Origin of the sequence: Sphingopyxis sp., assembly GCF_050725655.1 — a bacterium.
Taxonomy (GTDB): domain Bacteria; phylum Pseudomonadota; class Alphaproteobacteria; order Sphingomonadales; family Sphingomonadaceae; genus Sphingopyxis.
On the sequence record NZ_JBOHHT010000066.1, the window covers coordinates 1 to 54371 of the forward strand.

Annotated in this window: 63 protein-coding genes and 1 tRNA gene (1 of these 64 running past the window's edge); 34 read left to right on the plus strand and 30 right to left on the minus strand. The window is 65.5% G+C overall.

The window, feature by feature from the left end:
• The 6 genes from ACREBX_RS09190 to ACREBX_RS09215 all read left to right on the plus strand — a co-directional run.
• Positions 1-1657: hydantoinase B/oxoprolinase family protein (locus ACREBX_RS09190; protein WP_431561440.1), on the plus strand; the 1657-nt coding region annotated here is incomplete at its 5' end.
• A gap of 57 nt (positions 1658-1714) precedes the next feature.
• A complete protein-coding gene (locus ACREBX_RS09195) occupies positions 1715-2386 on the plus strand; it encodes a DUF969 domain-containing protein (RefSeq protein WP_431561441.1) in 672 nt (223 codons plus the stop codon).
• Complete coding sequence (locus ACREBX_RS09200) at positions 2383-3321, plus strand: DUF979 domain-containing protein (protein WP_431561442.1); 939 nt, start codon at positions 2383-2385, stop codon at positions 3319-3321. Before ACREBX_RS09195 ends, ACREBX_RS09200 begins: the two co-directional genes overlap by 4 nt.
• Before the next feature lie 147 nt (positions 3322-3468).
• Positions 3469-4464 carry a DUF2891 domain-containing protein gene (locus ACREBX_RS09205; RefSeq protein ID WP_431561443.1) on the plus strand — a complete coding sequence of 332 codons (996 nt, stop codon included), beginning with the start codon at positions 3469-3471 and terminating at the stop codon, positions 4462-4464.
• A 50-nt stretch (positions 4465-4514) separates the two neighbouring features.
• Positions 4515-5531 (plus strand): LacI family DNA-binding transcriptional regulator, encoded by a 1017-nt coding sequence (locus ACREBX_RS09210; RefSeq protein ID WP_431561444.1) that lies wholly within the window; start codon positions 4515-4517, stop codon positions 5529-5531.
• Positions 5532-5631: 100 nt separating this feature from the next.
• A complete protein-coding gene (locus ACREBX_RS09215; protein WP_431561445.1) occupies positions 5632-6813 on the plus strand; it encodes a GGDEF domain-containing protein in 1182 nt (393 codons plus the stop codon).
• Positions 6814-6822: 9 nt separating this feature from the next.
• On the opposite strand, the gene ACREBX_RS09220 is transcribed toward ACREBX_RS09215, so the two are convergent.
• Positions 6823-6993: a Rid family hydrolase gene (locus ACREBX_RS09220; RefSeq protein WP_431561502.1), complete on the minus strand. Its 171-nt coding sequence runs from the start codon at positions 6991-6993 to the stop codon at positions 6823-6825.
• On the minus strand, positions 6939-7289 hold the full coding sequence (locus ACREBX_RS09225) for a hypothetical protein (protein ID WP_431561446.1): 351 nt from the start codon (positions 7287-7289) through the stop codon (positions 6939-6941). The genes ACREBX_RS09220 and ACREBX_RS09225 overlap by 55 nt, the downstream gene beginning before the upstream one ends.
• A 211-nt stretch (positions 7290-7500) precedes the next feature.
• On the opposite strand from ACREBX_RS09225, the gene ACREBX_RS09230 reads away from it, so the two are divergent.
• From ACREBX_RS09230 to ACREBX_RS09255, 6 genes are all read left to right on the plus strand, one after another.
• Entirely contained in the window at positions 7501-7668 is a 168-nt protein-coding gene (locus ACREBX_RS09230; RefSeq protein ID WP_431561447.1) for a Flp family type IVb pilin, read from the plus strand.
• Complete coding sequence (locus ACREBX_RS09235; RefSeq protein ID WP_431561448.1) at positions 7593-8348, plus strand: TonB-dependent receptor plug domain-containing protein; 756 nt, start codon at positions 7593-7595, stop codon at positions 8346-8348. Before ACREBX_RS09230 ends, ACREBX_RS09235 begins: the two co-directional genes overlap by 76 nt.
• A 33-nt stretch (positions 8349-8381) precedes the next feature.
• The gene (locus tag ACREBX_RS09240) at positions 8382-8921 is read left to right on the plus strand and encodes a hypothetical protein (protein WP_431561449.1); all 540 of its coding nucleotides are present in this window, start codon (positions 8382-8384) and stop codon (positions 8919-8921) included.
• Complete coding sequence (locus ACREBX_RS09245; RefSeq protein WP_431561450.1) at positions 8918-9550, plus strand: OmpA family protein; 633 nt, start codon at positions 8918-8920, stop codon at positions 9548-9550. The genes ACREBX_RS09240 and ACREBX_RS09245 overlap by 4 nt, the downstream gene beginning before the upstream one ends.
• A gap of 146 nt (positions 9551-9696) precedes the next feature.
• Positions 9697-12369: an aconitate hydratase AcnA gene (acnA, locus tag ACREBX_RS09250; protein WP_431561451.1), complete on the plus strand. Its 2673-nt coding sequence runs from the start codon at positions 9697-9699 to the stop codon at positions 12367-12369.
• A gap of 90 nt (positions 12370-12459) precedes the next feature.
• Positions 12460-12735 (plus strand): CBU_0592 family membrane protein, encoded by a 276-nt coding sequence (locus ACREBX_RS09255; protein ID WP_431561452.1) that lies wholly within the window; start codon positions 12460-12462, stop codon positions 12733-12735.
• Here ACREBX_RS09255 and ACREBX_RS09260 read toward each other — a convergent pair.
• The 6 genes from ACREBX_RS09260 to ACREBX_RS09285 form a co-directional block, all read right to left on the minus strand.
• Positions 12732-14186: an amidohydrolase family protein gene (locus ACREBX_RS09260; RefSeq protein ID WP_431561453.1), complete on the minus strand. Its 1455-nt coding sequence runs from the start codon at positions 14184-14186 to the stop codon at positions 12732-12734. The two genes, ACREBX_RS09255 and ACREBX_RS09260, sit on opposite strands and share 4 nt — an antisense overlap.
• A 51-nt stretch (positions 14187-14237) precedes the next feature.
• Positions 14238-14684 (minus strand): GFA family protein, encoded by a 447-nt coding sequence (locus tag ACREBX_RS09265; protein ID WP_431561454.1) that lies wholly within the window; start codon positions 14682-14684, stop codon positions 14238-14240.
• 114 nt (positions 14685-14798) lie between these two features.
• A tRNA-Val gene (locus ACREBX_RS09270) sits at positions 14799-14874 on the minus strand.
• Positions 14875-14932: 58 nt separating this feature from the next.
• Complete coding sequence (locus ACREBX_RS09275; RefSeq protein WP_431561455.1) at positions 14933-15904, minus strand: magnesium and cobalt transport protein CorA; 972 nt, start codon at positions 15902-15904, stop codon at positions 14933-14935.
• Between the two features lie 74 nt (positions 15905-15978).
• Positions 15979-16491, minus strand: a complete 513-nt coding sequence (locus ACREBX_RS09280) for a hypothetical protein (RefSeq protein ID WP_431561456.1) — start codon at positions 16489-16491, stop codon at positions 15979-15981.
• Between the two features lie 38 nt (positions 16492-16529).
• Entirely contained in the window at positions 16530-17555 is a 1026-nt protein-coding gene (locus ACREBX_RS09285; protein WP_431561503.1) for a MarR family transcriptional regulator, read from the minus strand.
• 244 nt (positions 17556-17799) lie between these two features.
• On the opposite strand from ACREBX_RS09285, the gene ACREBX_RS09290 reads away from it, so the two are divergent.
• From ACREBX_RS09290 to ACREBX_RS09315, 6 genes are read left to right on the plus strand one after another with little or no spacing between them, the layout of a single operon-like run.
• Entirely contained in the window at positions 17800-18378 is a 579-nt protein-coding gene (locus ACREBX_RS09290) for a thermonuclease family protein (protein WP_431561457.1), read from the plus strand.
• Between the two features lie 48 nt (positions 18379-18426).
• A complete protein-coding gene (crcB, locus tag ACREBX_RS09295; protein WP_431561458.1) occupies positions 18427-18804 on the plus strand; it encodes a fluoride efflux transporter CrcB in 378 nt (125 codons plus the stop codon).
• On the plus strand, positions 18801-20033 hold the full coding sequence (locus ACREBX_RS09300) for an RluA family pseudouridine synthase (protein ID WP_431561459.1): 1233 nt from the start codon (positions 18801-18803) through the stop codon (positions 20031-20033). Before crcB ends, ACREBX_RS09300 begins: the two co-directional genes overlap by 4 nt.
• A complete protein-coding gene (locus ACREBX_RS09305; RefSeq protein ID WP_431561460.1) occupies positions 20033-20653 on the plus strand; it encodes an FMN-binding negative transcriptional regulator in 621 nt (206 codons plus the stop codon). The genes ACREBX_RS09300 and ACREBX_RS09305 overlap by 1 nt, the downstream gene beginning before the upstream one ends.
• Positions 20650-20886 carry a hypothetical protein gene (locus tag ACREBX_RS09310; protein WP_431561461.1) on the plus strand — a complete coding sequence of 79 codons (237 nt, stop codon included), beginning with the start codon at positions 20650-20652 and terminating at the stop codon, positions 20884-20886. The genes ACREBX_RS09305 and ACREBX_RS09310 overlap by 4 nt, the downstream gene beginning before the upstream one ends.
• Before the next feature lie 7 nt (positions 20887-20893).
• Positions 20894-21583, plus strand: coding sequence for an ATP12 family protein (locus ACREBX_RS09315; RefSeq protein ID WP_431561462.1), 690 nt, complete (start codon positions 20894-20896; stop codon positions 21581-21583).
• Here the strand turns inward: ACREBX_RS09315 and ACREBX_RS09320 are convergent.
• The 4 genes from ACREBX_RS09320 to ACREBX_RS09335 form a co-directional block, all read right to left on the minus strand.
• Complete coding sequence (locus ACREBX_RS09320) at positions 21580-22383, minus strand: crotonase/enoyl-CoA hydratase family protein (RefSeq protein ID WP_431561463.1); 804 nt, start codon at positions 22381-22383, stop codon at positions 21580-21582. The two genes, ACREBX_RS09315 and ACREBX_RS09320, sit on opposite strands and share 4 nt — an antisense overlap.
• Complete coding sequence (locus tag ACREBX_RS09325; protein ID WP_431561464.1) at positions 22380-22997, minus strand: 2-hydroxychromene-2-carboxylate isomerase; 618 nt, start codon at positions 22995-22997, stop codon at positions 22380-22382. Before ACREBX_RS09325 ends, ACREBX_RS09320 begins: the two co-directional genes overlap by 4 nt.
• A gap of 4 nt (positions 22998-23001) precedes the next feature.
• On the minus strand, positions 23002-24534 hold the full coding sequence (locus ACREBX_RS09330; protein ID WP_431561465.1) for an acyl-CoA synthetase: 1533 nt from the start codon (positions 24532-24534) through the stop codon (positions 23002-23004).
• Positions 24535-24808: 274 nt separating this feature from the next.
• Complete coding sequence (locus tag ACREBX_RS09335) at positions 24809-25522, minus strand: response regulator transcription factor (protein ID WP_431561466.1); 714 nt, start codon at positions 25520-25522, stop codon at positions 24809-24811.
• A gap of 87 nt (positions 25523-25609) precedes the next feature.
• Between ACREBX_RS09335 and ACREBX_RS09340 the strand changes: the two genes are divergently transcribed.
• A complete protein-coding gene (locus ACREBX_RS09340) occupies positions 25610-27142 on the plus strand; it encodes a class I adenylate-forming enzyme family protein (protein ID WP_431561467.1) in 1533 nt (510 codons plus the stop codon).
• A 320-nt stretch (positions 27143-27462) separates the two neighbouring features.
• Here the strand turns inward: ACREBX_RS09340 and ACREBX_RS09345 are convergent, their stop codons facing one another.
• The 6 genes from ACREBX_RS09345 to crtY are packed head-to-tail and all read right to left on the minus strand — an operon-like array spanning position 27463 to position 32719.
• On the minus strand, positions 27463-27981 hold the full coding sequence (locus tag ACREBX_RS09345) for an AAA family ATPase (protein ID WP_431561468.1): 519 nt from the start codon (positions 27979-27981) through the stop codon (positions 27463-27465).
• Complete coding sequence (gene pnuC / locus ACREBX_RS09350) at positions 27978-28547, minus strand: nicotinamide riboside transporter PnuC (RefSeq protein WP_431561469.1); 570 nt, start codon at positions 28545-28547, stop codon at positions 27978-27980. The genes ACREBX_RS09345 and pnuC overlap by 4 nt, the downstream gene beginning before the upstream one ends.
• On the minus strand, positions 28544-29515 hold the full coding sequence (locus ACREBX_RS09355) for a phytoene/squalene synthase family protein (RefSeq protein WP_431561470.1): 972 nt from the start codon (positions 29513-29515) through the stop codon (positions 28544-28546). Before ACREBX_RS09355 ends, pnuC begins: the two co-directional genes overlap by 4 nt.
• The gene (locus tag ACREBX_RS09360) at positions 29515-30096 is read right to left on the minus strand and encodes a TIGR00730 family Rossman fold protein (RefSeq protein WP_431561471.1); all 582 of its coding nucleotides are present in this window, start codon (positions 30094-30096) and stop codon (positions 29515-29517) included. Before ACREBX_RS09360 ends, ACREBX_RS09355 begins: the two co-directional genes overlap by 1 nt.
• Entirely contained in the window at positions 30093-31568 is a 1476-nt protein-coding gene (locus ACREBX_RS09365; RefSeq protein ID WP_431561472.1) for a phytoene desaturase, read from the minus strand. Before ACREBX_RS09365 ends, ACREBX_RS09360 begins: the two co-directional genes overlap by 4 nt.
• Positions 31565-32719: a lycopene beta-cyclase CrtY gene (gene crtY / locus ACREBX_RS09370; protein ID WP_431561473.1), complete on the minus strand. Its 1155-nt coding sequence runs from the start codon at positions 32717-32719 to the stop codon at positions 31565-31567. Before crtY ends, ACREBX_RS09365 begins: the two co-directional genes overlap by 4 nt.
• Positions 32720-32812: 93 nt before the next feature.
• Between crtY and ACREBX_RS09375 the strand changes: the two genes are divergently transcribed.
• The 7 genes from ACREBX_RS09375 to trmB are packed head-to-tail and all read left to right on the plus strand — an operon-like array spanning position 32813 to position 39625.
• Complete coding sequence (locus tag ACREBX_RS09375; RefSeq protein WP_431561474.1) at positions 32813-33565, plus strand: ParA family protein; 753 nt, start codon at positions 32813-32815, stop codon at positions 33563-33565.
• Positions 33566-33600: 35 nt separating this feature from the next.
• A complete protein-coding gene (locus ACREBX_RS09380) occupies positions 33601-34332 on the plus strand; it encodes a sterol desaturase family protein (RefSeq protein ID WP_431561504.1) in 732 nt (243 codons plus the stop codon).
• Complete coding sequence (locus ACREBX_RS09385) at positions 34289-34687, plus strand: DUF2141 domain-containing protein (protein ID WP_431561475.1); 399 nt, start codon at positions 34289-34291, stop codon at positions 34685-34687. The genes ACREBX_RS09380 and ACREBX_RS09385 overlap by 44 nt, the downstream gene beginning before the upstream one ends.
• Before the next feature lie 33 nt (positions 34688-34720).
• The gene (lnt, locus tag ACREBX_RS09390) at positions 34721-36310 is read left to right on the plus strand and encodes an apolipoprotein N-acyltransferase (protein WP_431561476.1); all 1590 of its coding nucleotides are present in this window, start codon (positions 34721-34723) and stop codon (positions 36308-36310) included.
• A 49-nt stretch (positions 36311-36359) separates the two neighbouring features.
• Complete coding sequence (metK, locus tag ACREBX_RS09395; protein WP_431561477.1) at positions 36360-37580, plus strand: methionine adenosyltransferase; 1221 nt, start codon at positions 36360-36362, stop codon at positions 37578-37580.
• The gene (locus ACREBX_RS09400; RefSeq protein ID WP_431561478.1) at positions 37577-38836 is read left to right on the plus strand and encodes a threonine synthase; all 1260 of its coding nucleotides are present in this window, start codon (positions 37577-37579) and stop codon (positions 38834-38836) included. Before metK ends, ACREBX_RS09400 begins: the two co-directional genes overlap by 4 nt.
• A gap of 45 nt (positions 38837-38881) precedes the next feature.
• Positions 38882-39625, plus strand: a complete 744-nt coding sequence (gene trmB / locus ACREBX_RS09405; RefSeq protein ID WP_431561479.1) for a tRNA (guanine(46)-N(7))-methyltransferase TrmB — start codon at positions 38882-38884, stop codon at positions 39623-39625.
• Here trmB and ACREBX_RS09410 read toward each other — a convergent pair.
• The gene (locus ACREBX_RS09410; RefSeq protein ID WP_431561480.1) at positions 39622-39765 is read right to left on the minus strand and encodes a hypothetical protein; all 144 of its coding nucleotides are present in this window, start codon (positions 39763-39765) and stop codon (positions 39622-39624) included. The genes trmB and ACREBX_RS09410 overlap by 4 nt on opposite strands.
• A gap of 144 nt (positions 39766-39909) precedes the next feature.
• Positions 39910-40245 carry a hypothetical protein gene (locus ACREBX_RS09415; RefSeq protein WP_431561481.1) on the minus strand — a complete coding sequence of 112 codons (336 nt, stop codon included), beginning with the start codon at positions 40243-40245 and terminating at the stop codon, positions 39910-39912.
• Between the two features lie 84 nt (positions 40246-40329).
• Here ACREBX_RS09415 and ACREBX_RS09420 point away from each other — a divergent pair, with 84 nt between their 5' ends.
• Both ACREBX_RS09420 and ACREBX_RS09425 read left to right on the plus strand, forming a co-directional pair.
• Positions 40330-41256 carry a LysR family transcriptional regulator gene (locus ACREBX_RS09420; protein ID WP_431561482.1) on the plus strand — a complete coding sequence of 309 codons (927 nt, stop codon included), beginning with the start codon at positions 40330-40332 and terminating at the stop codon, positions 41254-41256.
• 124 nt (positions 41257-41380) lie between these two features.
• On the plus strand, positions 41381-42148 hold the full coding sequence (locus tag ACREBX_RS09425; RefSeq protein ID WP_431561483.1) for a sulfite exporter TauE/SafE family protein: 768 nt from the start codon (positions 41381-41383) through the stop codon (positions 42146-42148).
• Between the two features lie 45 nt (positions 42149-42193).
• On the opposite strand, the gene ACREBX_RS09430 is transcribed toward ACREBX_RS09425, so the two are convergent.
• Complete coding sequence (locus tag ACREBX_RS09430; RefSeq protein ID WP_431561484.1) at positions 42194-42754, minus strand: hypothetical protein; 561 nt, start codon at positions 42752-42754, stop codon at positions 42194-42196.
• Between the two features lie 191 nt (positions 42755-42945).
• Here ACREBX_RS09430 and ACREBX_RS09435 point away from each other — a divergent pair, with 191 nt between their 5' ends.
• Complete coding sequence (locus ACREBX_RS09435) at positions 42946-44082, plus strand: beta-ketoacyl-ACP synthase III (RefSeq protein ID WP_431561485.1); 1137 nt, start codon at positions 42946-42948, stop codon at positions 44080-44082.
• Positions 44083-44088: 6 nt separating this feature from the next.
• Here ACREBX_RS09435 and ACREBX_RS09440 read toward each other — a convergent pair whose 3' ends face one another.
• The 5 genes from ACREBX_RS09440 to hisB all read right to left on the minus strand — a co-directional run bounded on the left by ACREBX_RS09440 (position 44089) and on the right by hisB (position 48075).
• Entirely contained in the window at positions 44089-45177 is a 1089-nt protein-coding gene (locus tag ACREBX_RS09440) for a calcium:proton antiporter (RefSeq protein WP_431561486.1), read from the minus strand.
• A 48-nt stretch (positions 45178-45225) separates the two neighbouring features.
• On the minus strand, positions 45226-45990 hold the full coding sequence (gene hisF / locus ACREBX_RS09445) for an imidazole glycerol phosphate synthase subunit HisF (RefSeq protein ID WP_431561487.1): 765 nt from the start codon (positions 45988-45990) through the stop codon (positions 45226-45228).
• On the minus strand, positions 45987-46712 hold the full coding sequence (gene hisA, locus ACREBX_RS09450; RefSeq protein WP_431561505.1) for a 1-(5-phosphoribosyl)-5-[(5-phosphoribosylamino)methylideneamino]imidazole-4-carboxamide isomerase: 726 nt from the start codon (positions 46710-46712) through the stop codon (positions 45987-45989). The genes hisF and hisA overlap by 4 nt, the downstream gene beginning before the upstream one ends.
• An 8-nt stretch (positions 46713-46720) precedes the next feature.
• Entirely contained in the window at positions 46721-47326 is a 606-nt protein-coding gene (hisH, locus tag ACREBX_RS09455; RefSeq protein ID WP_431561488.1) for an imidazole glycerol phosphate synthase subunit HisH, read from the minus strand.
• Between the two features lie 161 nt (positions 47327-47487).
• Positions 47488-48075: an imidazoleglycerol-phosphate dehydratase HisB gene (gene hisB, locus ACREBX_RS09460; protein ID WP_431561489.1), complete on the minus strand. Its 588-nt coding sequence runs from the start codon at positions 48073-48075 to the stop codon at positions 47488-47490.
• An 87-nt stretch (positions 48076-48162) separates the two neighbouring features.
• On the opposite strand from hisB, the gene ACREBX_RS09465 reads away from it, so the two are divergent.
• From ACREBX_RS09465 to ACREBX_RS09480, 4 genes are read left to right on the plus strand one after another with little or no spacing between them, the layout of a single operon-like run.
• Positions 48163-48645, plus strand: coding sequence for an SspB family protein (locus ACREBX_RS09465; protein WP_431561490.1), 483 nt, complete (start codon positions 48163-48165; stop codon positions 48643-48645).
• Positions 48646-48649: 4 nt separating this feature from the next.
• A complete protein-coding gene (locus ACREBX_RS09470) occupies positions 48650-48964 on the plus strand; it encodes a hypothetical protein (RefSeq protein WP_056372563.1) in 315 nt (104 codons plus the stop codon).
• Entirely contained in the window at positions 48961-50355 is a 1395-nt protein-coding gene (gene fumC, locus ACREBX_RS09475; protein WP_431561491.1) for a class II fumarate hydratase, read from the plus strand. The genes ACREBX_RS09470 and fumC overlap by 4 nt, the downstream gene beginning before the upstream one ends.
• A gap of 52 nt (positions 50356-50407) precedes the next feature.
• Complete coding sequence (locus ACREBX_RS09480; protein WP_431561492.1) at positions 50408-50776, plus strand: hypothetical protein; 369 nt, start codon at positions 50408-50410, stop codon at positions 50774-50776.
• On the opposite strand, the gene ACREBX_RS09485 is transcribed toward ACREBX_RS09480, so the two are convergent.
• Positions 50773-51336 (minus strand): DUF2585 domain-containing protein, encoded by a 564-nt coding sequence (locus tag ACREBX_RS09485; RefSeq protein ID WP_431561493.1) that lies wholly within the window; start codon positions 51334-51336, stop codon positions 50773-50775. The genes ACREBX_RS09480 and ACREBX_RS09485 overlap by 4 nt on opposite strands.
• A 192-nt stretch (positions 51337-51528) precedes the next feature.
• On the opposite strand from ACREBX_RS09485, the gene gmk reads away from it, so the two are divergent.
• Entirely contained in the window at positions 51529-52191 is a 663-nt protein-coding gene (gene gmk, locus ACREBX_RS09490; protein ID WP_431561494.1) for a guanylate kinase, read from the plus strand.
• Positions 52192-52378: 187 nt separating this feature from the next.
• Here gmk and ACREBX_RS09495 read toward each other — a convergent pair whose 3' ends face one another.
• From ACREBX_RS09495 to ACREBX_RS09505, 3 genes are all read right to left on the minus strand, one after another.
• Positions 52379-52816, minus strand: coding sequence for an acyl-CoA thioesterase (locus ACREBX_RS09495; RefSeq protein WP_431561495.1), 438 nt, complete (start codon positions 52814-52816; stop codon positions 52379-52381).
• 1 nt (position 52817) lies between these two features.
• The gene (locus tag ACREBX_RS09500) at positions 52818-53600 is read right to left on the minus strand and encodes an SDR family NAD(P)-dependent oxidoreductase (protein WP_431561496.1); all 783 of its coding nucleotides are present in this window, start codon (positions 53598-53600) and stop codon (positions 52818-52820) included.
• Between the two features lie 162 nt (positions 53601-53762).
• On the minus strand, positions 53763-54371 hold the 3' portion of the coding sequence (locus ACREBX_RS09505; RefSeq protein ID WP_431561497.1) for an acetyl-CoA C-acetyltransferase. Its footprint extends 561 nt past the window's final position; only the last 609 of its 1170 coding nucleotides appear in the window; its start codon lies off the right edge, out of view; the stop codon is at positions 53763-53765.

A 54371-nucleotide genomic window follows, 5' to 3' on the forward strand; every position in this document is an offset into this window, starting at 1 on the left:
GCGCAAGGTCGATGGCCCCCACTCGCTGCGACCAGGCGCGGCTACGCCGGACCAGGTCTCGCTGCCCTCCCCCGAAGGGGAGGGCGCAATGCAGCACCCCGACCCGATCCGCCTCGAAATCTTCAACAGCCTCTTCATGGCGATCGCCGAGGAAATGGGCGGCGCGCTCCAGCACAGCGCCTCGTCGATCAACATTCGCGAGCGGCTCGACTTCTCCTGCGCGATCTTCGACGGCGAGGGCCGCCTCGTCGCCAACGCCCCGCATATGCCCGTCCATCTCGGCTCGATGGGCGAAAGCGTCCGCACGATATTGCGCCAAAGAACCAGTGACGGCCGCGGCATCCGGCGTGGCGACGCGTACGCGCTCAACGCACCTTACGATGGCGGCACGCACCTTCCCGACATCACCGTCATCATGCCGGTGTTCGTCGCCGAAGACGATGATAGGGGCGATACGCCAAGCTTCTTCGTGGCAGCGCGCGGCCACCACGCCGATCTCGGCGGCATCGCCCCCGGCTCAATGCCCCCCGACAGCAGGAGCATCACCGACGAGGGCATTCTCTTCGACAATATGCTGATCGTCGACGACGGCCATTTTCGCGACGCCGCCGTCGCGGCGCACCTCGTCGACAGCGACTGGCCGGCACGCAACCCCGCGCTCAACATCGCCGACCTCAAGGCGCAGGTCGCCGCATGCCAGCGCGGCGCCAGCGCGCTCGCCGACCTCTCCGCCGCGCACGGCACCGCCACCGTCGCCGCCTATATGGCGCACGGCCAGCGTCAGGCCGAAGCCGCGGTACGCCAGCTTATCGCGCGCCTCGACGACGGCGCCTTCCGCTACGCGATGGACAATGGCGCAGAGGTCGTGGTCGCGGTGAAGGTCGACCGCACAGCGCGCCACGTCACGATCAACTTCACCGGCTCGTCGGCGACGCTCCCAGACAATTTCAACGCCCCGATGCCCGTCGTTCGCGCCGCGGTCCTCTATGTCCTGCGCACGATGCTCGACGATCCTATCCCAATGAACGAAGGCTGCCTTGCCCCCGTCACCCTCATCGTGCCGGATAATTCGATGCTGTCCCCAGCCTATCCCGCCGCGGTCGTCGCGGGCAATGTCGAGACAAGCCAGGTCATCACCGACGCGCTCTTCGCCGCCTTCGGCGCGATGGCCCCCGCGCAGGGCACGATGAACAATTTCACCTTCGGTAACGACGTCCACCAATATTATGAGACGATCGCGGGCGGCTCCGGCGCGGGCCCCGGCTTCGACGGCACCAGCGTCATCCAGACGCATATGACCAACAGTCGCATGACCGACCCCGAAGTGATGGAAACGCGCTTCCCCGTGATCGTCGAGGAATTTTCGATCCGCAAAGGTTCGGGCGGTGCGGGCCAATGGCGCGGCGGCGATGGCGCCACCCGCCGCATCCGCTTCCGCGAGCCGATGGCCGCGAACATCCTCGCGAACCGCCGCCAGATCGCGCCCGCGGGTCTCGCAGGCGGCGAAGACGCCGCGCCGGGGCGCAACTGGGTCGAACGCGCCGACGGCCGGACCGAGATGCTGGCCGCGACGGGCAGCGCCGACCTTGCCGCGGGCGACGCCTTCGTGATCGAAACGCCCGGCGGCGGCGGCTATGGGAAACCGGGGGAGAGATAATTTGCCGACAGCGCAGTCTGCCCCACGCGGGGATGACGGGATGAAGGGACACCAATCATGCTCGTGCTGATCGGCATCCTGATCATCATTGCGGGCTTTCTGCTCCGCTTCAATCCGCTGCTCGTGATCATGGCCTCCGCGCTCGCGACCGGCCTCGCCGCGGGGCTGGACATCGCCGCGATCATCGCCGCCTTCGGCAAGGCGTTCAACGACACGCGTTACGTCTCGATTATCTGGATTGTCCTCCCCGTCATCGGCCTGCTCGAAGCCTATGGGCTGCAACAGCATGCGCGCAGCCTCATCGACCGCATGAAAGGCGCAACACTCGGCCGCCTGCTCATCTCCTATCTGCTGCTCCGTCAGGCGATGGCCGCCGTCGGGCTCACCTCGGTCGCCGGCCACGCCCAGACCGTCCGCCCGCTCGTCGCCCCGATGGCTGAAGCCGCCGCCGAGGCGAAGAACGACGCCCTCACCGATGACCAGCGCGAAGAGGTCAAGGCATTCTCGGCCGCGACCGACAATATCGGCCTCTTCTTCGGCGAGGATATCTTCCTCGCGATCGGCTCGATCCTGCTGATGAAGGGCGTACTCGAAGGCTATGGCTATCAGATCGAGCCTTTGCACTTCTCGCTCTGGGCGATCCCGACCGCGATCGCCGCCTTCCTCATCCACGGCCTCCGCCTCCGCCGTCTCGAAAAGCGGATGATGCAACAGGAGGCCGGCGCATGATCACGCTCGGCTTCGTCTATGTCCTCGCGGGCCTGACTTTCGCACTCTTTGCGGTCCTCGGCCTGCTCGACCGCAGCAATTCCAAACGGTTCGGCAATGGTGTCTTCTGGGGCCTGCTCGCACTCTCGATGCTCGCCGGCGATCATCTCGGCGACTTCGGCAACGGCCTGCTTGTCCTCGCGCTCGTCGCGATCGCCGGGGCGGGACAGATCGGCCGCGCGCCCGGCGGTGAAGTCCCTTCTGAAATTCAGGCCGAACGCGCCGCGCGCCACGGCCCCTTCCTGCTCCTCGTCGCGCTGATCATCCCCGCGGTCGCGCTCGCGGGCACCTTCCTCTTCAAATGGGTCCCTGGCCTGGCGGATCCCAAGCAGGCGACGCTGATCTCGCTCGCGATCGGCGTGCTGATCGCGCTTGTCGTCGGCATGGCGCGGTTAAAGCCCCCGCTTCTTCTCCCCGCGCAGCAGGGCCGCCGCCTTCTCGACGCCGTCGGCTGGGCGGCGATCCTGCCGCAGATGCTCGCCAGCCTCGGCGCGGTCTTCGCGCTCGCGGGCGTTGGCGAAGTCGTCGGCGACGTCATCGGAAGCACGATCCCCGAAGGCAGCCTCTTCGGCGCGACGCTCGCCTTCGGACTCGGCATGGCGCTTTTCACGATGGTAATGGGCAATGCCTTCGCCGCCTTCCCGGTGATGCTGGCTGCGGTCGGCATGCCGTTGCTCATCAAACAATATGACGGCGATCCTGCGGTCATCGCCGCGATCGGCATGCTTGCGGGCTTCTGCGGCACGCTGATGACCCCGATGGCAGCCAATTTCAATCTGGTCCCCGCAGCCTTGCTCGAACTCAAAAACCCCTATGGCGTGATCAAGGCGCAGATCGGCACGGCGGTGCCTTTGCTTGGCGTGAACATCCTCTTCATTTACCTCTTCGCTTTCTAAATCCTCCCTGCCGCGAAGCGGTGGGGAGGGGGACTGCTCGCGAAGCGAGTGGTGGAGGGGCAGCGCCACAGCCCTCCGTCAGCGCTTCGCGCTGCCACCTCCCCATCGCTGCGCGACAGGGAGGATCATCTTGATTAGGACGATGGAATGCACCTCACCCCCGACCACGCCACCCGCTTCGCGACCGCGACCCTGTCGCATCTCGGCCGCGAATATCCATACAAGATGGACCTCGTCCTGAACGGCCCCGAGGACGCGAAGCTGCCGCGCGGGCATCACCCGATCTTTCACGGCAGCTTCGACTGGCACAGCTGCGTCCATGGCTGGTGGCAGGTCCTCCGCCTCGCGCGCCGCTTCCCCGACCTCGCCATTGCTGCCGACGTCCGCGCCCGCGCCGATACGATGCTCGTCCCCGAAAAGGTCGTGGGCGAACGCGCTTTTCTTGACCGGCCATACGCCGCCAGCTTCGAACGCCCCTATGGCTGGGCGTGGCTCCTCGCGCTCCATGCCGAGGCGACAAGCCACGACTCCCCGTGGGCGGCCGCGCTCGAACCGCTCGCCGTCGCCTTCGCCGCGCGCTTCCATGCTTTCTTGCCAAAGCTCACCTATCCGCTGCGTGTCGGCACCCATTTCAACATCAGCTTCGCGCTGCTCCTCGCGCGCCACTGGGCCGAAACCCGCGATCCCGCGCTCGCCGCCCTCATCGACGCGCGTGCCCGCGATTGGTTCTCCAGCGACCGCGACTGTCAGGCATGGGAGCCGGGCGGCGACGAATTTCTCTCCTCGGCGCTTACCGAGGCACATCTGATGGCGGCTATCCTCGGCGACGATTTCGCCAGCTGGTTCGACACCTTCCTGCCGCGCGCGGCGCAGGAACAACCCGCGACGCTTTTCACCCCCGCCACCGTCTCGGACCGCAGCGACGGCAAGATCGCGCACCTCGACGGCCTCAACCTCAGCCGCGCCTGGAGCTGGCGCGCGATCGCCGCCGCACTCGGTCCGGCCCACCCCGTCACGCCCGTTGCCGAAGCCGCGGCGCAGCGCCATCTCGCCGCCGCGCTCCCGCACGTCACCGGCGACTATATGGGCGAACATTGGCTCGCGAGCTTCGCGCTCCTCGCATTGGACGGCCTCGCCGATTGACAAGCCCGGCCCTCGCGGCGAGAGACGGCGCAAGGGGGAGGGAGGCCAAGGTGAACGGAAAGATGCTGCGTCCCACATCGTTCGACGTTGCCGAGCGCGCCGGCGTGTCGCAATCGACCGTTTCGCGTGCGCTGCGCAACAGCCCCGGCGTCAACGCTGAGACGCGCGCGCGCGTCTCAGCCGCAGCGCGCGAGCTCGGCTATGTCGTCGACCGCCACGCCTCGTCGCTGCGGCTGAAAAGCAGCGAGACGATCGCGCTCGTCACCATCTGCCGCCCCGGCGAGGACCGCAGCGCGATCAACCCCTTCTATTTCGCCTTGCTCGGCAGCATTGCCGCCGCGACCTCGGCGCGCGGCTTCAACCTGCTCGTCTCGTTCCAGGAGAATCCCGACAATTTCCGCGCCGATTTCGTCGCCTCGGGGCTCGCCGACGCGATGATCGTCATCGGCACGACCAGCAACCGTCCGGCATGGGACTATTTCGCGCAGGCGCAATCGTCCGGCCTCGATTTCGTCTGCTGGGGCAGCCCCGGCAGCCCGTTCCACTGGATGCGCAGCGAGAATGATATAGGCGGGCAACTCGCCGCCGAACATTTCGTGAAGTCCGGCCGTCGCCAGATCGCGTTTGTCGGACCGCAACAGTCGCCGCAGCGCCAGTTCGACGAACGCCGCGACGGCTTTTCGGCGGCGCTCGCCGCGCACGGCCTGACCGCGGTGGTCGCCGAGCCGCCCGCCGCCGCCGACCGCCACGCACAGGGCGTCGCCGCGGTCCACGCGCTGCTCGAAGCGCATCCCGACACCGACGCGATCTTCGCCGCCAGCGACATGCTCGCACTCGGCGTGCTCCAGGGGCTGAAGGACGCGGGCCGCCGCGTTCCCGAGGATGTCGCGCTGATCGGCTTCGACGGCATCCGTGCCGGCACCCTCGCCGACCCCGCGCTCACGACGCTCGAACCCGATCTCGACGCCGCGGGCGAGGCGCTCGTCGCGATGGCGCTCGAGGATGACGAACGCACGCGCAGCGGCACCCGCATCCCCGTCCATCTCGTGGTGCGCGGCACCGCTTGACCACGGCTCTCGCCACGTTACCGTGACTTAACTCCCCGAAAAGTAACAATTCGTTATCCAAGACGCTGCTACCCTGAGGGTGGAGGCAGAAAGCGGTAGTGTGAACGGACAATTTTTCATCTCGCTGCTCAATCCGGGCATCGGCCTGTTGTTCGCCATCGCCTTTTTCCTGCTCTGGCTGAACCGCCGCGAACGCTATATCGCCTATGCGGCGGGCGCCTATACCGCGTCGGCGATCGCCTTCCTGATCCAGGACGTCGGCCCGGTGCTGCCGATGGAATTGCAGCGCCTGCCCGCCAATCTCGGCTTCCTCGCCACCGGCGTCCTGTTCGCCGCGGCGATCATCAAACGGTACAGCCTGCCGATCCCCTGGCGCGCGATGGCAGTGACGACCGCGATCTCGATCACCGTCTTCATCTGGTTCCTGCTCATCCAGCCAAGCATCGCCGCGCGCATCCTGTCGATCAGCATCGGCGCCGGCCTTATCGCCGCGATGGTCGTCAAATCGCTCTGGCCGGTCGAAAAGCATTACCTCATCGACCGCGTGCTGTTCTGGGTCGCCGCGATCTCGGCGCTCAACCTCATCATCCGCCCCATCGTGCTGCTCTCGCTCGTCGGCGGCTTCGACAATTATGTCGGGTTCCAGCAGTCGGTTTACTGGACCACGGTGCAGTTCAGCCAGGCGATGGTGTCGATCGTCGCGGCGATCAGCCTGATGGTCGCCGTCGCGATCGACCAGATCGCCGAGCTCCGCCGCCAGGTCGATGACGACAATCTGTCGGGCCTGCTCAACCGCCGCGGGTTCGAGGCGCAGGCGGGCGCCGCGCTGCGCCGCTGCGTCGACGAGCACACCCCCATCGCGCTGATGATCGCGGACCTCGACCGGTTCAAGTCGATCAACGACAATCACGGCCACGCGGTCGGCGATGCGATTATCGCCGCGTTCGGCGCGCACGTCCGGCTGATCGGCCCCGCCGAAATGGTCGCGGGGCGGATAGGCGGCGAGGAATTCGCGCTGCTCGTCCCCGGCGCGAGCATCGAGGTGGCGCGCCAGCTCGCCGAGGCGGTCCGCACCGGGCTGCAGGCCGCGTGCGCCGACCGCATCCCGGCCAAGCTCTGCCCGACGACCAGCATCGGCCTCGCGATCGGCGTCCCCGGCACCACGCTCTCGGCGCTGATGCAGGAGGCCGACCAGGCGCTCTACGAAGCGAAGCGCACGGGCCGCAACCGCGTCCGCACCTTCACCCCCAAGCCGGTGCGCCTCGCCGCGGGCGGCAGCTGAGCCGCCACGCTATTTCCGGCGCTTCACCGCCACCACCTTGATCTCGACCACCGCAGTCGGCTCGTACAGCCGCGACACGCCGATCGCGGTCCACGCCGGAAAGGGCGCCTTCACATAGCGGTTCTTCACCACCGCAAAGCCGTCGATATGCGCGGCCAGATCGGTGTGAAAGGTCGTGATGTCGACAACATCGTCCCAGCTCGCCCCGCGCGCGCCAGCGTCGCAGCGATCGCCTTGAAGGCGCGGTCATATCCGGGCGCGAGGTCGGTTTCGCCCTTCGCCATTCCCGCGACCACGCCCGACAGGTAAATGGTGTCGCCCGCGATCACCGCATCGGCATAGCCCACCGCTTCCTGAAAGGCGCGCCCCTGCGGGTGCTCGGACATCAGCACCTTGTCCGCCTCGCGCGCCGCCGCGGGCGCGGCGACCAGCCCCGCCGCAATCGTCGCTATCATCGTCCATCGCATGATCCGCATCCCCATTTCCAGCCTCGGACGCCGCGAGCCTGGCAGCACGCGGGCGCGATGGCGAGCCCCTCATCACGGGCCCGAATCAAGCGCCACCAGATCGGCCGAATTTATCTTCGCTTATCAGCGCATTAATCCTCTTCCGCAGGAAAAGCCCCAACCCGTTGCGCTATGCCCGCCGCGGGACCAAGGACGGAACATGGGACAAGGGAACAGGATCATGCGGACCAAGCGAACACCGAATCTCCTCTGCGACGAACAGGCCGCGACAGCGATCGAATATGGTCTGATCGCCGCGCTGATCGCACTCGCATGCATCATCGCCTTCCAGACGCTCGGGCTCAACCTCGAGACGATCTTCAACACGATCAACAACGCGCTGAACTGATCGGGCGCGGGCGCCTAGCCGCTCCTCGCCCAATCCTCCCGGATCGCCGTCGTTACGAGAAGATTGATTTGCAAAATCTGATTATCAAGGGCCTCCTGGCTCTCTCATTTGCCGGAGCATATGCGGCACCCACGGTCGCGCAGGATAGTCCCGCGGCGGATTTGCCCGAAGAGGAGGAATCGCAAAACAACGCCGAGGATAGCGAGAAGCATAATGCCGATAGCCTTTCGCACGACATCGTCGTTACGGGCTCGCTCATCCGCGGCTTGCCGAAAGAATATGTCGCAAGCCCGGTCTTTACGCACGGCAAGGCCGACATCGTGCAATCCGGATCGGGGTCGATTGCGGAATATGCGCTCACGATTCCGCAGAACTTCACGGGCGATCTGAGTGAATTTGCAACAAGCGGAGCCGGGATCGGCAGCCCGCTGGGCGATGCCACCACCTATAACCAGTTCGATGGCTTCTCGGGCTTCGCGCTGCGTGGACTCGCCTCGGATGCGACGCTGACCTTGCTCAACGGCCGACGCATGCCGTCGGTCGGGATGAACGAAGCCCCGACGGTTTCGGTCATTCCGTCGATGCTGATCGAGCGCATCGACATCATTCCCGATGGTGCCTCGGCCACTTATGGCGTCGACGCGGTCGCCGCCGGGAACCCTCGCCTTGGTAAAACGTAGGTCCCGTATCCAGATAGGGACGGAGGTTTATCGGTGAATATTCGGCATGTTACTTTCCTCGCTGTGACCGGAATCGCGCTCGCGGGCTGCAACGTCAGCGAGACGCCGTCGACCCCCGACACGGCGGCCGCGCCGGAATCGGGCGTCACGCGCGAAACAGTGACCGCACCGCAGGACGAAACCCCCGTCGCGCGGATGCCCGCGCAGGTCGCGATTCAGAGCCAGCCGGGGCCCGACGGATCGCAGGTCGACCTGATGAAGGTTGCGGTCACCGGCGACATATTGACCGTGACGCTACGCTGCTCGAGCGACCAGAAGATCAACAGCGAGTCGTTCGACGTCACAAAGATCAGCGTGATCGACGATGCCACGTCGCAGCGGCTGGGCGTGCTCAAGGACAATGCCGGCGAGTGGATGGCGTCGAACGTCGGCGGAACCCGTCTGAACACCGCCTGCGAAGTCAAACCCGGCGTGATCTGGGCCAAATTCCCCGCGCCGCCCGCAACCAGCAAGACCGTGTCGATCAACCTGCCCGAAGTCGGCCCGTTCGACGGGATACCGGTCACGCGATGATGCGGTTTGCATCGCTGTCGATCGGCGCCGCGCTGCTCGCCGCCTGTTCACCGGGCGGGCGCGACGATGCCCCCGCCGACGATACAGCCGCGGAGGCGGCCACGAGGGTCGGGACGACCTCCAGCTTCGATGGAACCGCGACCGACGCACCGCCCGCCGCCGGAGGCGGCCGGGAAAGCGCGATGCCGGGAAGCGGGATGACGGGAACGGTCAGCGACCTGAAAGGCGATGTCAGCGGGCTGAACATCCGCGTCACCGACACCGCCACGATCGTCGACCTGCCCGCCGATGCGCTGTTCGAATTCGACAAGGCCGATCTGACGCCCGGTGCGGAGACCGAGTTGCGCAAGGCGGCGGAACTGATCCGCAAGGCGCCGCCGGGCACCATCGAAGTGATCGGCCATACCGATGCCAAGGGCGACGACGCCTATAACCAGAGCCTGTCCGAAAAGCGGTCGCGCACCGTTGCCGACTGGTTCGCGCAGCAGGTCGGCGTGCGCCAGCGCGCGTTCCGCGTATCGGGCAAGGGCGAAACCGCCCCGATCGCGGCAAATCAAACCGCCGACGGGAAGGATGACGCCGCAGGCCGCGCCCGGAATCGCCGCGTCGAACTGGTCCTGCCGCGATAGCCGTCCCCCACCCCCTTGCATTTCCTTGGCCTGGGCGTAAGGCGGCGCCAACATAAACCCGCGCGTGCGACTCCCGTTGGCCCCGCTCTCCCGCTTCGCCTTCGGACAGTCATTCCCCGCCGCGCCAACATGGGGACTGCAATCCTATGACGACCACGGGCAACGACACGCTGGGCACCCGCTCGACGCTGAGCGTCGGCGGCAAGACTTACGCTTATTATTCGCTCGACAAGGCCGCGGCAAAGCTGGGCGATGTCTCGCGGCTGCCGTTCAGCATGAAGGTGTTGCTCGAAAACCTGCTGCGCTTCGAAGATGGCGGCTTCACCGTGTCGACCGACGATATTCAGGCGCTGGTCGATTGGCAGAAGGACCCGCATTCGAACCAGGAAATCCAGTATCGCCCGGCGCGCGTGCTGCTTCAGGATTTCACCGGGGTTCCGTGCGTCGTCGACCTGGCCGCGATGCGCGATGCGATCGCGACGCTCGGCGGCGACACGTCAAAGATCAACCCGCTCGTCCCCGTCCACCTCGTCATCGACCACAGCGTGATGGTCGACGAATTCGGCCACCCCAAGGCGTTCGAACAGAATGTCGAGATCGAATATTATCGCAACGGCGAACGCTACGACTTCCTGAAATGGGGATCGAAAAGCCTCGACAATTTCAAGGCGGTCCCCCCGGGCACCGGCATCTGCCACCAGGTCAATCTGGAACATATCGCGCAGGCAGTGTGGTCGAGCGACGATGCGTCGGGTGAAACCGTCGCTTACCCCGACACCTGCGTCGGCACCGACAGCCACACGACGATGATCAACGGGCTCGGCGTGCTCGGCTGGGGCGTCGGCGGGATCGAGGCCGAGGCCGCGATGCTCGGCCAGCCGGTATCGATGCTGATCCCCGAAGTCGTCGGGTTCAAATTCACCGGCAAGATGAAGGAAGGCGTGACCGCGACCGACCTTGTGCTCACCGCGACCCAGATGCTGCGCGCCAAGGGCGTCGTCGGCCGCTTCGTCGAATATTTCGGCCCCGGCCTGTCGTCGCTGAGCCTCGCGGATCGTGCGACGCTCGCCAATATGGCGCCCGAATATGGCGCGACCTGCGGCTTCTTCGGCGTCGACGACAAGACGCTCGATTATATGCGCCTGACCGGCCGCAGCGGCGAGACGATCGCGCTGGTCGAAGCCTATGCCAAGGCGCAGGGGCTTTGGATCGTCGAGGGCGCCGCGGACCCCGTGTTCACCGACACGCTCGAACTCGACCTGGCCACCGTAGTGCCGTCGCTCGCGGGGCCGAAGCGTCCGCAGGACCGCGTCTCGCTCCCCGATGTCGACGATGTGTTCAATGCCGACATGGTCAACACCTACAAGAAAGCGCAGACGCGCGTGCCGGTCGAGGGCAAGGATTTCGACATCGGCGACGGCGACGTCACCATCGCCGCGATCACCAGCTGCACCAACACCTCGAACCCCGGGGTGCTGATCGCCGCGGGGCTCGTCGCGAAGAAAGCCGACGCGCTGGGGCTGAAGCCCAAGCCGTGGGTGAAAACCTCGCTGGCACCGGGATCGCAGGTCGTGACCGACTATCTGATCAAGGCCGGGTTGCAGCAGCATCTCGACAATATCGGCTTCAACCTCGTCGGTTATGGCTGCACCACCTGCATCGGCAATTCGGGGCCGCTGGCCGAGCCGATCAGCAAGGCGATCAACGAGAATGGCCTCGTCGCCGCGGCCGTCATCTCGGGCAACCGCAACTTCGAAGGCCGCGTGTCGCCCGATGTGCGCGCGAACTTCCTCGCCTCGCCGCCGCTCGTCGTCGCCTATGCATTGAAGGGCACGGTGATCGAGGATTTCACCACCACGCCGATCGGGCAGGACCAGTCGGGCAACGACGTGTTCCTCGCCGACATCTGGCCGACCAATCTGGAGGTCGCCGAAGCGGTTGCGGGTGCGGTCGACCGCGACATGTTCGTCGCGCGCTACGCGCATGTCTACAAGGGCGACGAGCATTGGCAGAAGATCGAAGTCGAAGGCTCGGATACCTATCAGTGGCGCGCCGGCTCGACCTATGTGGCGAACCCGCCGTACTTCGAGGGCATGAGCATGACCCCGGCGCCGGTCAGCGACATCATCGATGCGAAGCCGCTCGCGATCCTCGGCGACAGCATCACCACCGACCATATCTCGCCCGCCGGCAGCATCAAGGCGGACAGCCCGGCCGGAAAATGGCTTATGGAACATCAGGTTAACAAGGCTGACTTCAACAGCTACGGCGCCCGCCGCGGCCACCACGACGTGATGATGCGCGGCACCTTCGCCAACATCCGCATCAAAAACGAAATGGTCCCCGGCATCGAAGGCGGCATGTCGCGCTACGGCTCGGAGGTCATGCCGATCTACGACGCCGCGATGCGCCACAAGGCCGACGGCACGCCGCTCGTCGTCATCGCGGGCAAGGAATATGGCACCGGCTCGTCGCGCGACTGGGCGGCGAAGGGCACCAATTTGCTCGGCGTCCGCACCGTCATCGTCGAAAGCTTCGAGCGCATCCACCGCTCGAACCTCGTCGGCATGGGCGTGCTGCCGCTACAGTTCCAGGATGGCGACACGCGCGAGACGCTGGGCCTGACCGGCGACGACACCTTCACCATCACCGGCGTCGCGGACCTGAAGCCGCGCCAGACGGTGACCGTGAATGTCACCCGCCCCGACGGCTCGACCTTCAGCTTCGACACGCTCTGCCGCATCGATACCGCGAACGAGGTCGAATATTATATGAACGGCGGCATCCTGCACTATGTGCTGCGCAAGCTTGCTGCCTGACGCGGCAGACGCCTGATGCTATGAGCGCCCGCCCCCTCACCGGGGCGGGCGTTTTCGTTTGGAGAGGATTTTCGTTTGGAGAGGAAGCGCATGAGCGCGGAAATCATCGTCATCGAGATCATCGGCTGGGCTGCCGCGGTCGTCATCCTCGCCGCCTATATCCTGCTGTCGCTCGGCAAGCTTGCAGGACGCAGTTACCTTTACCAATGGATGAATGTGATCGGGGCCGGCGGGTTCATCGTCAATTCGGGCTATAATGGCGCGCTACCCTCGGCGGTGCTCAATGTCATCTGGGCCGCGATGGGGCTGTTCACCCTTTGGAGCGTCTGGCGCGCCCGGCAAGTCGCGCGCGCCATCGTCCCTTAGGGCTTGGCCGCCGCATTCCATGCCGCCACTTTCGCGCGCGTATCGGCGAGCATCTTGTCGAGCGCCGCGCGATCCTGCACCGCGCCGCGCATCACCACCGTATCGATGGCGCGCGTCGCCGCGACGTCCTCGAGCGGATTCTTCGTCAGCAACACCAGATCGGCCGCCATGCCCGGCTTGATCGCACCGTAACGATCGAGCCAGCCGAACCACGCCGGGCCTGCGCGCGTTGCCGAGGCGAGCGCCTGCGCCGGAGTCAGCCCCTTTTGCGTAAAGAGTTCGATCTCGTCGTGAAGTCCAAAGCCCGGATAATTGAAGCTGTTGAGGAAACCCGCGTCGGTCCCCGCGATGATCGGCACGCCCGCTTCGGCGAGCATCGGCAGGATCGTCGCAATATCCTCGATCTGCTTGTGGCGCGTCGCGATACCCGCGGCGTCGGCCTTTGCCGCGCGCTCGATGCGCCAGTCATAGGTCTTGCGGAGCTTTGGCCCGATATAGGCGAGGCCCGCATCCTTCGAATGATCGTCGCTATCGAGATAGGCGATGATGCGGCTGCCGTTCAGCGTCGGTGTCACGAACACGCCTTTGACGGCGAAGCGGCGATAGGCGGCCATCGCGGTGTCGCGGTCGAAGCCCGCATCGAGCCGGCGGTTCGCTTCGGCGCGGTCGATGCGCCCCGCCGCGAAATCGGCGGCAATTGCAGCCTCGTCCTTCGCCCCGGCGTTATAGGCATAGTCGAGATGCTCGATCGAGCTGATCCCGGCGTCCACCGCCTGATCGACCGTCAACGCCATCGGGATATGCCCCGATGTGCGCAGGCCAAGCGCCTTGGCCTTGGTCAGCGCATAGAGGAACAATTCGGGCTTCAGCGTGCTGTCGGTGATCTTGACGAAATCAACCTTGTCGCGCGTCTTGAGGCGATCGAGCGCGGCGTCAACATCGGCTTCGCTGCCGACCTCGATCGTTCCTTTCCAGACCGGCGCGATACCCTCGATCTTTGCACCCGATGTCAGCAAGCGCGGTCCGAACAGGCTGCCGCTCGCAATTTCGCTACGCCAGGCGAGCACCTGTTCGGGCAAATCCCCCGAACAGTCGCGGATCGTCGTGATGCCGTTCGCGATATAGAGCGGCAACAGCGCCCTATTCTCATCGATCAGTTCGGGTCCGCCGCCGAAATGGACATGCATGTCCCAGAGACCCGGGATCAGATAGCGCCCCTTGCCCTCGACCGTTCGCGCCGCGCGCCAGTCCTTCGCAATCACCGCATCGGCGCCGACCGCAACGATATCGTCGCCTTTCAGCACCACCGCCTGTCCGGCGACCGTTTTCGCCGCCTCGACATCGACGATTGTCACATGGCGGATGACGACATCGCCTTGTTTCGGCGCGGCAAGCGCGGGCGAAGCAATAGCGAGCAGAGCGGGTGCGAGAGCGGCAAACAGATATTTCATGAAGGCGACCTTTTCTCGAATAGCCGTCCCTTAACCCCATCGGCGACGAGATCAAGCGACCCAGACGCCCGCGTCCTTGTGCCATTCCTCGATCGATTTCTCGGGATAGAGATCGAACGCCGCATCGCGTGGCCCGATGCCGGGTTCGACCCACTCCGCCTTATATTTGAGCATCAGGTGGACGCGCGACGACGGCACCGGCAGCGGCGAATCGATCGCGCTCGCAAAAGGATGGATGAGGTCAGGCCAGGTCGGATCATAGAGCCACAGTGCCGACCCGCATTCGCGGCAGAACCGTCGTTCGCCGCTCGAAACTTCGCAAGTTTCATGCTCGTCGTCTTCGATCCGCGCGCGAAAGAGACCAAGATGCGCTTCGCCTTCGACCTTTAGCGACCTCGCGTCGGCGCCGAGGTTGATCGCGTAGCCCCCGCCACCCTGCTGTTTCCGGCAAATCGAACAATAGCAAAGCTGGTACGGCACGGGTGTGTGGCTCTGCATGGAAAAGCGTATCGCGCCGCACCGGCACGAGCCTTTGAGTTCGCACGGCATCGGATTTCCTTTCAAGCCATCATCGGCTGTAAAGGCGCAACGCACGATGACGCGGAAGGTTCGTGGTGGGCGCTGACGGGCTCGAACCGCCGACCCTCTCGGTGTAAACGAGATGCTCTACCAACTGAGCTAAGCGCCCCCGAAGGGAGGTGCGCCCCTGCCATAAGCCGCCGCCGCTGGCAAGCGGGTCGCGCGCGTCAGAGCCAGCGGATATGCTTGAAGCGCCAGAACACCAGCCCCGACCCGCCGAAGATCAACGCAAGAGCGAACGGATAGCCAAAGGCCCAGTCGAGTTCGGGCATGAATTCGAAATTCATGCCATAGATGCCTGCAATCGCCGTCGGTACGGCGAGGATCGCCGCCCAGGCGGCGAGCTGGCGCGTGATCACGCCCTGCCGTTGCTGCTCGAGCATGCCGTTGGTCTCGATCACCGACGCAGCGACATCGCGAAGGCCGGAGAGCCGGAATTCGGCGCGCTGCACATGGTCCCAGATGTCGCGGAAGAAGGGGCGCACGGCAGGGTCGATATTGGGCAGGTCGTCCTCGGTCGCAAGGCGTCCGGCAACCTCCTTCATCATGCCCACCAGGCGCTGGAAGCGGATGATCTCATGCCGCTGGGTGTAGAGATGGCGAATATCGGCGGCGTCGAGCGGCGTGTCCATCACGCTGTCCTCGACCGCGAGCATCCGGTCCTCGATCGCGTCGACAACCGGAAAATAGCCGTCGACGATGAAATCAAGCACCGCATAAAGGACATAGTCAGGCCCGTGCGCGAGCTTGGCGGGCAGCGTTTCAAGCCGCGCCCTGATGTCGGTGTGCGTTCGCGCCGACCCGTGACGGACGCTGACGAAAAAATGCGGACCGATGAAAAAGGCGGTTTCGCCGGGCTGAATGATGTCGGCGTCGAGGTTGGCCGTACGGGTGATGACGAACAGCTGATCGCCATAAGCCTCGACCTTCGGCAACTGGTTCGCCTTCAGCGCATCCTCGACCGCCAGGGGGTGAAGGCCAAAGCGTTTGGCGATGCCTTCGAGTTCGCCCGGCGTCGGCTCGTAAAGGCCAAGCCAGAAAAAATCGCCGTCGTCGCAATCTTCGGGAATCGCTTCGTCCGGACCGATGTCGCGGACAAGCTTGCCGTCATGATAAACGCGGGCGGCCATGATCGGCATCGGCAGAAAACTCCATTGAAGTGCGGCGCTTACATAGTGCGCCCCGCAGCGAAGGGAAATGCCCCGGATTCGGGCTAGGTGTCCCGGCTGTCGTATGCCCATTGCAGCAGCGCCTGCCGCTGTTTCGGTCGGCAAAAGAGGTCGCCCGGTTCGCAATGCTTGCGCACTTGCGCGGCGTGACGCCGGAAGGCGCGCCACCGCGCAATCTGGCGATGGTCCTCGCCCGGCATCCGCCGCCCCGAATAATAGCGGCAATACCATTGGAACCAGCCGCGCGGGTCGTCGGGATGGATCCACCCTTTCTGGATCCAGACATGCAAGGGAACACTCGCGCGGATGCCGAAATAGTTGAGCGAACAGTCGGCCCGTCCGGGTGCAAGCTTCGCGTTCCGGAACCAGCTTGCCGGGAATTCGGCGGTGCAGTCGGTCAGATATTTGCCGCAGAATACCCCGAGTTCCAGCATCTCGGCCGGCGCAAGTTCGGGTTCGAAACCGGGATCGAAAGCCTTCCCCATCGGGGCGGTGCGCAAATAGCGATAACCCTGCTGCATCCGGTCGTTCACGACCACTTCGACGGCATCCTTCATGCCCGAAATCTACGCCAGGCGAACGGCGTGGGCCATGCCTATTCTTCGAGCGCCTCGAAATAGCGGGCGAGCGCGTCGCCGGCGCCTTCGGCAAGCGCGATGAAGATGCGGCGACCGTCGTGCGGGTCGTCTTCGCGCAGGAACAGACCCGCATCGGTCATCGTCTTGATCCAGCGCAGCGCCGTCGTCGCGGGAACCGCGGCGGCGATGCACAGGCTCGACACCGACACCGGCTGGCGCTCGAGCCTCGCGGCATAGAGGTCGAGCAACATGTCCCAAGCCGGATCGGCGAACAGGTCGGCGGGGAAATATTGCTCGCGCATCCGTCGCTGGCGCAGCATCCGCCGCACCGCCTTGGCGCGCTGCCGATCGAGCGTGCGATCTTCGGGAACGAAGCTGCGCGGCATCGCGGCAAAGTCGCGCGCCGGCGCGCGTACCTGTCCCGCATAGTCGGGCAGATCCTCAGCCCGCGATGCAAAGCCCATGGGTGTGCCGGGAAGACCGCCCCGTTGGCCGGCGAGATCGCCGAGCAGGCGCGAAATGCGCGCGACTTCTTCCTGCAGCCGGTCGATCCGCTCCATCGCATCGTCGCGTGCGATGTCGTGGAGGATGCCGTGCCGCGTCTGCCTTGCTGCCGCCAGGGCGACGAGCCGGTCGGTCGGATCGGGTTCGACCAGGAACTGGACGTCGAGCGCCGCCGGAATGGCGGCCGCGACCCGGTCGAGCGCGACCAGTGTGGTTTCGCATATGAGATTGCAGCCCCGTTCGCCCGCCGCCGCATATATGTCGCCCAGCGTTTCGCCTTCGATCGTCTCCGCCGCGGCGAGCCAGATAATGTCCAGTGTCGCCGTTTGCCGGATGTAATCCGCCGCGCGCAACGGCGGGAGCGTTCTGACGAGGCGCACTTCAGCGAGCGGAGCCGTGTCGGGCCAATCGACCTCTGACCCCACGAACAAAAGTGGCGACGCAACAGAGTCGAGGATTCCGCCGATCGTCTCGGGCGGTCCCGCATATCCTGCACCGAAACCTCCCGGCGCGATTGCCAATCTATCCAGCGTCTGCATCACTTGGCCCACCATGTTACCCGTCCCCCATCGCTCCATCCTGGCGTAAGCATGCCGTCATTTCGGCGGTATTCACCTTTTGTTCGTTCCCGTTTGCCGCCAATCCGGACCCAAGCTCGATATTCTGCATGAGTCGGCGCGTGTCGGCCGTTATGGAATAGGTCCATTTTGGACATGATTTGTTCTCATCGTCAACAATTTATTCGCGCTTGCCAAGCTGCCGACATCGAGTCAGGCCAGCCCGATGGTTTCCGGCCCCTCCTCGCTGACCCGCCTCCGCCGGCGACGGCGCTTCCGGTCACTGCTCGCGCTGCTGTTGCTCGCCGGGCTCGCCTTTGTCGCATGGGTGTGGTTGCCGGCGCCCGCGCTGACCATGCCGCTCGTCCATGTGATCGACGGCGACAGCCTGACGATGCGGCAGAATGATGCGCCGCTGACGATCCGCCTGACCGGCATCGACGCGGTCGAATATCGGCAGGATTGCGCGCGCGACGCCGCCCGCTGGCCCTGCGGCCGCGAAGCACGCGCCACGCTCGAAAAACTGGCGGGCCGCGGGCCGCTCTATTGCGAGGTCGCGGCAAAGGATCGTTACGACCGCACGCTCGCCGCATGCCGCACCGCCCCTTTCCCGGACGGCATCGACCTCGGGGCCGAAATGGCGCGGCTCGGCTGGGCGGTTGCGACGAGCGATGCCTATATGGTCGAGGAAGCCGAGGCGCAGGCGAAGCGGCGCGGCATCTGGCAGGGCGACTTCGTCCGCCCCGAACAATGGCGCGCAACGCACGAGCGTCCGGCCACCGCGCCGAGGCCGCCCGACACATGAAAACGCGCCCGCTATGCCTCGCCGTCGTTTCCGGCTAGGGCGAGCCTCATGAACAGCCTGTTTCCCGTCATGATCGGCGGCGCGATCGGCGCCGGCGCCCGCCATCTGGTCGGCCAGGCGATGCTCGCGCGGTTCGGCCCGGCCTTCCCATGGGGGACGCTGTCGATCAATATCGTCGGCAGCCTGTTGATGGGCCTGTTCGTCGGCTGGCTCGCGCGCAGCGGTGACGGCGACACGACGCGGCTGTTCGTCGGCGTCGGGATTCTTGGCGGTTTCACCACCTTCTCCTCTTTCAGCATGGAAAATTGGATGCTTTTCGAACGCGGCCAAAACGCTCAGGCAGCCGCCTATGTCTTCGCGTCCGTCGTCGGCGCGATCACCGCCTGCGGGCTCGGTCTGTTCCTTGTGCGGCAAGTGCCGGCATGAGCGACGCCAAAGCCAATCTCGATGGCGCGACCATCGCCGAGGAAGACGACGGCATCCGGCTCGACCGCTGGTTCAAGCGCCACCGCGAGGGAACGCCGCACGCGCTGCTCGCGCGCTGGGCGCGCTCGGGACAGCTGACGCTCGACGGCAAAAAGGCCGATGTGTCGGACCGCATCGCGACGGGGCAGAAACTTGTCATGCCGACCCCGCCGGTCGAGACCATGGCGCGACCGGCGCGCAAGGGCCGTCCGCTGACCGACGCCGATGTCGAGCTGGCAACGGGCATGATGATCCACCGCGACGCGAGCGCGATCGTGCTGAACAAGCTGCCGGGGCTCGCGACGCAAGGCGGCACCAAGACCGAACAGCATGTCGACGGCCTGCTCGACGCGCTGAAATTCGACGGACCGACACGGCCGAAACTCGTCCACCGGCTCGACAAGGATACGTCGGGCGCGCTGTTGATCGCGCGGACACCGAAGGCCGCGGCTTATTTCGCCAAAAGCTTTTCGAATCGCAGCGCGAAAAAGACCTATTGGGCGCTGATCGTCGGCGTGCCCGACATCCAGCAGGGCGAGATCGACCTGCCGCTCGCCAAGCAGCCCGGATCGGGCGGCGAGAAAATGCACGTCCACGACAGCGGCCTCGCATCGAAGACGCGTTACCGCGTGATCGAGCGCGCGGGGAACAGCACCGCTTGGGTCGAGCTGCAACCGCTGACCGGCCGCACCCACCAGCTGCGCGTCCATATGGCGGCGATCGGCCACCCGATCGTCGGTGACGGCAAATATGGCGGCAAGGGCGCGTTCCTGACCGGGACGATCAGCCGCAAGATGCATTTGCACAGCCGCCGCCTGCGCATCGACCATCCCGACGGCGGCGCGATCGATATCAGCGCCGACCTGCCCGATCATTTCGCCGCAAGCATGGACGATCTGGGCTTCGACCTGCTGCTCGGCGATATCGGCATCGACGCGGGCGAAAAGGGTCCGCCGCCCAAATCGGCGCTCAAGGCTCAGGCGAAAGCGCACAGCAAACAGATCCGCAAGGCGCGGCGCGGCGAACGGCGCGGCCGCACGGCAGAGGGCAAGCCCACCGACTTCGTCGGCAAGCCCAAGCCCAAGGCGAAAGCGAAACCGGGCAAGCCCGGCAAGCCGGCGCCCGGGAAACCTGCGGGCAAGAAGCCGAGCGCGAAGAAGCATCCGGCGCGCCCGCCCAAGGCGAGCTGATGCACCCCAACTCCGCCTTCCGCCCGCGGCAGGACGATCTCGCCGAATTGCTGGTGCGCGAGATCGGTTTTGCCGCGATCTTTGCGAGCACGCCCGACGGGCCGCGCGTCGCGCATGTGCCTGTGGTGCTGAGCGACGACCGGGCAACGCTGCAATTTCATCTCGCGCGCGGCAATGCGCTGACCCGCCACCTGGGCGGCGCGAACGCGCTCGCCGTGGTGCAGGGTCCCGACGCCTATGTCAGCGCAAGCTGGTACGCCGACATCGACCAGGTGCCGACGTGGAACTATGTCGCCATCGAGATGGAAGGCACGGCGCGCAAGCTCGACGACGCGGCGCTCGTGGCACAGCTCGACACGCTTTCGGCGCAGCACGAAGCGCGCGTGGGTGCCGATCCGCCGTGGACGCGGGGCAAAATGAACCCCGCGCTGTTCAGCAAGATGACCGGCGCCATTGTCGGCTTCGAAATGCGGATTACCTCATGGCGCCCGACGATCAAGCTGTCGCAGAACAAGTCCGCCGACGAACGCGCGCGCGTGATCGAAGGGGTCGAGGCAACGGGCCACGGCGCGCTCGCACAGTTGATGCGGCATCTGGGCGGCGATAGGGAGGGTGTATGAACCAGACCGACGACGCGCTCGCCAAAAAACGCTTCTTCGCCCTCAACGCTATGCGCCTGATGGGCGCGATCTTCGTACTCATCGGTTTCGTGCTGATCCGCGGCGGATGGGAACTCGCCGGACAGCCGACCGATCGCTGGATCGGGGTCGCCGTCGTGCTCATCGGCGCGTTCGATTTCGCGGTCATGCCGCTGCTCCTCGCGCGCCGCTGGCGATCGCCCAAAAACCTGTGATCGACCCGTGAAGCGATTCTGGAAAGAGGTCACCGTCGTCGCAGAGGATGGCGGCTGGGGTATCGCGCTCGATGGCCGGCCGGTGCGCACGCCACAGCGCGCGGCGCTGGCCGTCGCAAGCGCTGCGCTCGCCGAAGCAATCGCCGCCGAATGGCGCGATGTGGGCGAGACGGTCGAGCCGGCGGCCATGCCGATGACGGGCCTGACCAACGCCGCGATCGATCTGGCGACACCCGACCTCGCCGCCTTCGCCGCGCCGGTCGCCGCTTATGCGCAGAGCGACCTCTTCTGCTATCGCGACGCGCGCGATGCCGCGCTGCAGGCCGAGCAGGCGGCGGCGTGGAACCCGTTGCTCGCCTGGGCCGAGGCACACTACGGCATCGAATTTACCCTGACGCAGGGCGTGCTGCCAGTCGACCAGCCCGAAGCGACGGTTGCGACGCTGCAGGGCGCCATACTGGCGCAGGACGCTTGGCGGATCACCGCGCTGACGCCGCTGGTCACGATCGGCGGATCGCTCGTCGCCGGCCTCGCCTTGCTCGAAAACGCGTTCGACGCCGACGCCTTGTGGGAGGCGGTCAGCCTCGACGATCTCTATCAGGAACGCCGGTGGGGCGCCGACAGCGAAGCGCAAAAGGCGCGCGCCATCCACAAACGCGACTGGGACAATGCGGCGCGGTTTTTGACGCTGCTTTAGTCGGCGAAGTTCGGCTTTCGCTTCTGCATCCCGGCCATCACCGCTTCCATCTGGTTCGGCGTGCGGATGACCTTCACCTGTTCGTCGCTTTCGGCCTGCAATATCTCGGCGTCGCTCGCATCGGCGAGCATGTTGCACAATCGCTTGGCGCCGCGGATCGCGTGCGGGTTCTTGTCGGCAATCCCCGCCGCCAGTTCCATCGCTTTCGCCAGCGGATCGTCCGACACATGTGTCGCGAAACCCAACAGCTTCGCCTCAGAGCCGTTGAATTCGCGGTTGGTGTAGATCAGCTCGCGCAGCACATCGTCGGCGACCTGCGTGCGCCACAGCGCCATGCCCGCGACATCGGGAACAAGGCCCCAGCGCATTTCCATGATTGCGATGCGGGTGTCGGGATGCACGATGCGAATGTCGGCGGCCGCCATGATCTGGCTGCCCGCACCAAAGGCGACGCCGTGAACCGCCGCAATCACCGGCACCGGGATTTCGCGCCAGCCCCATGCGGCATATTGGGCATTGTTCGCGATTCCCCGCGTCCGGTCCGACAGGCTGCCGCCCGCGCTGCTCGCGCCCGGATCGCGATCGTTGCTGAGGCTGGAGAGGTCGAGCCCGGCGCAGAAAGCGCGGCCCTCGCCCGACAGCACGACGACGCGGAGGCCCGCCGTCGCCTTGAGCTGGTCGACCGCTTCGGCCAGCGCTTCCCACATCGCGGGGTCGAGCGCGTTCATCTTGTCGGCGCGGATCAGGCGGACGTCGGCGATCCCGCCTTCGAGCATGGTGATCGAAATACGGTCTTTCATCGGAGAGCCCTCTTTAGAGCGGCTTCGACGAGCGGAAGCTGGTCGTTGCCGAAATACATATCGTCCTTGTCGACGAAAATCGTCGGCGACCCATAGCCGCCGCGCGCGATGACTTCATCGGTGTTCGTGCGCAGCCGGGCCTTCACCATATCACTGCCCGCCGCGGCGGCGAGCGCAGCACCGTCGAGCCCCTCGGCATCCGCGACCGCCGTGAGCACGGCGGGGTCGTCGAGATTCTCTTGCCGCTCGAAATAGCTCGCGAAGACGCCGCGCGCGAAACGGACAAGCGCCGCCTGATCCTCTTCGAGCGCGGAGCAGAAACGCATCGCGGTGATGCTTTTTGCCGGGTGCCACTGCGACGGGAAATTCATTGGTACGCCCGCGAGCCGCGCCCAATCCTTCAATATCTTCCAGCTATGCTGCAGCCGCCGGTTGTCAGCCTGCTCGCGCGCCGCATAGACGGCGGGGTTCACCGCGTTGAACACCCCGCCGACGAGGATCGGCCGATAGACCGCCGTGGTCCCCGTCCGTTCGAGCACGCCCGGCAGATTGTGGAACGCGAGGCGGGTCCAGGGCGAGGAGAGGTCGAAGAAGAATTCGACGCGCGCGGCCATGGGATCAGACCTCCGCCTTTGCCTTTTCCCAATATTGGTCGCGGAGCAGCCGCTTGTAGAGCTTGCCGGTATCGTGACGCGGCAGCGCTTCGAGGAAGTCGATGCGGCGCGGGATTTTCACCCCCGACAATTTCTCGCGCGCGTAGGTCAGCAATTCGGCACGGAACGCATCGGTGGCGTCGGCCATGTCGGCGGGCTGGATGACCGCAATCACCTCCTCGCCCATTTCGTCGTGCGGACCGCCGACGACCGCGACGTCGGCAACCTTGGGATGCGTGACGAGGTGGTTCTCGATTTCCTGCGGATAGATGTTCACGCCGCCCGAAATGATCATGAAGCTCTTGCGATCGGTCAGATAGAGGAAGCCATCTTCATCAACTTTGCCCACATCGCCAAGGGTCGACCAGCCCTTCGCGTTGCGGCTGGAGGCGGTTTTCTCATTATCCCCATGATATTCGAAGACATTTTCGCTTTCGAAGAAAACCGCGCCTTCCTCGTTCGCACCGAGCTCGGTTTCATTGTCCTCGCCCATGATGTGAATCGCGCCGAGGATGGGGCGGCCGACACTGCCTCTGTGCGTCAACCAGTCGGCGCTGGAGATGAAGGTCATGCCATTGCCTTCGGAGCCGGCGTAATATTCGAACAATACCGGGCCCCACCAGTCGATCATCGCCTGCTTGACCGGGACCGGGCACGGGGCCGCGGCGTGGATCGCGACCTTCAGCGAAGAGGTGTCATAACGCGAGCGGACATCGTCGGGCAGCTTCAGCATGCGCACGAAATGCGTCGGCACCCACTGGCTGGCATTCACGCGATATGTTTCGATAAACGAAAGCGCCGCTTCGGGATCGAATTTCTTCATCAGCACGACGGTGCCGCCGAGCCGGTGGATCGTCATCGACCAGCGCAGCGGCGCGGCGTGATAGAGCGGCGCGGGCGAGAGATAGATGCTGCCCGAATTGATCTGGAACACCGCCGAGGCGAGCATGACGAGGCTGTTCGCCGCGTCGATCGCCGGATCCTCGGGCAGCGGCACGCGCACGCCCTTGGGCCGGCCGGTGGTGCCCGACGAATAGAGCATGTCGACCCCGGCGCGCTCGTCGGCGACCGGCGTAGCGGGCATCGCGCCGACCGCGTCCTCCCAACTGGCGTATCCGGGGATGTCGCCGCCCATCGCAAAGCGCTTGATGCCCGTCGTGAGTTGCTGCGCGGCGCCCGCGAGGCTCGCCGACACGATGAGGATCTGTGCGCCCGAATTTTCGAGGATATAATCGGTCTCGTCCTGCGTCAGCCGCGACGAGATGCAGACATAGCGGAGGCCCGCGCGCTGCGCGCCCCAGGTCAGCCCGTAATAATGCGGGGTGTTGTCGAGCATGAAGGCGACGACATCCTCATGCCCCAGCCCGTGCGCGCGAAACAGCTGCGCCGCGCGGTTCGAGGCCGCATCGAGTTCACCATAGCTGATCGCCTCCCCCGTTTCGGCGACGATGATCGCGGCTTTGTCGGGATTGGCGCGGGCGTGGACTGAGGGGTGCATCGGCTGGCTCTCCGGGAATCATTGCTTTCTTTATGTCGAAGATCAGTAGCAACCTGAAACTTTCGGTCAAGCAAGCTGGGACCGGTGGCAGGATTGCGCTCAAGAAGCGGCAGATGCGAAGCAGGATTATACGGTACAACTGATCCTCCCTGCCGCGAAGCGGTGGGGAGGTGGCGGCGCAAAGCGCTGACGGAGGGGCTTTGACGCCACCGTCGCGGCCCCTCCACCACCCTTCGGGTGGTCCCCCTCCCCATCGCTACGCGACAGGGAGGATTCAGTCCGGCCGCGAGCGCAGCGTGTACCCCTGTCCCTTCACGGTATGCAGCATCGGCCAGTCGAACCCCCGGTCGACCTTCGCGCGCAGCCGCGACATATGGACCTCGACCCGGTTGGTGCCGGGGTCGAAATCGATCCGCCACACGGCCTTCAGAAGGGCGGCACGCGACAAGGGCCGGTCGGGAACGCGCGCGAGATTTGCCAGCAGATCGAATTCGCGGAGCGGCAGGCGGATCAGTCGTCCCGCACGTTCGACCCGCCGGTCGATCAGGTCGATCCGCAACTCGCCCTCGCCCAACCGCCCGGCCGCGATGCGGCTGCGCCGCAGCAGCCCTGCAATGCGCGCCAGCACTTCGGGGAGGTTACTGGTCCAACCGACCGCATCATCGGCGCCGGCGCCGAGGGCGATCATCCGTTCGTCGAAGGAATCTTGGTCCGATACGATCATCAGCGGCCGCGACCCGGCAATCGATCGCATCAGCCGGACGAACTCGGACGGCTCCTGCCAGTCGAGAAAGGGGTTGATGAGCAACAGGTTGAAGCAGCTGTCGCTCCAGAACCGGAGGCCGTTGACGTGCGGCGGCAGGATCAACGCCTCGCAACCCGCCGCCTCGATCGCCGCGCGCAGTCTCTCCGCCCGCGCCGCCAGCGGATGATAGATGGCGACCAGCAACTTCCTGTCGCCTTCCCCGATCTCGCCCGATGATGCCATGCTGAGCCCCCGTCGTCGTCGCAACATCGTGTCGCGCCGCCGCCCCACCGGCATTGCACCGCCTTTCGGCTGTGCTAACCCTAACCGATGACCAGTATCGAAATGCTTGACAGCGACTTCGCCACCCTGACCGACCTCGTCCGTGCCCATGCCGCGGAGCGTCCCGATGCCGTAGCGGCTGCCGACGCGCTTCGGCGGCTGAGCTGGTCCGAACTGGATCAATTGACCGACCGAATCGCCGCGCGGTTGCAGCAGGACGGATTTACAAAAGGAGAGCGCACCGCAATCGCCGGCCTCAACAGCGTCGAGCAGATGGCGGTGATCCTCGGCACGCTGCGCGCCGGCGGCGTGGCGGGACTTGTCACCAACAGTGCGACCGGCGAGCAGATGGCGGCGATGATCGCCGACACCGGTGCGCGCCACCTGTTCCTTGACAATGCTGCGAAGACGAGCCTCGACGGGCATGTCATCACCGCGAGCGACCTGATCGCGATGGACGGCAGCGATGCGGGAACGCCCCTCGACGCCTGGCTGTCGCCGGCCGGCGCACAGCCCACGCCGGTCGAGATTTTGCCCGAGGACGGGTTCAACATCATCTATTCGTCGGGCACCACGGGCACGCCCAAGGGTATCGTCCACAGCCATGCGATGCGCTGGCAGCACATCGTCCGCGGGGCGCCCGCCCATGGCGCCAATGCGGTGACGATCCTGTCGACCCCGCTCTATTCGAACACGACGATGGCGAGCTTCATGCCGACGGTCGGGTCGGGCGGGCAGGTCGTGTTGATGAAGAAATTCGACGCGCGCGGCTTCCTCGAACTCGCGGCGCGCGAACGCGCGACCAACACGATGCTGGTGCCGGTGCAGTATCGGCGGATCATGGCGCTGGAGGATTTCGGCGACTTCGACCTCTCCAGCTTCGTCGTCAAATATTGCACCTCGGCGCCCTTCCCGGCGACGCTCAAGGCCGATGTGCTGCAACGCTGGCCGGGCGGGCTCGTCGAAATTTACGGCATGACCGAGGGCGGCGCGGCGTTCATCCTCGAGGCGCATCAATTCCCCGACAAATTGCACACTGTCGGCAAGCCCGCACCCGGGCATATCGCGAAAGTGATCGACGAGGATGGCAACGAGCTGCCGCAGGGCTCGGTCGGCGAAGTCGTCGGCCGGTCGCCCGCGATGATGACGGGGTATAACAACCGCCCCGACGCGACCAAGGCGATGCACTGGTACGACACCGAGGGGAACCTCTTCTATCGCCACGGCGACATCGGCCGCATCGACGAGGATGGGTTCCTGACGCTGATGGACCGCGCCAAGGACATGATCATCTCGGGGGGGTTCAACATCTTCCCGAGCGACCTCGAAGCGATATTGATCGCCGACGACCGCGTCGTCGAGGCGGCTGTGGTGGGTATGCCGAGCGAGGAATGGGGCGAGACGCCGGTCGCGTTCGTCGTGCTGAAACCCGACGCCGATGCGGAAAGCGTGCGCGCCGACTGCAACGCCAAGATCGGCAAGACGCAGCGGCTGAGCGCGATTACGGTCGTTGAAGAGTTGCCGCGCAGCCCGATCGGCAAGGTACTGAAGCGCGAACTTCGGGATGCCTACGTCCGATAACAGCCGGGCCGCCAGCTAGCGACTGGAAGCGGGCATAAATCCTCCCCGTGCCGCAGGCATGGGGAGGGGGACCGCGCCCGCAGGGCGTGGTGGACGGGCGACAACGGTGCGCCAAAGCCCCTCCGTCAGCGCTGCGCGCTGCCACCTCCCCATCGCTGCGCGACGGGGAGGACCTTTCCCTTCTTCGTCACCCTGGACTTGATCCGGGGTCCATCAAACTGATGTCGCGCGAATGGATCCCGGATCAAGTCCGGGATGACGAAGAAGGGACGTCCGCAAGCCACCCCAAAGCAGAAACTCTCAGGCGTCCGCAGATTCGGTCAGGGCAAGTCTGCCGCCATTATCGCCGCCAGCGCATTCTGCAGCCGTGCATCGCCTTCGCCCTCGACCCATGCCCATTTGAGTTTGCGCCGGTCGAGTTCGCCGATCGCGACCTCCATGAACTGGTCGCGTGCCAGCTCGCTGCCGAACAGGCGGGTGCCGTCCTCCTCCCACAGCAGGTCCATCGCGGGGACAAGGTAGAGGTCGGCGACTTCGTCCCACAAGTCGATTTCGGGCAGGCGGCGGCCGAGCAGCATGATCGCCCATGCCTGCGTCATCAGCGCATCGGTGTCGGACACCAGCCATAGGGGCTGCTGCGCGAGCGCTTCGCGCGTTGCCGCCCGATGGCCGTCGAAGATCGCGAGCAGATCGACCTCGTCGAGATCGGTGCCGTTCGCCTCGGCATAGGTGCGGCCATATTCGGGGACGACAAGCCCGCCGAGCTGGAGCGCCAGGCGCGGCGCGAGCGTCGATTTGCCGGTGCTTTCGGCGCCGTGGAGGCAGATATGGCGGGTCATATCGCCACCCTGCCCGTCGCCGCCGCGCGCCGCCACTGGAGCAGGCCGTCGATCGACAGGCCGAGCAGCACGACATAGACGGCGCTGGTCGCGTAAAGGCCGCGCCATGCGAACAGCGGCACCGCGATCAGATCGACCGCGATCCAGAGGAACCAGCTTTCGACCCGCCGCCGCGCAAGCAGCCATTGCGCGGTGATGCTGAGCATCGCGATCGCGCCGTCGACCCACGGCGCGATCGCGTCGGTGTAGCGGTCCATCGCAAAGCTCCAGCCGACCCACGCGACGATCGTCGCGAGCGCCCAGCCCTGGCGCGCGCGGTCGGTCATCCAACGCACCGGCACCCCGCTATCGTCGCGCGCGCGCATCCAGGCGGCCCAGCCATAAAGGTTGAGAACGAAGAAAAAGCCCTGGAGCAGCATGTCGCTGTACAGCTTCGCCTCAAAGAAAACGAAGGCGTAGAGCGTCACCGCGACGAGCGCGAAGGGATAGTTCCACACGCTGCGCAGTGCGACGAGCGCGACATTGGTCAGCACAAATGCCGCCGCAATCCATTCGAGATAGCTCATGCGTCGGCCCCGTGGCGCTCGACGTGCCTGGGGCGGGTCCACAGCCCGTCGCGGCTGATGCGCCGCTGCGGCGGACGGCGCAGCACCGACCAGCCCGCGCGCGCGACCCATCCCAATTTTGCGAGGAGCGAAGTCCCCGCACGGTGGTCCCACGCATGATCGCCGCGCGACCGCACTTCGCGCGCGATGTCGCCATAGATGCCCGCAGCGGCGAGCACCGCCCAGCGGCTGCGCGGGGGCAGCTTGCGTGCCCCCCAGCGCGCCGATGCCTCATATTCCTCCGCCATTTCGGACAGCCATTTCGCCATCACCGACAGGCGCCCGCGAAAGGCGGGGTGCATATGCTGACCCGGCGGGATGTCGAGTTCGACCATCCATTCGACCGGCAGGTAACAGCGGTCGGCGGCGGCATCCTCGGCGACGTCGCGCGCGATATTGGCGAGCTGGAACGCGATGCCGAGGTCAGAGGCACGGTCAAGCGTGGTTTCGTCGGCGGGATCGATGCCCATGACGAGCGCCATCGCGACCCCGACCGCGCCCGCGACATGATAGGCGTAGCGGAGCAGGTCGGCCTCGCTGCGCGGGCGCCAGTCCTTCGCGTCGAGTTCGAAGCCCGCGACGATATCGTCGACGACCCAGCGCGGGATCGCAACCTCGGTGAGCAGGAAACCGAGCGCGTCGAACGCCATGTCGCCTGTCGGCTCCCCCGCGAAAGCCTTGTCGGTCTGCGCGCGAATATAGGCGACCGCGGCGACCGGATCATGGTCCGGTTTCATCGCGCCGCCATGATCCTGCCCGTCGGTCAGATCGTCGGCGGCACGGCACCATGCGTAGAGCAGCCAGACGCGCTCGCGCGTTTCACGGTCGAAGAGCTGGCTGGCCAGCGCAAAGCTTTTCGATCCGCGCGCGATGCTGTCGTGCGCGAAACCGTGGAGGGCATGTGCATCATAGGCCCCCTCTTCGATCATTACAGATTTTCGGCCTTCATCGCGAAGATCGTCTTGTGCGGCACATAGGCCGCCATCTTGTCGAGCAGATCGTCGAGCCCGGCATCGACGATCATGATCCCGGCGTGTGCCGGGCGGATGAAGCCGACTTCGACCATGTTCCGGTTGAAGGCGATGAGGTCGTTGTAGAAGCCCGCGGCGTTGAGCAGCCCGACGGGTTTGCTGTGATAGCCGAGCTGCGCCCAGCTGATCGCTTCCCACAGTTCGTCCATCGTGCCGACCCCGCCTGGGATGGTGAGGAAGCCGTTCGACAGGTCGGTGAACATCTTCTTGCGTTCGTGCATCCCCGAAACGACGTGGAGTTCGGTGCAGCCGCGGTGTGCGACCTCGGCACCGACGAGCGCTTCGGGAATGATCCCGATCACCTCACCGCCGGCCTCGAGCGCGCTGTCGGCGACCGCGCCCATCAGCCCCAATCGGCCGCCGCCATAGACGACGCCAATCCCGCGCTGCGCCAAGGTGCGCCCGACGTGGCGCGCGGTATCGATATAGATGGGATCTTCGGGGGTCGCGGACCCGCAATAGACGGCAAGGCGTTTCATTTTTCTTCCAACATCAGATTGGCGGTCGCCTTGGCGCTGCCGACGACCCCCGGGATACCCGCGCCCGGATGCGTCCCCGCGCCGACGAAGTAAAGGTTCGAAATCACATCGTCGCGGTTGTGCGCGCGGAACCATGCGCTTTGCCAGAGAACAGGTTCGAGGCTGAACGCGCTGCCGAGATGCGCCGACAGGTCGCGGCCGAAATCGGCGGGCGTGTAATGGAAGCGGGTGACGAGGTTGGCGCGGAGGCCGGGGGCGACGCGGCGTTCGACCTCTTCGAGGATGGCATCGGCGAAGCGCGCCCCGAATTCACCGTCCCAATCGGCCTTGGCCTTGCCAAGATGCGCGACGGGGGCGAGCGCGTAGAAGGTCGCGTGGCCGGGCGGCGCCATTCCGGGATCGGTGACGCTCGGATGGTGGAGGTAGATCGAGAAGTCTTCGGGCACCACGCCGCCGTAAATATCGTCGAGCAGGCCCTTGTAACGCGGGCCGAAGAGGATGCTGTGGTGCGCGATGTCGGGATAGCTGCCCCTCACGCCGAAATGGACGACGAAGAGCGAGGGCGACCAGCGTTTGCGCGCGAGGCTCCTGGCGACCCTCGCGCCGCGGGGATGATCGAGCAGCACCTTGTAGCTGTGCATCAGGTCGCCGTTGCAGGCGACCATATCGGCGTCGCCGTGCCAGCCGCTTTGCGTTGTCACGCCGGTCACCCGGGCGCTTGCGGTTTCGATCTTCGTCACCGGATCATCGAGCCGCAGCGTGCCGCCCAATCGCTCGAACAGCCGCACCATGCCGCCGACGAGCGCGTTGGTGCCGCCGCGCGCGAACCAGACGCCGCCTTCCTTCTCGATCGTGTGGATCAGGGCATAGATGGCGCTCGTCGTCATCGGGTTGCCGCCGACGAGCAGGGTGTGGAACGATAAAGCCTGCCGCAGCCGCTCGTCCTGCACATAAGAGGCGACGATCGAGTAGACGCTGCGCCATGCCTGATATTTCATCAGCGCGGGCGCCGCCTTGATCATCGACGCGAAGTCGAGAAAGGCGACCGCGCCGAGCTTCACATAGCCTTGCTCATGGACGCCCTTCGAATAGGTGAGGAAGCTGTCGTAGCCTTCGACGTCGGCGGGATGGAGCTTCGCGATTTCGGCGCGGAGCGCGGCCTCGTCGTTCGAATAATCGAAATTCGTCCCGTCGGGCCAGTTGAGACGGTAGAAGGGCATCACCGGGACGAGGTCGACGTCGGTCGCCATTTCCTGCCCGCTCAGCGCCCATAATTCTTCGAGACATGGCGGATCGGTAATCACCGTCGGCCCCGCATCGAACGTGAAACCGTCTTTCACCCAATGGTACGCGCGCCCGCCGGGCTTGTCGCGTGCCTCGACGATCGTCGTTTCCGCTCCCGCCGATTGCAGCCGGATCGCGAGCGCGAGCCCGCCAAACCCCGCGCCGATGACGATGGCCTTGCGGCTCATTTCCAGTCAAAACGCCGCAGCGCGGCCAGCGCGCGGCCGACAGGCACCGGCGGTTTGCCCGACAAGATGCGCAGCTTGTCGCCTCGCGTCGACCGCCCGGCGTAAAAGCGCGCTATGAGCCCCGGCGACAGGCGATAAAAGCGCTGGAAGATGCGGTAGCGCGCATCGGGCTCGGCGGCGCGAAAGAGCATCGCGCCGAGCATCCGGTAGAAACGCTGGCGCCGCCAGGCTGCCGCCGCGCGGCCGCGAAGGATAGCCGGAAAGTTGGCGCGGTCGACGAGGTCGGGTAGCGCCGACGCGGTGCGCACGGCGTCGGGCAACGAATAGCCGGTCGTCGCATGGAAAACGCCCGCGCGCACCCCGATCCGTCCGGTGCGGTCGGATGCCGGCCACAGCCGGTCGAAATCGCCCGCCACCACCACCGGCAGCACGCCGGTTTCCTCACGCGTCACCGCCGCGACATCCCACCGCCGGTCGGCGGCATAAGCTGCGATGCGTTCGCTTACGGCGGCAACATCGAGATCGGGGTCGTCGCTGTAATAGGTGTCCTCGACGAAGATCGTCTCGGCATCGAACGGCAGCAGATAGACGAAGCGATAGCCGTCGATCTGTTCGACGCTCGCGTCCATCACCACGGGGTGCTCGACGCCGTGCCCGCCCTTCACCGTCAGCGCCTGACCGACGAATTTCTGCCAGCCGCAGTCGAGCGTCGGGAATTTGGTGGCGCCGCGCGCGTCGATGACATGCTTTGCCGAAAGCCGCCCGCCGCGTGAAAGCAGCACATGGTCGGGCGCGACATGCTTCGCCTTGTCGGCGATAATGCGCCCCGCGGGCAGCGCCGCCGCGACCGCTTCGGCCAGCGCCTCGCCGGTGATGCTCTTGTACCCCATCCGCAGGGTGCGGCGATACAAGGGGAAGGCGACGTCATAGCGACCCCAATGGTGGCGGACGAGCGGCGCGACGAGCCAGCGATCTTTCTTTGCGATATCGCTGTCGAAGAAGGACCAGATATGGTTGCCGCCGATCGGCCCCGGCTCGATCAGCCGCACGTCGAGGTCGGGCCGTTTCGCCGCGAGCGCGAGCGCCGCGAGCCCGCCCGCCAGCCCGCCGCCGACGATGGCGATATCGCAGCGGGGAAGATCGGCGGTCATATTCCTGCCCTAGCGGTGGCAGCGGCGAAGCGCAAAGCCGTTCGGCCTGCTGTGCGCTTGACTCGCCGCGCGAAACGACGGAGTCCAAAGAATATGAGCAAGCAGGCGCATGTCATCGCGGTCTATAGCCTGAAGGGCGGGGTCGGAAAGACCAGCCTGGCGGTGAACCTTGCAGCCGAAGCCGCATTGCAGGCGGGCGGGCGGACCTTGCTGTGGGACCTCGACGGTCAGGCCGCCGCGAGCTTCATCCTCGACTATGACGGTCCGGGCAAGCGCACCGCCGACCAGGTGTTCGACCGCGACGTCGCCCCCGCCAAACTGGTAACGAAGACCGCGATCGATAGGCTCGACCTGTTGCCCGCCGACACCTCGCTGCGCGGGCTCGATGCGCTGTTCCTCGATGCCGGCAAGAAGAAGCGCCTTGCCAAGCTGCTGGCCGACATCGGCGCCGATTATGACCGCATCATCCTCGATTGCCCGCCGGGACTCACCGAAACGAGCGAGCAGATGATGCGTGCCGCCGACCTGATCGTCGTGCCGGTGATCCCGTCGCCGCTGTCGCGCCGCGCGCTCGACGAGGTGATCGCGCATCTGCGCCCCGCTAAAAAGCACAGCACGCCATTAATGCCCGTCTATGCGATGGTCGATGGCCGGCGCGCGCTCCACCGCGACGCGCTCGCCGCCGAAATGGCGTGGCCGGTGCTGCCGATGGCGAGCGTCGTCGAACAAATGGCGGTGCGACGCCGGCCGCTCGCCGCATATGCCCGGCGCAGCAAGGCGGGGCAGGCTTATGCGCTGCTGTGGCAGCGCGTCGCGGCGCTGCTCGGCCCGCGCAAACCCGGGTGACCCCGGCGCTCTCCCTGTTGGGGTCCGCGCTCGCGATGACGCTGATCGTCGGCGTGCGTTATCTGATCACCAGCGGCGCCTTCGCCTTTGCGACGCGGGTCCGGCATCCCGGCCTCTATCGGGGGCTCGAAACCCAGATGCGCCGCGAGATCGGCTGGAGCCTCGCGAGCGCCGCGATCTACGGCATTCCGGCCGGGGTCGTCGCATGGGGGTGGCAGGCGCATGGCTGGACGCGCATCTATACCGACGTCGCCGCCTTTCCGCTGTGGTATCTGCCCGTCAGCCTGTTCGCCTACCTGTTGATCCACGACACATGGTTTTACTGGACGCACCGCTGGATGCACCGGCCCGCACTGTTCCGCATCGCGCATAGCGTGCACCACGACAGCCGGCCGCCGACCGCGTGGGCGGCGATGAGCTTTCATCCTGTCGAGGCGGCCACCGGCGCGATCGTCATCCCCGCGCTCGTCTTCCTCGTCCCGATCCATGTCGCGGTGCTGGGGCTCGTGCTCGCGATCATGACGATCATGGGTGTGGGCAATCATATGGGGTGGGAGATGTTCCCGCGCGCGCTTGTTCATGGACCCGCGGGGCGATGGCTGATAACCGCAACGCACCACGAGCAGCATCACGCCGCTTACCGGGGGAATTATGGGCTCTATTTCCGCTTCTGGGACAAGGCGTGCGGCACGGATCTTGGCCTTGGCGACTTTGGGCGCAGCTTTGCCGCTGCTGATCGGCGCCGCAAGCACACCGCCGACGGTTGAGGTCAGCGTCACCGGGCTGCGCAGCGCGAAGGGACAAATCCTTGTCTGCCTGACGACCAATCCCAAAGCCTTTCCCGACTGCAGCAAGGACAAGGCGTCGGTACGGATGGCGGTGAAGGCGGCCGACGCCGGCGATTTCCTTGTCCATGCCCCGGCGGCAGGCACCTATGCGATCGCGGTCGTCCATGACGAAAACAGCAACAACAAGATGGATGTCGCGATCTTCCTGCCAAAGGAAGGCTTCGGCTTTTCGCGCAATCCGACGATCACCGTCGGACCGCCCAGTTTCAAATCGGCAAGCTTCGCGGTCGCGGGCGATATGCGCCAGTCGATCAAGATGAAATATATGCTCTAGTGAGCTTGGCGGCACACGGCTAATAGAGCGCGCGTGACCGCGACATCCTCCCGCATCGCCGCTTTCGCCCTCCGCCGGCCAAAGCTTGTCGCCCTCCTGCTCGGTGCCGTTTCGGCAACCGGCTTCGCCCCGCTCCACTTCTGGCCGCTGACCTTGCTCGCGCTCGCCTGCTGGATGGCGCTGGTTGCGCGCAGCCCCAAGGGTTCGCGTGCGCTGGGTATCGGCTGGGCGTTCGGCGTCGGCCATTTCGTCGTGGGCCTCAACTGGATCGCGACCGCCTTCACCTATCAGGCGGCGATGCCCGCCTGGCTGGGCTGGATCGCGGTGGTGCTGCTGGCGCTCTTTCTCGCGGTGTATCCGGCGCTCGCCGCTTGGGGGGCCTGGATGATGAAGCCCAAGGCCGACGCACATTTTGCGGCGCCGTCCTATCTGCTGGCCTTCGCCAGCCTTTGGGCGCTCACCGAATGGCTTCGCAGCTGGATTTTTACCGGCTTCGCATGGAATCCCTTAGGGGTGATTGCCGTCCCACATGCTGCCGCGCCCGCCAGTTGGATTGGCACATATGGCATGAGCGCGATCGTCTGCCTGCTCGCGGCCGTGCTGATACTGGCATGGTTTCACCGCCGCGTCGCCGCAGCCACGCTCTTCGGCAGCCTGCTCGCCTTATGGGGTGCGGCATTCCTCTCGCAAATGGGCAGCGGCGTCGACACGGCCGTTCGCTCAAAGGGCACGCAGCAGGTCCCCATCACCGTCGTCCAACCCAATGTCGGGCAGGAAGATAAGTGGGAGGGCAGCAAGGCCGACGCGAATTTCGCCAAGCTCGCCCGGCTGACGACCCCGCAAGACGACACCCCGCGCCTGATCCTGTGGCCCGAGGCGGCGATGCCCGACTATCTCGAGGCTGGTTATCCGCTGCCCTATTACGACCGCTCGCCCGCCGCGGCGCGGGCGCGGCTCGTCAAGCTGATGAACCCCGACGACGTGATGCTGCTTGGCGCGCTCAAGCTCGAACTCGACAAGGCGGGCGACGTCGTCGGCGCGCGCAACGCGGTGATGACCGTTCATGCCGATGGCACGCTCGGCCCGCGTTACGACAAGGCGCATCTTGTCCCTTATGGCGAATATCTGCCGATGCGCCCGATCCTGTCGGCGATCGGGCTGTCGCGCCTTGCCCCCGGCGACATCGATTTCTGGCCCGGCCCCGGCGCCCGCACGCTCGACCTTGGCGGCTTCGGCCAGGCGGGATTGCAAATCTGCTACGAGATCATCTTTTCGGGCCAGGTCGTCGACCGCGACCATCGCCCCGATTTCATCTTCAACCCGTCGAACGATGCGTGGTTCGGCAGCTGGGGTCCGCCGCAACATCTGGCGCAGGCTCGGCTGCGCGCGATCGAGGAAGGATTGCCCGTCGTACGCGCCACGCCGACGGGAATCAGCGCCGTGATCGACGCCGACGGGCGCGTGCTCGAGTCGCTGCCGATGCACAAGGCCGGCCGGATCGACACCACCCTGCCGCCAGCGCACGCCCCGACGCTATTCGCCCGATACGGCAATATTCTGCCCGTCGGATTTGCGTTGCTGCTGCTCGCGCTGGCCATTGCGTTTCGTCGACGCGGACGCTAACAGCACCCCACATAAAGCTTCCTTTATATCCGTTCACAGAAGGCTCTCCATGCGCAACAGCTTCCTCTTCACCTCCGAAAGCGTGTCCGAAGGACATCCCGACAAGGTGTCGGACCAGATCAGCGATTCGATCGTCGACCTGTTCCTGTCGAAAGACCCCGAAGCGCGCATCGCATGCGAGACGCTGACGACCACGCAGCTTGTGGTCCTTGCCGGCGAAATCCGCTGCAAGGGTGTGTTCGAGAATGACGAATGGGCGCCGGGTGCGCTCGAGGAAATCGAAGCCGCCGTGCGCAACACGGTTCGCGAAATCGGATACGAACAGGACGGTTTCCACTGGAAGACCTTCCGCTTCGAAAACAACCTCCACGGCCAGTCGGCGCATATCGCGCAGGGCGTCGACGAAAGCGGCGACAAGGATGAAGGCGCCGGTGATCAGGGCATCATGTTCGGCTATGCGTCGGACGAGACCCCCGATTTGATGCCCGCAACGCTCGATTACAGCCACAAGATCCTCGAGCGCATGGCGGCCGACCGCAAGGCGGGCACCGCGCCCTTCCTCGAACCCGACACCAAGAGCCAGGTCACGCTGCGCTACGCCAACGAGCGCCCGGTCGAGGCGACCGCGATCGTCGTGTCGACCCAGCATGCGCCGGGTTACTTCTTCCACAATGGCGAAGGCGACGAAGCGAAATACACCGAGCTGCGCAAGTACGTTCTCGGCGTGATCGCCGATGTGATGCCCGCCGAACTGCTGACCGCGAACACCGTCTATCACATCAACCCGACCGGCCGTTTCGAGATCGGCGGCCCCGACGGCGACGCCGGGCTGACCGGCCGCAAGATCATCGTCGACACCTATGGCGGCGCGAGCCCGCACGGCGGCGGCGCGTTCAGCGGCAAGGATCCGACCAAGGTCGACCGTTCGGCCGCCTATGTCACCCGCTATCTCGCCAAGAACATCGTTGCCGCGGGCCTCGCGCGCCGCTGCACCATCCAGCTCAGCTACGCGATCGGTGTCGCCGAGCCGCTGTCGATCTATGTCGACCTGCACGGCACCGGCACCGTCGACGAGGGCAAGCTCGAGGCGGTCATCCCGCAGCTCGTGCGCCTGACGCCGAAGGGCATCCGTACCCATCTCGGGCTCAACAAGCCGATCTACAAGCAGACCGCGGCCTACGGCCACTTCGGCCGCACATCGGAGGGCGACAGCTTCCCGTGGGAACGCACCGACCTGGTCGACAAGCTGAAGGCTGCGCTCGCAAATTGAGCGCAGTGCTGCCGCTCAACGCCAATCTGACGGCCGAGCGGCCGACCTTCGTCACGCATCTCGAGTGCGGGCTGACCGGCGAGCGGTACGAGGCCGATGTCCTGCACGGCCTCTCGAACGCCGGGCGACCGCTGCTCGTCCGCTATGACCTCGCCGGCGTTGCAGCGGCGATCGACAAACCCGCAATAGCGGCTCGGCCGCGCGACCTGTGGCGGTGGCGCGAGCTGCTGCCGGTGCGCCGCGCCGAGAACATTATCAGCCTCGGCGAAGCCGACACGCCGGTCATCGCGCTCGACAAGGTTGCGGCGGCCGCGGGCGCCGCGCCCGGCACGCTGCTCGTCAAGGACGAGGGCCGCCTGCCTACCGGATCGTTCAAGGCGCGCGGGCTGGTGATGGCGATCAGCATGGCGAACGAGCTGGGCGTCACCAGCATCGCAATGCCGACCAACGGCAATGCCGGCGCCGCCGCGGCCGCCTATGCGACGCAGGCGGGGATCGAGGCGATCATCTTCTGCCCCGACGATACGCCCGAGATCAATGTGCGCGAGATCGCGGCGCAGGGCGCGCGCGTCTACCGCGTCAACGGGCTGATCGACGATTGCGGCAAGCTGGTGCGCGAAGGCGCGGCGGCGAACGGCTGGTTCGACCTGTCGACGCTGAAAGAACCCTATCGAATCGAGGGCAAGAAGACGATGGGGCTCGAACTGGCCGAACAATTCGGCTGGCACCTGCCCGACGTCATTTTCTACCCCACCGGCGGCGGCACCGGGCTGATCGGCATGTGGAAGGCGTTCGCTGAGTTACAGGCGATCGGCTGGATCACCGACAAGCTGCCGCGCATGGTCGCGGTGCAGGCCGAGGGCTGCGCGCCGATGGTACGCGCGTGGGAGGCGGGCGAACGCCATGCGGTCCGCTGGGAAGATGCTCATACGATCGCCGCGGGTATCCGCGTGCCGCAGGCGGTCGGCGATTTCCTGATCCTCGATGCGGTGCGCGAATCGAACGGCCGCGCGATGGCGGTCAGCGACGCCGCAATTCAGCAAGCCGTTGATGACGCCGCGCGCAGCGACGGCCTGCTGCTCTGCCCCGAGGGCGGGGCGACGCTCGCGGCATGGCGGCAGGCGCGCGCCGGGGGCTGGGTACAGGACGGCGAGACCGCGCTGCTCTTCAACTGCGCCACCGGGCTCAAATATCCGCTGCCCGACGCATCGCAGACGCTCGATCGCCACGCGGCCATCGACTTCACGCGACTCTAGACGAGCGGCTTGCCGCCGCGCGGCCTTGGGGCTAACGCGCGCGCCATGACTGCTTACAAACCCGGCGACCCGACAACGATCAACCGCCTCTATGGCCGTTCGAAGGGCAAGCCCATGCGCGCGGGCCAGCAGAATCTGATCGACACGCTGCTGCCGCAGATCGCGGTGCCCACCGAAGGCGAGGTCACCGCCGAAGCTCTGTTCGGTTACGCCGAGGGACAGGGGCGTCCGCTCCATTTCGAGATCGGCTTTGGCGGCGGCGAGCATATGGCAGGGCGCGCCGACATGCTACCAGACCATGGCTTTATCGGCGCCGAACCCTTTCTGAACGGCGTCGCGCAGGCGCTGGTGCATGTTTCGGGCGATCCCCATCTGAAGGGACAGGGGGGCGAGCGGCTGCCGCTGGGCAATGTCCGCATTCATTTCGGCGATGCATTGGAAGTGCTGCGGCGGATTCCCGACGGCGCGCTCAGCTTCACCTATCTGCTCCATCCCGATCCCTGGCCCAAGGCGCGCCATGCCAAGCGGCGGATGATGAACGACGGCCCGCTCGACCTGATCGCGGCGAAGCTGAAACCCGGCGGCGAATTCCGTTTCGGCACCGACCATCCCATCTATCTTCAGCACGCGCTGATGGTGATGCGCCGCCATCGCCACCAGTTCGAATGGCTGGCGCAGGATTCGCATGATTTCCAGGTCCGCCCCGGCGGCTGGCCCGAAACACGCTATGAGGCCAAGGCGCGCGCGCAGGGGCATGAGGTCTGGTATTTCCGCTACCGGCGGATCTAGTTGCCCGGCTCGGGTTTCGCGGCGTCGCGCCGCAGACGGTTTTCACGCATCGCCAATTCTTCGTACCGGCACAGCGGTATCGCAGCCTTCGCGGCCGAACGATCGGCGGGCGTTTCGCGGCGGGGTTTCTTGCCGGGCATGATGGGCGTCACCCTAAACCATGCGCCGCGCACAAACAAATGGGGCGGCCTCGTATCGAGTGCCGCCCCAGTTATGTGGATCCGTCGGGGAGAGGGAGAGGAGACGGTCCGGAGATTGGTGTCGGTCTGTCTTAGCGCCCCAAATTAACGGGAGGCCATCTGGTTGTCGGTTTCGACTTCGGCGACGCCGGCGATCTTCAGCGCGGCGCGGAACTGCTTGGCGGCGGCGCGTTCGTTGCCCGCTTCGCACAGCTTCTTGCCGGTCGAAACAAAGCGCTTGGCGCTCGACTGCTTGGCGCCTTCGACGCCGCCGGCGGCGACATGGGCCTGTTCGGCCAGACCGGCGCAGCGATAATCGCCACCCGACTGGGCGTAAGCGGGGGTTGCGGTTGCAATCAGGCCGGTGAACGCGAGAGCCGAAGCGGCGACGATTGCAAAAGCGGCGGGAAAGCGGCGATAAGAGGAGAGCTGATAGGCCATGGGAGAGGTTTCCTTTCGTTTCTTTGTGCAACCTTTTTAGTCGCGGTTGCGCAGATAGATAATCCTCTATAATCTGCAAGTGCTTTGAAGCAGGATTTAACAATCCCCCATGGGGTGCTCGACGGGATCGAAGCCTTCCTGCGTGTTGCGGAACGGCGGAGCTTTTCCGCGGCGGCGGTCGATCTTGGCGTCTCTCCCTCGGCGATCAGCCAGACGATCAGGGGACTTGAAGCGCGCGTCGGCGCGCCGTTGTTCATGCGCACCACCCGCAGCGTCGGGCTGACGCAGGCGGGCGAGATGTTCCTCGAGCGCGCCGCGCCTGCCTATGCCGGCCTCGGTGACGCCTATGAAGCCGCCCGCAATCTCGGCAACCGGCCCGCGGGCCGGCTCCGTATCAACCTGATGCGCGGCGCGGTCCAGCCCCTGTTCGAACCGATCATCGCGGGCTTTTGCGAAACCTATCCCGAGATCGAACTCGAAATCTACGCCGAGGACGCGCTCGCCGATCTCAGCGCCGGCGGTTTTGACGCCGGGGTGCGGATGGGCGAATCGCTCGACGCCGATGTGATCGCCGTCCGCCTGACCGGGCCGTTCCGGTTCGTCGCCGTCGCGACGCCGGGCTATCTGGCGAAGCACGGGCGTCCGGAAAGCCCCGATGACCTGCGCAACCATCGCTGCGTGCGCATGCGCATGGGAAGCGGCGCGCTGATGCCCTGGACGTTCGAGAAGGGAAATCGCGAGATCGAGGTCGGGGTGACCGGGCCCGTGATCGTCAACGACTTTACCGCGATGATGGTCGCCGTGCACGCCGGGGTGGCGATGGGCATGACCGCCGAACCGGTGGTCAAGGCGCTCGTCGCTTCGGGCCAGCTCGAACTGGTGCTGGGCGACGTTGCATGCTCGACCTCGGGGCTGTTCCTTTACTATCCCAGCCGCAAGCAGGTGATGCCGAAACTGCGCGCGTTCATCGACTATGTCCGCGATTACCTGCCCGACGACGTCACCGGCTGAGCCCGTTCGCAGAGGTTTGATCGAGCGCGGAAACAAATCCCTTTGCCGCCAGCAGAAAAATTGGGCTGGCGCCGACAAGGGAATCCCGGCAGCAGGTTCTCAATCAAAAGAGTTGGGATGACATATGACTGAATTAGCGGCTATCGACTTTACCGCGCTCCTGCCGTTCATCGTCATCGGTTTTGCCGCCCAGCTCGTCGATGGCGCACTGGGCATGGCGTTCGGCGTCATCTGTAACACCTTGCTCGTCGCCGTACTGGGCGTGCCACCCGCAACGGCGTCGGCGCGTATCCATGTCGTCGAAATCTTCACGACCGGCGCGTCGGGGCTCAGCCATTTATTCCATCGCAACATCGACTGGCCGCTGTTCTGGCGCCTGCTGATCCCAGGGGTCATCGGCGGCGTTCTGGGCGCCTATGTCCTCTCGTCGCTTCACGCCGATGTCGTGAAGCCCTTTGTCCTGGGCTATCTGGTGCTGATCGGCGTGTGGCTGCTCATTCGGGGCCTGCTCTATCCGCCCAAGATCGCAAAGCCCAAGATCGTCGCGCCGCTGGCGGTCGTCGGCGGCTTCCTCGACGCGGCGGGCGGCGGCGGCTGGGGCCCGGTTGTGACCTCGAACCTGCTCGTCCAGGGCGGCGAACCGCGCAAGGTGGTCGGCACGGTCAACAGCGTCGAATTCTTCCTCGCCGTTTCGGTGTCGATCGCGTTCATCTGGAACCTCGGCTTCTCCGAGATTCTGGGGCCGACGCTGGGGCTGATCATCGGCGGCGTGGCCGCCGCCCCGCTGGGCGCGATGATGGCCAAGCGCTTTTCACCCAAGGTGATGTTGGTCATGGTCGGTATCGTGCTGACCGCGACCAGCGCCTTCGGCCTCTATCGGGCAGTGCTCTGAGGTAGGTAATCCGGGCGGCATCCCGACGGGCGCCGCCCTCCCTCGTCAATTCGCGGGCCGGGTCTCGTCGATCTTGTCGACCCATTCCGGATAGAAGCTCGGCTCGCGCGCCGACCAGCCCGGCGCGGTCGCGGCCGCTTCGCTGATCGACTGGAGGAGCAATTTGCGCTTGTCGGGGTGCAAATGCGGCAGCGATGCCGCGGCGCAAAAGGCGCCGGGCAGCCACGGCCGCGCATGTCCGCCGAGCAATCGTTCATACAGGAAACGATAGGGCGCAAAGGCGTGCAGCCGGTCCTGCCCCAGGTCGAACGCCGACACCGCGATCAGCGGCGCTATGAAATGTTCGAGCGCATCGAGCCCGCTGTCGTCGGGGATATGCCCGCGAATTTCGACGAGCCGCTGATAAACGCGTGCCTGGACGCGGATCGCGGTTTCCTCGACCATGTCGCGCGACCAGCGCGCGATCGCATCGTCGCGTTCAAGCCCGATGTCGAGCGAGCGGCGAATGTAGCGCTGCGTCGCCGCTGGAAAGCCCGCAAATTCCTTGATTTCCGATATCGACAGGTCGCCTGCTGCCGGTCCCGAACGCCCAGAACGCGTAACCATGGTCGTGCTCCCGCACGGCGCCCGGGGAGCCATCCCCCCGGAGGCCTGCATCAAACAGTCTGCCACCATAATGGTTAGTGGCGGGTTAACCATAGTGTCGGTGATTGTTCAGCCGGTTTGTGGGCGTTGCGCGGCGCCGCGACCGGGCCTAATCAGCGTGTCTTGTAACTGTAAGACGCACGAGAGCCATCATGTCGCATTCACCGCAGCCGGTCATTTCCGCAACCGGCCTTTTCACCCCCGCCGAACGCATCTCCAACGAAGAACTTGTCGCCAGTTTTAACCAGTATGTTGCGCTGCACAATAGGGAAAATGCGGACGCCATCGCGGCCGGCGATGTCGTCGAACTTGCTGAATCCAGCGTCGAATTCATCGAGAAGGCGAGCGGCATCGGATCGCGCTTCGTCGTCGACAAGGCGGGCATTCTCGACCCCGAACATATGGCGCCGCGGATCGCCGAACGCGGCGATGACGAGCTTTCGATCCTTGCCGAAATCGGCGTCCTCGCGGCAAAGGACGCGCTCGCACGCGCGGGCCGCGATACGCGCCAGGTCGACGCTGTGCTCTGCGCCGCGTCGAACATGCAGCGCCCTTATCCCGCGATGGCGGTCGAAATTCAGGACGCGCTCGGCATCGACGGCTTCGCGTTCGACATGAATGTCGCCTGCTCGTCGGCGACCTTCGGCATCCAGACCGCCGCCGACTATATCCGCGCGGGCCATGCGAAGAGCGTCCTTGTCGTGAATCCCGAAATCTGTTCGGGCCATTTGAACTGGCGCGACCGCGACAGCCATTTCATCTTTGGCGACGTCGCGACAGCGATCCTCGTCGAGGACAAGGCTATCGCGCCTGCAGGGCATTGGGACATCCTCGGCACCAAGCTGAAGACGCAGTTCAGCAACAACATCCGCAACAATTTCGGCTTCCTCAACCGCGGCCATGGCGGCATCGACCAGTCGGGACCGAAAAGCGACAAGCTTTTCGTCCAGGAAGGCCGCAAGGTGTTCAAGGAAGTCGTGCCGTGGGTTGCCAATCTGATCGTCGAGCAGATGGAGGCGCTGAACCTCGAAGGCAGCGACATGCGCCGCCTGTGGCTGCATCAGGCGAACACCAACATGAATCGCCTGATCGCGCAGCGGGTCTTGGGGCATGAGGCGAGCGATGACGAGAGCCCGACGGTGCTCGATACCTATGGCAATACGTCGAGCGCCGGGTCGATCATCGCCTTCCACCTCCATCATGAGGATATGACGGCGGGCGAAACCGGGCTGATCTGCTCCTTCGGCGCGGGCTATTCGGCGGGAACGGTGTTCGTTCGCAAGACGTGACGCGCCTTACGGCACGAAGGTCGTGAACAGATAGATCGCGAACAGCATCAGGTGGATCACCCCCTGCAGCACGGTCGTCCGGCCGTTCGCGAGCGTCTGCACCGACACGATCAGCGACAGGAAGAGCAGCACGGTCGACTTGGCATCGAGCCCGAGGCTGATCGGCAGGTCGGTCATGATCGACAGGATCGCGACCGCCGGAATGGTGAGGCCGATCGTTGCGAGCGCCGAGCCGAGTGCGAGGTTGAGGCTGGTCTGGAGCCGGTCGGCCTTCGCCGCACGCACCGCTGCCATACCTTCCGGCGCCAGGATCAGCGCCGCGATCAACACGCCAAGCACCGCCGGCGGCGCGCCCCAGTCGGCGAGCAGCGCGCCCATGATCGGCGACAGATTTTTCGCGAGTAGCACGACCGCGACCAGGCTGGCGAGCAGCAGCGCGCCCGAAATCGCGGTGCGCTGGACGCTCGGCGGCGCGGCGTGCGCGTCGGGCTCACCGTCGCCGTCGGCATCGCCGTCGGGAAGGAAATAGTCGCGGTGGCGAACCGTCTGCACCAGCGCAAAGGTGCCATAAAGAATCAATGAAACGACCGCCACGAAGCCAAGCTGCGTCGCGGAATAAAAGGGTCCCGGCACGCTCGACGTAAAATTGGGGAGGACCAGCGTGACGACGGTGAGCACGGTCAGCGTCGCGAGCGCGGCGCCGATCCCAGTACGCTGGAAGCGCTGTTCGTGATGGCGGATCGCTCCGCTGAGCAGGCAAAGACCCATCAAAAGGTTCAGGATCACCATCACCGCCGCGAACACCGTGTCGCGCGCGAGCGTCTGCGCCTTTTCGGGTTCGGCCTGCATCAACGTCAGGATCAGCCCGACCTCGATCACCGTCACCGCGAGCGCGAGGATCAAAGTGCCGAACGGCTCGCCGACGCGATGCGCGATGACCTCCGCATGGTGGACCGCCGCGATGACCGCCCCCGCGAGAATGAACGCGACGACCCAGGCGTTGAGCGGCATCGCGAGGCTCGCCATCGCGGCAACGAAGCCCAGAATCGGGAAGATGTCGTTGGTGCGGTCGGCGATGCGGAGTTTCGAGGTCATGGGACTTCTATTGCAGCCCCTTCCTCGCGTGGCCACCCCGCGAGCGGATTAATGCGCGCGGACAGGCAATCCGGCGGCAGCGAGCCGCGCATGCGCCTCGGCGACCGTCGCTTCGCCGAAATGGAAGATGCTCGCGGCGAGCACCGCGCTCGCGCCGCCCTCGATCACGCCCGCGACGAGATGGTCGAGATTGCCGACGCCGCCCGATGCGATGACCGGCACGCTGACCGCATCGGCGATCGCGCGGGTGAGCGTCAGGTCGTAGCCGTCCTTCGTGCCGTCGCGGTCCATGCTGGTGACCAGCAACTCGCCCGCGCCCAGTTCGGCAAGACGGACGGCATGATCGAGCGCATCGATACCCGTCGGCTTGCGCCCGCCGTGGGTGAAGATTTCCCAGCGGCCCTCCTCGACGCGCCGCGCATCGATGCTGCCGACGGCGCACTGGCTGCCAAAACGGTCGGCGATGTCGGCGACCAGTTCGGGCCGCGCGACCGCGGCGCTGTTGACCGCGACCTTGTCGGCGCCTGCGAGCAGCAACGCGCGCGCATCGTCGGCACTGCGCACCCCGCCGCCGACGGTGAGCGGCATGAAACAGACCTCGGCGGTGCGGCTGACCATGTCGAGCAAGGTGCCGCGGCCTTGGTGCGTTGCCGAGATGTCGAGGAAACAAAGCTCGTCGGCGCCCGCGGCGTCATAGGCACGCGCCGCTTCGACCGGGTCGCCCGCATCGCGCAGGTCGACGAAATTCACGCCCTTCACGACGCGGCCGTCGGCGACGTCGAGGCAGGGAATGACGCGGACGCGGACGGTCATGCCGCCCCTGCCGCGATCGCTTCGGCCAGATCGAGCCGGCCGTCGTAGAGCGCGCGGCCGGTGATCACGCCTTCGATGCCGTTCGCTACATGCGGGCGCAAGGCGTGGATGTCGCCCAAGTCCGCAACGCCGCCCGACGCGATCACGGGAATGGCGACGGCCAGCGCAAGCGCAACCGTCGCCTCGACATTGCAGCCCTTGAGCAGCCCGTCGCGGCCGACATCGGTGAAGAGCAAGGCCGCAACGCCGGCATCCTCGAACCGGCGCGCGAGATCCTCGACGCGCACGTCGGAGACATCGGCCCAGCCCTCGGTCGCGACCATGCCGCCCTTCGCGTCGACCCCGACGACGATCCGGCCGGGCAGGTCGCGCGCGGCGGATTTGACAAACTCGGGGTCTTTCAAGGCGGCGGTGCCGATAATCACACGCTCGACGCCCAGCGCGAGCCAACGGTCGACGCCGGCACGGTCACGAATTCCGCCGCCGACCTGCACCTTTCCCGGAAAGGTCGCGATGATGCTCTCGACTGCCGCGCCGTTGACGCTCACCCCCGCAAAGGCGCCGTCGAGATCGACGACATGCAGGTGCGACGCCCCCGCCTCCGCAAACAGCCGCGCCTGCGCCGCCGGGTCGTCGCCATAGACGGTCGCGCGCGCCATATCGCCCTCGGCGAGCCGCACCACCTGCCCGCGCTTGAGGTCGATCGCGGGGAAGATGGTCAGGCCGGAATCTACGGACGCCAATTCAGGAACCTTTCGAGCGTCGCGAGGCCATAGGCCTGGCTTTTTTCCGGATGATACTGGACGCCGACGATATTGTCCCTGGCCACCGCCGCGGTGAACGGCGCGCCATGGCTGCTCGTCGCGGCGACATCGAGTGCGTCGGCGAAATGATAGCTGTGCAGATAATAGGCTTCGCCCGCCGCGATCACCGGGTGCGCGAACGAGGGAATAACGTCGTTCCAGCCCATGTGCGGGATGCGGAGTCCCGGTTGCGGATCGAACGCGCGTACCGTGCCGCCGATCCAGCCGAGCCCGGCGTGCCGCCCATGCTCCTCGCCCGCATCGGCGAGCAGCTGCATGCCGACGCAAATGCCGAGAAAGGGCGCTCCCTCGCCGCGCACGCGCCGCTCCATTGCGTCGACCAGCCCTTCGATCGCCGAGAGGCCGTTCATGCACGCCGCGAACGCGCCGACGCCGGGCAGCACGATGCGGTCGGCCTTCGCAACGGCATCGGGGTCGGCAGTGACCGCAACATTGTCGGCGCCCGCAGCGACGAGCGCATTATGCACCGAGCGAAGATTGCCCGCGCCATAGTCGATCAGGGCAATGATCATTCAATCCCCCTCCCGCTTGCGGGAGGGGGAACGAGGCTTGCCAGCTTGCTGGCTAGCCGCAGTGGGGTGGGCAGCGGCGTCGGCGTTATTGCCCACCCCGCTGCGACTAGCGAACAAGTTCGCAAGTCTCGCTACCCCTCCCGCTTGCGGGAGGGGGGGTATCACAAGACCCCCTTCGTCGAGGGGATGGCATCGCCCTTGCGCGGGTCGATTTCGACCGCCTGGCGCAGCGCGCGCGCGAGCGCCTTGTACATGCTTTCGGCGATGTGATGGTTGTTCTCGCCGTACAGCATCTCGATGTGCAGCGTGATCCCCGCCGCCTGCGCGAAACTGTGGAACCAGTGCGGGAACATCTCGGTATCCATTTCGCCGAGCCGCGGCTGCGAGAAGGCCGACTTGTAAATGCAGTGCGGGCGTCCAGAAATGTCGAGCACGCAGCGCGTCAGCGTCTCGTCCATCGGCGCATGCGCCTCGCCGTAGCGCGCGATACCGCGTTTGTCGCCGAGCGCCTTTGCCACCGCTTCGCCGAGCGCGAGTGCCGAATCCTCGACGGTATGATGCTGGTCGATATGAAGATCGCCCTTCACCTGCATCGAGATGTCGATCAGCGAATGGCGCGACAATTGCTCGACCATATGGTCGAGGAAACCGATGCCGGTGGACACCGAATATTCGCCCGTTCCGTCGAGATTGACGGCGATCGCGATATCCGTTTCCTTGGTCGTGCGCTGGACGGTGGCGGTACGCATGGCCGACGCCTTAGAGCCTGTATTTCACGTTGCAAGGCGATTCTCCCCCCTTGACCGGCGCGCGGCGCGCGTTCATCCCCTCGCCCCATGAGTGACGATGTACGCGACAGCCTGATTCCCTATGACGAAATCGTGCAGGATGCCCTGCGCGCCGTGGTCGGCCGCGTACTCAGCCAGATCGTTGGCTATGACAGCCTGCCCGGCGAGCATCATTTCTATATTACCTTCAAGACGCAGGCGATTGGCGTCGACATTCCCGCGCATCTGATCGCCAAATTTCCCGACGAAATGACGATCGTGCTGCAAAACCGCTTCTGGGAGTTGAAGGTCGAAGACGATCATTTCAGCGTCGGCCTGTCGTTCAACCAGACGCCGTCGATCCTGACCATCCCCTATGCCGCGATCACCGCCTTCGTCGATCCGTCGGTCGATTTCGGATTGCAGTTCCAGGTCAGCGACGACGACGAAACCCAGCCCGAACCGCATGACGAAGCCGACAATGATCGCCCCGAGGTTACGGCCGAGGATGGATCGAACGTCGTGACGGTGGACTTCGGCAAGAAGCGCTGACGCGATGGGCGGCCCTGCCTGGCCTCCCAGCCGTTTCTGGCAATATTGGGCCCTCGCGGGCATGGTCGTGCTCACCGCCGCTTTCTGGTGGGGGGTCGAAGGCTATGCCTTGGCACAGGGCGATGCTCCGCGCGGACAGATTGCCGACGGCCTGCTGCGCTTTAGCGTATTGATCCTGACCCCGGCGCTCGTGCTCGCGTGGCTCGCCGCCGCCTGGCTGCGCCGCCGCGTCGGCGAGGGTGGATATTGGCAGATGCTGGGGCTGGTCGCGATGATCTGGGCGGGCTCGGTGCTGGTGACAAGGATGCTGGTGGCATGAGCACGCGAATTGAAAGCGACAGTATCGGCGAGATCGAAGTTTCCGCCGACGCCTATTGGGGGGCGCAAACCGAACGCAGCCGCCACAATTTCGCATTCCCGGCGCACGAGCGCATGCCGATGCCGATCGTCCACGCGCTTGCGCGGATCAAGGGTGCGGCGGCGCGGGTCAATCGGAGTCATGGTCTTGATGCCGGCCTCGCCGACGCGATCGACGCCGCGGCCGAAGCCGTTGTCGCCGGTCGCTATGACGATCAGTTTCCGCTCGCGATCTGGCAGACGGGCAGCGGCACCCAGTCGAACATGAATACCAATGAAGTGATTGCGGGCGTTGCGAATGAGAAGCTCGCCGGGACGCGCGGCGGCAAATCGCCGGTGCATCCCAATGATCATGTCAACATGGGCCAGTCGTCGAACGACAGTTTCCCGACCGCACTGCATGTCGCGGTCGCAGTCGAGACGACGGCGCGGCTGTTGCCGTCGCTTATAACCCTCACCGACGCGCTCGAAGCCAAGGCGCGAGCGTGGGGCGATATCGTCAAGATCGGCCGCACCCATTTGCAGGACGCAACCCCGCTGACCTTGGGGCAGGAATTTTCGGGCTATGTCGCGCAGTTGATCGCGTGCCGCGCGCGGATCGAGGGCGCGCTCGCGCACAATATCTGCAAGCTCGCGCAAGGCGGCACCGCCGTCGGGACCGGGCTCAACGCCCCCGCGGGTTTCGACGTCGCGATGGCCGCGGAACTGTCGAAAAGCACCGGCATCGCGTTCGAACCCGCGGCCAACAAGTTCGAGGCGCTGGCCTCGAACGACGCACTCGTCTTCTTCTCCGGCGCCTTGAACACGCTCGCGGTCGCGCTGACCAAGATCGCGAACGACATCCGCCTGCTCGGATCGGGTCCGCGCGCGGGGCTTGGCGAACTCGACCTGCCCGCGAACGAGCCCGGCAGCTCGATCATGCCGGGCAAGGTCAACCCGACCCAGTGCGAGATGCTGACGATGGTCGCCGCGCAAGTGATCGGCAACCATCAGGCGGTTACCGTCGGCGGGTTGCAGGGGCATCTCGAACTCAACGTGTTCAAGCCGCTGATGGGGTCGAATGTGCTGCGCTCGATCGAACTGCTCGCGATCGGCATGGCAGGCTTCACCGAACATTGCGTTGTCGGGATCGAGCCCAATCTGACCCGCATCGACGAACTGATGAACCGCTCGCTGATGCTGGTCACCGCGCTCGCACCGGAAATCGGCTATGACAAGGCGGCGAAGATCGCAAAGCACGCGCATGAAACCGGCAGCACGCTGAAGGAAGCCGCACTCGACCTCGGCTATGTCGATGCCGCGACCTTCGACCGCGTCGTCGATCCGCGCACGATGCTGGGGCCGGAGGGCTGAACGGGAACCCGTGGCGCCTTCCGGGGATTGATGAGGGGAAGGAGAGATGAAGATGATCGGTCGTATCGTAGGCGGCGTTCTCGGCAGCGCCATTGGACGCCAAAAAGGCAATCATCCCATGGCCGGCGCGGTCATCGGCGCGGGAACGCTCTTTGCAGCGCGACGCCTCTTCCCGCAGCGCTATGCCATCCTCGCGGCGACGGTCGCGGCGGGCTATCTCACCAAGAAATGGGCCGAGCGCGCCGAGGCGCGCAAGGCGGCGGCCGAGGCGCATGCTCTTGATCCAGAACTCGCGAATGCGGGCGTGGTCGATACCTATGCCGGAACTGCGAAAATACCGACCGACGGACAGACGATAGGCGATGCCCTGCCGCCCGCCATCCCGGTCGAAGGAAATGCGCGGAGCAGCTCGCTACACTAAGCGTCCGCCTGCCATTCCTTGATCCCCTCGACCGGCGAGACCAGCATTAGCACGTTGAGCGTCAGATTGTCGCGGATCGTCCAGAGCGTGAAGAGTTCGAAGGCGACCGCGAGCGCGACCGTTACCCACCAGCGCAGCTTGCCGGCGACAACGAAGCCCAGCACCATGAACAAGGTATCGCTGACCGAATTGAGCACCGAATCGCCCGAATAGCCGAACGCCATCGTCACCTCGCGATAACGGTCGATGATGATCGGCGAATTTTCGAGGATTTCCCATGCGCCCTCGACGCCGATCGCGATCGCGAGCGGCACCCACATCGGCCGGTGCGGCATGATCCAGCGCAGCACGCCATAGAAAATGAAGCCGTGGATGACATGGCTGAAGCTGTACCAGTCCGAAATCTGCTGGCTGTTCTGGTTCGACTGGACACTGCCGTGCCACAGGCTGATCGTGCCGCACGGGCAGATCGGCGGGCGGCCCATTCCGATCAATATCGCGGCGAGCAGCGCGACCAGCGCCGCGGCGACGAGCCAACCCGTTCGTGAAATTCCTGCCATGCCCCGTTCCCCCTGTTCCACCAAGGTGGAACCTGCACCGGCCCGCTCGCCACCCGGCCTCCCACAGCGTAAACTGGTTTGGGAGGCCGGGTGGGGGAGCGGGCCGGTACGGCGCTTTGTTCCGTATAACGGAAACAAAGCATATAAACATACGACGCTTGACCCGCGCTGCTGCTTTGGCGAATAGCGCCCATGGCTGAAAGCGTCCACCTGAACCGCCGCGGCGTGTTGTTCGTCCTCTCCTCGCCCTCGGGCGCGGGCAAGACCACCATTTCGCGAATGATGCTCGAAGCCGACAAGGACATCGCGCTCTCGATCTCCGCGACGACGCGTCCGCCGCGTCCGGGCGAAATCGACGGCGTCCATTATCATTTCGTCGACACCGACAGCTTCAAGAAGATGGCGGCCGACGGCGAATTCCTCGAATGGGCGCACGTCTTCGGCCACCGTTACGGCACGCCGCGCGCGCGGGTCGACGAACTGCTCGAAGCGGGCAAGGACGTCCTCTTCGACATCGACTGGCAGGGCGCGCAGCAGCTCTATCAGGAGGCCGGCCCCGACGTCGTGCGCGTCTTCGTCCTGCCGCCGACGATGGACGAACTCGAACGGCGCCTGCGCTCGCGGAACACCGACAGCGACGAAGTGATCGCCGCGCGCATGGAACGCGCCGCGAACGAGATCAGTCACTGGGACGGCTACGACTATGTGCTGATCAACGACCATGTCGAAGGCTGCTTCGACGAGGTCCGCGCGATCCTGCGCGCCGAACGGCTGAAGCGCCGCCGCCAGATCGGCCTGATCGGCTTCGCGCGCGACCTGATCCGCTCGGTGCCGGATGCGGACAAGAATCTCTGATTTTTTCACCCCCTCCCCCTCGATGGGGAGGCAGCGAGACTTGGCAGCTGGCTGCCTAGTCGCAGCGGTGGGGGTGCGGCTCCGGCCCAGGATGGCGGTGCGGTGACGAGCCGTCACCCTCATCCAACTCCGCCTAGCCGCTCCGCGCCAAGGCTTCGTATCCTTCTCCCATCAAGGGAGAAGAAATTCAGGCCGGCTTCACCAGATTCGCCTCAAGCTCCGCGACCATCTCGGCGCGGAGCGGTTTCGCCTGACCGTCGGTGCGGCATACGACGACGGTATCGCAGCTCGCGATCGGGTGGCCGTTCTGGAACATCGCCTGCACGATCGTCCAGCTTGAGGTGCCGAGCCGGCCGATGCCCGTCGCGATCTTTACCGGATCGGGGAAATTGCCCTCGGCCAGATAATTGATCTCGACCGCCGCGACCATCGTCCGCTCGTTCGAAGGGCGCTCGTCGAGCGGACGGACCTGCCGGTTCAACAGCACCCGGCCGCTCTCGAACAGCGCGGCAAAGGCCACATTGTTGAGGTGGCCGTTGATGTCCATGTCCTGAAAGCGCGTCTGCAATTCGATGCAGACGGGGTAGCTGGCGGCGTCGAGCCGCCAGCTTTCCGGTTTCGGCATGTCAGCGCGGCGCCATGCGGATGCCGCCGTCGAGGCGGACGTCTTCGCCGTTGAAATAGCCATTCTCGATCATGCACATCGCGAGATTGGCATATTCCGCCGGCACACCGAGGCGCTTCGGGTTGAGCACCGAGGCGCCCAATGCATCGCGGACATTCTGCGGCGCGCCGGCGAGCAGCGGGGTGTCGAAGATGCCGGGCAGGATCGTGTTGACGCGGATATTCTCCGACGCAAGATCGCGCGCGATGGGGAGCGTCATGCCGACGACGCCGCCCTTCGATGCCGAATAGGCCGCCTGGCCGATCTGGCCGTCCTCGGCCGCAACCGAGGCGGTGTTGACGATCGCGCCGCGCTCGCCGTCTTCTTGTCGGTCGAGCGTCAGCATGCCCGCCGCCGACTTGGCGATGCAGCGGAAGGTCCCGACGAGGTTGATCTGGATGATCCAGTTGAACGCATCGAGCGGGAAATGCTTGATGCTGCCGTCTTCCTTCGAGCGGCTCGCGGTCTTGATCGCGTTGCCGGTGCCCGCACAATTGACGAGGATGCGCTCCTGCCCATGCGCTTCGCGCGCCTTGGCGAAGGCGGCATCGACGCTCGCGTCGTCGGTGACATTGCATTCGCAGAAGATGCCGCCGAGTTCGGCTGCGATCGCGAGGCCCTTTTCTTCCTGCAGGTCGAAGATCGCGACCTTGACGCCCTTCGCGGCGAGCAGGCGAGCGGTGGCGGCGCCAAGGCCCGAGGCGCCGCCGGTGACGACGGCGGATACGGTGGAATCGAGTTTCATGAATTTCTCCTTTTAGAGCCCCTCCCCTTCAGGGGAGGGGTTGGGATGGGGGCTGTCGAGGTTGCGCAAGGCCGATAGCCCCCACCCCGCTCGACTAAGGCCCGGCTAACGCCGAACCAAGTCTCTCTGCCCCTCCCCCGAAGGGGAGGGGCTTAAAGAATATCAAAGCCGCTCGATGATCGTGACGTTGGCCTGGCCGCCGCCTTCGCACATCGTCTGGAGGCCGTACTTGCCGCCGGTCGCATCGAGCACGCCGAGCAGCGTCGCCATCAGCTTGGTGCCCGAGGCGCCGAGCGGGTGGCCGAGCGCGATCGCGCCGCCATGCTGGTTGAGCCGGCCATGGTCGGCGCCAAGATATTGCAGCCACGCCAGCGGCACCGGTGCGAACGCCTCGTTGACCTCGTAAGCGTCAATATCGCCGATCTTCATGTCCGCCTTTTTCAGCGCGCGTTCGGTCGCGAACAGCGGCTCTTCGAGCATGATCACCGGATCGCCCGCGGTCACCGAAATATGATGGATGCGCGCGCGGGGGGTCAGGCCATGATCCTTGAGCGCCTGTTCGGACACGACGAGCGCGGCCGAGGCGCCATCGCAAATCTGCGAGCTGGTCGCCGCCGTGATCGAGCCGCCTTCCTGCAAAATCTTGACCCCGGCGATGCCTTCAAGCGTCGCGTCGAAGCGGATGCCCTCGTCGACAAGGTGGGTCTGGCGGCCTTCGGGGGTGTCGATCTCAAGCCCGACGATCTCGCGCTTGAAATGACCCGCCTCGGT

Bases quoted from the DNA above. Each gene is read 5' to 3' on its own strand.
- ACREBX_RS09330 (WP_431561465.1), bottom strand. From the start codon at position 24,534: ATGCACCCCTCAGTCCACGCCCGCGCCAATCCCGACAAAGCCGCGATC.
- ACREBX_RS09265 (WP_431561454.1), bottom strand. From the start codon at position 14,684: ATGCAGAGCCACACACCCGTGCCGTACCAGCTTTGCTATTGTTCGATT.
- ACREBX_RS09425 (WP_431561483.1), top strand. From the start codon at position 41,381: ATGACTGAATTAGCGGCTATCGACTTTACCGCGCTCCTGCCGTTCATC.
- metK (WP_431561477.1), top strand. From the start codon at position 36,360: ATGCGCAACAGCTTCCTCTTCACCTCCGAAAGCGTGTCCGAAGGACAT.
- ACREBX_RS09245 (WP_431561450.1), top strand. From the start codon at position 8,918: ATGATGCGGTTTGCATCGCTGTCGATCGGCGCCGCGCTGCTCGCCGCC.
- ACREBX_RS09335 (WP_431561466.1), bottom strand. From the start codon at position 25,522: ATGGCATCATCGGGCGAGATCGGGGAAGGCGACAGGAAGTTGCTGGTC.
- ACREBX_RS09380 (WP_431561504.1), top strand. From the start codon at position 33,601: ATGACGCTGATCGTCGGCGTGCGTTATCTGATCACCAGCGGCGCCTTC.
- ACREBX_RS09225 (WP_431561446.1), bottom strand. From the start codon at position 7,289: ATGCGGATCATGCGATGGACGATGATAGCGACGATTGCGGCGGGGCTG.
- hisB (WP_431561489.1), bottom strand. From the start codon at position 48,075: ATGCGTACCGCCACCGTCCAGCGCACGACCAAGGAAACGGATATCGCG.
- ACREBX_RS09255 (WP_431561452.1), top strand. From the start codon at position 12,460: ATGAGCGCGGAAATCATCGTCATCGAGATCATCGGCTGGGCTGCCGCG.
- ACREBX_RS09430 (WP_431561484.1), bottom strand. From the start codon at position 42,754: ATGGTTACGCGTTCTGGGCGTTCGGGACCGGCAGCAGGCGACCTGTCG.
- ACREBX_RS09360 (WP_431561471.1), bottom strand. From the start codon at position 30,096: ATGAAACGCCTTGCCGTCTATTGCGGGTCCGCGACCCCCGAAGATCCC.
- ACREBX_RS09480 (WP_431561492.1), top strand. From the start codon at position 50,408: ATGATCGGTCGTATCGTAGGCGGCGTTCTCGGCAGCGCCATTGGACGC.
- gmk (WP_431561494.1), top strand. From the start codon at position 51,529: ATGGCTGAAAGCGTCCACCTGAACCGCCGCGGCGTGTTGTTCGTCCTC.
- trmB (WP_431561479.1), top strand. From the start codon at position 38,882: ATGACTGCTTACAAACCCGGCGACCCGACAACGATCAACCGCCTCTAT.
- ACREBX_RS09325 (WP_431561464.1), bottom strand. From the start codon at position 22,997: ATGGCCGCGCGCGTCGAATTCTTCTTCGACCTCTCCTCGCCCTGGACC.
- ACREBX_RS09280 (WP_431561456.1), bottom strand. From the start codon at position 16,491: ATGAAGGATGCCGTCGAAGTGGTCGTGAACGACCGGATGCAGCAGGGT.
- ACREBX_RS09200 (WP_431561442.1), top strand. From the start codon at position 2,383: ATGATCACGCTCGGCTTCGTCTATGTCCTCGCGGGCCTGACTTTCGCA.
- ACREBX_RS09410 (WP_431561480.1), bottom strand. From the start codon at position 39,765: ATGCCCGGCAAGAAACCCCGCCGCGAAACGCCCGCCGATCGTTCGGCC.
- ACREBX_RS09290 (WP_431561457.1), top strand. From the start codon at position 17,800: ATGGTTTCCGGCCCCTCCTCGCTGACCCGCCTCCGCCGGCGACGGCGC.
- crtY (WP_431561473.1), bottom strand. From the start codon at position 32,719: ATGACCGCCGATCTTCCCCGCTGCGATATCGCCATCGTCGGCGGCGGG.
- ACREBX_RS09205 (WP_431561443.1), top strand. From the start codon at position 3,469: ATGCACCTCACCCCCGACCACGCCACCCGCTTCGCGACCGCGACCCTG.
- ACREBX_RS09340 (WP_431561467.1), top strand. From the start codon at position 25,610: ATGACCAGTATCGAAATGCTTGACAGCGACTTCGCCACCCTGACCGAC.
- ACREBX_RS09470 (WP_056372563.1), top strand. From the start codon at position 48,650: ATGGGCGGCCCTGCCTGGCCTCCCAGCCGTTTCTGGCAATATTGGGCC.
- ACREBX_RS09235 (WP_431561448.1), top strand. From the start codon at position 7,593: ATGCATCATCGCCTTCCAGACGCTCGGGCTCAACCTCGAGACGATCTT.
- hisF (WP_431561487.1), bottom strand. From the start codon at position 45,990: ATGACCGTCCGCGTCCGCGTCATTCCCTGCCTCGACGTCGCCGACGGC.
- ACREBX_RS09310 (WP_431561461.1), top strand. From the start codon at position 20,650: ATGAACCAGACCGACGACGCGCTCGCCAAAAAACGCTTCTTCGCCCTC.
- acnA (WP_431561451.1), top strand. From the start codon at position 9,697: ATGACGACCACGGGCAACGACACGCTGGGCACCCGCTCGACGCTGAGC.
- ACREBX_RS09345 (WP_431561468.1), bottom strand. From the start codon at position 27,981: ATGACCCGCCATATCTGCCTCCACGGCGCCGAAAGCACCGGCAAATCG.
- ACREBX_RS09435 (WP_431561485.1), top strand. From the start codon at position 42,946: ATGTCGCATTCACCGCAGCCGGTCATTTCCGCAACCGGCCTTTTCACC.
- ACREBX_RS09260 (WP_431561453.1), bottom strand. From the start codon at position 14,186: ATGAAATATCTGTTTGCCGCTCTCGCACCCGCTCTGCTCGCTATTGCT.
- ACREBX_RS09320 (WP_431561463.1), bottom strand. From the start codon at position 22,383: ATGAAAGACCGTATTTCGATCACCATGCTCGAAGGCGGGATCGCCGAC.
- ACREBX_RS09495 (WP_431561495.1), bottom strand. From the start codon at position 52,816: ATGCCGAAACCGGAAAGCTGGCGGCTCGACGCCGCCAGCTACCCCGTC.
- ACREBX_RS09300 (WP_431561459.1), top strand. From the start codon at position 18,801: ATGAGCGACGCCAAAGCCAATCTCGATGGCGCGACCATCGCCGAGGAA.
- fumC (WP_431561491.1), top strand. From the start codon at position 48,961: ATGAGCACGCGAATTGAAAGCGACAGTATCGGCGAGATCGAAGTTTCC.
- ACREBX_RS09440 (WP_431561486.1), bottom strand. From the start codon at position 45,177: ATGACCTCGAAACTCCGCATCGCCGACCGCACCAACGACATCTTCCCG.
- ACREBX_RS09285 (WP_431561503.1), bottom strand. From the start codon at position 17,555: ATGCAGACGCTGGATAGATTGGCAATCGCGCCGGGAGGTTTCGGTGCA.
- ACREBX_RS09375 (WP_431561474.1), top strand. From the start codon at position 32,813: ATGAGCAAGCAGGCGCATGTCATCGCGGTCTATAGCCTGAAGGGCGGG.
- ACREBX_RS09365 (WP_431561472.1), bottom strand. From the start codon at position 31,568: ATGAGCCGCAAGGCCATCGTCATCGGCGCGGGGTTTGGCGGGCTCGCG.
- hisH (WP_431561488.1), bottom strand. From the start codon at position 47,326: ATGATCATTGCCCTGATCGACTATGGCGCGGGCAATCTTCGCTCGGTG.
- pnuC (WP_431561469.1), bottom strand. From the start codon at position 28,547: ATGAGCTATCTCGAATGGATTGCGGCGGCATTTGTGCTGACCAATGTC.
- crcB (WP_431561458.1), top strand. From the start codon at position 18,427: ATGAACAGCCTGTTTCCCGTCATGATCGGCGGCGCGATCGGCGCCGGC.
- ACREBX_RS09485 (WP_431561493.1), bottom strand. From the start codon at position 51,336: ATGGCAGGAATTTCACGAACGGGTTGGCTCGTCGCCGCGGCGCTGGTC.
- ACREBX_RS09195 (WP_431561441.1), top strand. From the start codon at position 1,715: ATGCTCGTGCTGATCGGCATCCTGATCATCATTGCGGGCTTTCTGCTC.
- ACREBX_RS09275 (WP_431561455.1), bottom strand. From the start codon at position 15,904: ATGCCGATCATGGCCGCCCGCGTTTATCATGACGGCAAGCTTGTCCGC.
- ACREBX_RS09355 (WP_431561470.1), bottom strand. From the start codon at position 29,515: ATGATCGAAGAGGGGGCCTATGATGCACATGCCCTCCACGGTTTCGCG.
- ACREBX_RS09465 (WP_431561490.1), top strand. From the start codon at position 48,163: ATGAGTGACGATGTACGCGACAGCCTGATTCCCTATGACGAAATCGTG.
- ACREBX_RS09415 (WP_431561481.1), bottom strand. From the start codon at position 40,245: ATGGCCTATCAGCTCTCCTCTTATCGCCGCTTTCCCGCCGCTTTTGCA.
- ACREBX_RS09500 (WP_431561496.1), bottom strand. From the start codon at position 53,600: ATGAAACTCGATTCCACCGTATCCGCCGTCGTCACCGGCGGCGCCTCG.
- ACREBX_RS09305 (WP_431561460.1), top strand. From the start codon at position 20,033: ATGCACCCCAACTCCGCCTTCCGCCCGCGGCAGGACGATCTCGCCGAA.
- ACREBX_RS09230 (WP_431561447.1), top strand. From the start codon at position 7,501: ATGCGGACCAAGCGAACACCGAATCTCCTCTGCGACGAACAGGCCGCG.